Origin of the sequence: Bacillus sp. ISL-39 (assembly GCF_018613295.1) — a bacterium.
Taxonomy (GTDB): Bacteria; Bacillota; Bacilli; order Bacillales; family Cytobacillaceae; genus Mesobacillus.
In genome coordinates this window covers 57,529-115,199 of sequence record NZ_JAGGQM010000011.1, presented here as the reverse complement: position 1 = coordinate 115,199, position 57,671 = coordinate 57,529, and the positions used below count along the sequence as shown (strand labels likewise).

General features: G+C 44.1%; 52 protein-coding genes and 1 other annotated feature (2 of these 53 only partly in view). Of the genes, 13 read left to right on the top strand and 39 right to left on the bottom strand.

From position 1 onward, the window contains the following. From J7E37_RS10975 to sppA, 9 genes are all read right to left on the bottom strand, one after another. On the bottom strand, positions 1-341 hold the 5' portion of the coding sequence (locus J7E37_RS10975; protein WP_215023915.1) for a MogA/MoaB family molybdenum cofactor biosynthesis protein. It extends 172 nt beyond the left edge of the window; 341 of the gene's 513 nt are visible here — the first part of the coding sequence; it begins with the start codon at positions 339-341; its stop codon lies beyond the left edge, outside the window. Between the two features lie 4 nt (positions 342-345). After that, positions 346-1,182 (bottom strand): EcsC family protein, encoded by an 837-nt coding sequence (locus tag J7E37_RS10970; protein ID WP_214780705.1) that lies wholly within the window; start codon positions 1,180-1,182, stop codon positions 346-348. Positions 1,183-1,436: 254 nt separating this feature from the next. Beyond that, entirely contained in the window at positions 1,437-2,624 is a 1,188-nt protein-coding gene (locus J7E37_RS10965) for an acetate kinase (protein WP_214780706.1), read from the bottom strand. 249 nt (positions 2,625-2,873) lie between these two features. After that, on the bottom strand, positions 2,874-3,869 hold the full coding sequence (locus J7E37_RS10960) for a class I SAM-dependent methyltransferase (protein ID WP_214780707.1): 996 nt from the start codon (positions 3,867-3,869) through the stop codon (positions 2,874-2,876). Between the two features lie 305 nt (positions 3,870-4,174). Then, on the bottom strand, positions 4,175-4,675 hold the full coding sequence (gene tpx / locus J7E37_RS10955) for a thiol peroxidase (RefSeq protein ID WP_214780708.1): 501 nt from the start codon (positions 4,673-4,675) through the stop codon (positions 4,175-4,177). A gap of 193 nt (positions 4,676-4,868) precedes the next feature. Further along, positions 4,869-5,390, bottom strand: coding sequence for a GerW family sporulation protein (ytfJ, locus tag J7E37_RS10950; protein WP_215023913.1), 522 nt, complete (start codon positions 5,388-5,390; stop codon positions 4,869-4,871). Between the two features lie 18 nt (positions 5,391-5,408). Next, entirely contained in the window at positions 5,409-6,104 is a 696-nt protein-coding gene (locus J7E37_RS10945; protein WP_215023911.1) for a DUF2953 domain-containing protein, read from the bottom strand. A 74-nt stretch (positions 6,105-6,178) separates the two neighbouring features. Continuing rightward, positions 6,179-6,619 (bottom strand): RDD family protein, encoded by a 441-nt coding sequence (locus J7E37_RS10940; RefSeq protein ID WP_353050013.1) that lies wholly within the window; start codon positions 6,617-6,619, stop codon positions 6,179-6,181. Positions 6,620-6,829: 210 nt separating this feature from the next. Next, positions 6,830-7,840, bottom strand: coding sequence for a signal peptide peptidase SppA (gene sppA, locus J7E37_RS10935; protein WP_215023909.1), 1,011 nt, complete (start codon positions 7,838-7,840; stop codon positions 6,830-6,832). Between the two features lie 142 nt (positions 7,841-7,982). Between sppA and J7E37_RS10930 the strand changes: the two genes are divergently transcribed. Then, positions 7,983-8,783: an NAD kinase gene (locus J7E37_RS10930; RefSeq protein WP_214780719.1), complete on the top strand. Its 801-nt coding sequence runs from the start codon at positions 7,983-7,985 to the stop codon at positions 8,781-8,783. A 69-nt stretch (positions 8,784-8,852) separates the two neighbouring features. On the opposite strand, the gene J7E37_RS10925 is transcribed toward J7E37_RS10930, so the two are convergent. From J7E37_RS10925 to ezrA, 8 genes are all read right to left on the bottom strand, one after another. Beyond that, entirely contained in the window at positions 8,853-9,059 is a 207-nt protein-coding gene (locus J7E37_RS10925) for a hypothetical protein (RefSeq protein ID WP_214780721.1), read from the bottom strand. 119 nt (positions 9,060-9,178) lie between these two features. Further along, positions 9,179-10,114 (bottom strand): EamA family transporter RarD, encoded by a 936-nt coding sequence (gene rarD / locus J7E37_RS10920; protein WP_214780723.1) that lies wholly within the window; start codon positions 10,112-10,114, stop codon positions 9,179-9,181. A 280-nt stretch (positions 10,115-10,394) separates the two neighbouring features. Then, on the bottom strand, positions 10,395-10,715 hold the full coding sequence (locus J7E37_RS10915; protein WP_214780725.1) for an iron-sulfur cluster biosynthesis family protein: 321 nt from the start codon (positions 10,713-10,715) through the stop codon (positions 10,395-10,397). Positions 10,716-10,850: 135 nt separating this feature from the next. Beyond that, positions 10,851-12,431 carry an acyl-CoA synthetase MbcS gene (mbcS, locus tag J7E37_RS10910; RefSeq protein WP_215023907.1) on the bottom strand — a complete coding sequence of 527 codons (1,581 nt, stop codon included), beginning with the start codon at positions 12,429-12,431 and terminating at the stop codon, positions 10,851-10,853. Between the two features lie 194 nt (positions 12,432-12,625). Further along, positions 12,626-12,832, bottom strand: a complete 207-nt coding sequence (locus J7E37_RS10905) for an alpha/beta-type small acid-soluble spore protein (protein WP_023626976.1) — start codon at positions 12,830-12,832, stop codon at positions 12,626-12,628. A gap of 91 nt (positions 12,833-12,923) precedes the next feature. Then, positions 12,924-14,132 (bottom strand): tRNA uracil 4-sulfurtransferase ThiI, encoded by a 1,209-nt coding sequence (gene thiI / locus J7E37_RS10900; protein ID WP_214780730.1) that lies wholly within the window; start codon positions 14,130-14,132, stop codon positions 12,924-12,926. After that, the gene (locus tag J7E37_RS10895; RefSeq protein WP_214780732.1) at positions 14,129-15,274 is read right to left on the bottom strand and encodes a cysteine desulfurase family protein; all 1,146 of its coding nucleotides are present in this window, start codon (positions 15,272-15,274) and stop codon (positions 14,129-14,131) included. Before J7E37_RS10895 ends, thiI begins: the two co-directional genes overlap by 4 nt. A 300-nt stretch (positions 15,275-15,574) precedes the next feature. Beyond that, positions 15,575-17,266, bottom strand: a complete 1,692-nt coding sequence (ezrA, locus tag J7E37_RS10890) for a septation ring formation regulator EzrA (protein ID WP_214780734.1) — start codon at positions 17,264-17,266, stop codon at positions 15,575-15,577. A gap of 203 nt (positions 17,267-17,469) precedes the next feature. On the opposite strand from ezrA, the gene hisJ reads away from it, so the two are divergent. Further along, positions 17,470-18,267 (top strand): histidinol-phosphatase HisJ, encoded by a 798-nt coding sequence (gene hisJ, locus J7E37_RS10885; RefSeq protein ID WP_214780736.1) that lies wholly within the window; start codon positions 17,470-17,472, stop codon positions 18,265-18,267. Positions 18,268-18,292: 25 nt separating this feature from the next. Here hisJ and refZ read toward each other — a convergent pair whose 3' ends face one another. After that, positions 18,293-18,928 carry a forespore capture DNA-binding protein RefZ gene (gene refZ, locus J7E37_RS10880; RefSeq protein WP_214780739.1) on the bottom strand — a complete coding sequence of 212 codons (636 nt, stop codon included), beginning with the start codon at positions 18,926-18,928 and terminating at the stop codon, positions 18,293-18,295. 153 nt (positions 18,929-19,081) lie between these two features. Here refZ and J7E37_RS10875 point away from each other — a divergent pair, with 153 nt between their 5' ends. Beyond that, complete coding sequence (locus tag J7E37_RS10875; protein WP_214780741.1) at positions 19,082-19,564, top strand: GAF domain-containing protein; 483 nt, start codon at positions 19,082-19,084, stop codon at positions 19,562-19,564. 47 nt (positions 19,565-19,611) lie between these two features. Here J7E37_RS10875 and megL read toward each other — a convergent pair whose 3' ends face one another. Beyond that, entirely contained in the window at positions 19,612-20,823 is a 1,212-nt protein-coding gene (megL, locus tag J7E37_RS10870) for a methionine gamma-lyase (protein WP_214780743.1), read from the bottom strand. Between the two features lie 217 nt (positions 20,824-21,040). Continuing rightward, the gene (locus tag J7E37_RS10865; RefSeq protein WP_214780746.1) at positions 21,041-22,936 is read right to left on the bottom strand and encodes a sensor domain-containing diguanylate cyclase; all 1,896 of its coding nucleotides are present in this window, start codon (positions 22,934-22,936) and stop codon (positions 21,041-21,043) included. Between the two features lie 444 nt (positions 22,937-23,380). Here J7E37_RS10865 and rpsD point away from each other — a divergent pair, with 444 nt between their 5' ends. After that, positions 23,381-23,983: a 30S ribosomal protein S4 gene (gene rpsD, locus J7E37_RS10860; protein WP_079510073.1), complete on the top strand. Its 603-nt coding sequence runs from the start codon at positions 23,381-23,383 to the stop codon at positions 23,981-23,983. A gap of 386 nt (positions 23,984-24,369) precedes the next feature. On the opposite strand, the gene tyrS is transcribed toward rpsD, so the two are convergent. Next, positions 24,370-25,629, bottom strand: coding sequence for a tyrosine--tRNA ligase (gene tyrS, locus J7E37_RS10855; protein WP_214780748.1), 1,260 nt, complete (start codon positions 25,627-25,629; stop codon positions 24,370-24,372). Between the two features lie 71 nt (positions 25,630-25,700). Continuing rightward, positions 25,701-25,922 (bottom strand) — a binding site (T-box leader). A 142-nt stretch (positions 25,923-26,064) separates the two neighbouring features. On the opposite strand from tyrS, the gene J7E37_RS10850 reads away from it, so the two are divergent. Further along, on the top strand, positions 26,065-28,995 hold the full coding sequence (locus J7E37_RS10850) for a transglycosylase domain-containing protein (RefSeq protein ID WP_215023905.1): 2,931 nt from the start codon (positions 26,065-26,067) through the stop codon (positions 28,993-28,995). 108 nt (positions 28,996-29,103) lie between these two features. Here J7E37_RS10850 and acsA read toward each other — a convergent pair whose 3' ends face one another. Further along, entirely contained in the window at positions 29,104-30,822 is a 1,719-nt protein-coding gene (gene acsA / locus J7E37_RS10845) for an acetate--CoA ligase (RefSeq protein ID WP_215023904.1), read from the bottom strand. Positions 30,823-31,047: 225 nt separating this feature from the next. Here acsA and J7E37_RS10840 point away from each other — a divergent pair, with 225 nt between their 5' ends. Genes J7E37_RS10840 through J7E37_RS10830 form a run of 3 tightly spaced genes read left to right on the top strand, consistent with a single transcriptional unit; the run spans position 31,048 to position 33,537 of the window. Next, positions 31,048-31,680, top strand: a complete 633-nt coding sequence (locus tag J7E37_RS10840; protein ID WP_214780754.1) for a GNAT family N-acetyltransferase — start codon at positions 31,048-31,050, stop codon at positions 31,678-31,680. 40 nt (positions 31,681-31,720) lie between these two features. Then, complete coding sequence (locus J7E37_RS10835; RefSeq protein ID WP_214780756.1) at positions 31,721-32,368, top strand: acetoin utilization AcuB family protein; 648 nt, start codon at positions 31,721-31,723, stop codon at positions 32,366-32,368. Then, the gene (locus tag J7E37_RS10830) at positions 32,365-33,537 is read left to right on the top strand and encodes an acetoin utilization protein AcuC (protein ID WP_215023903.1); all 1,173 of its coding nucleotides are present in this window, start codon (positions 32,365-32,367) and stop codon (positions 33,535-33,537) included. The genes J7E37_RS10835 and J7E37_RS10830 overlap by 4 nt, the downstream gene beginning before the upstream one ends. A 931-nt stretch (positions 33,538-34,468) precedes the next feature. Here the strand turns inward: J7E37_RS10830 and ccpA are convergent. After that, complete coding sequence (ccpA, locus tag J7E37_RS10825; RefSeq protein WP_214780758.1) at positions 34,469-35,467, bottom strand: catabolite control protein A; 999 nt, start codon at positions 35,465-35,467, stop codon at positions 34,469-34,471. Positions 35,468-35,730: 263 nt separating this feature from the next. Beyond that, positions 35,731-36,804 carry a bifunctional 3-deoxy-7-phosphoheptulonate synthase/chorismate mutase gene (locus J7E37_RS10820; protein ID WP_214780759.1) on the bottom strand — a complete coding sequence of 358 codons (1,074 nt, stop codon included), beginning with the start codon at positions 36,802-36,804 and terminating at the stop codon, positions 35,731-35,733. 354 nt (positions 36,805-37,158) lie between these two features. On the opposite strand from J7E37_RS10820, the gene J7E37_RS22485 reads away from it, so the two are divergent. Together J7E37_RS22485 and J7E37_RS10815 are read left to right on the top strand one after the other, a co-directional pair. Continuing rightward, the gene (locus J7E37_RS22485) at positions 37,159-37,806 is read left to right on the top strand and encodes a cell division protein FtsA (RefSeq protein ID WP_353050010.1); all 648 of its coding nucleotides are present in this window, start codon (positions 37,159-37,161) and stop codon (positions 37,804-37,806) included. After that, the gene (locus J7E37_RS10815; protein ID WP_353050009.1) at positions 37,721-39,313 is read left to right on the top strand and encodes a cell division FtsA domain-containing protein; all 1,593 of its coding nucleotides are present in this window, start codon (positions 37,721-37,723) and stop codon (positions 39,311-39,313) included. Before J7E37_RS22485 ends, J7E37_RS10815 begins: the two co-directional genes overlap by 86 nt. A gap of 24 nt (positions 39,314-39,337) precedes the next feature. Here J7E37_RS10815 and ytxJ read toward each other — a convergent pair whose 3' ends face one another. The 3 genes from ytxJ to J7E37_RS10800 form a co-directional block, all read right to left on the bottom strand. Next, entirely contained in the window at positions 39,338-39,667 is a 330-nt protein-coding gene (ytxJ, locus tag J7E37_RS10810; RefSeq protein ID WP_214780761.1) for a bacillithiol system redox-active protein YtxJ, read from the bottom strand. Positions 39,668-39,786: 119 nt separating this feature from the next. Further along, the gene (locus J7E37_RS10805) at positions 39,787-40,266 is read right to left on the bottom strand and encodes a YtxH domain-containing protein (protein ID WP_215023902.1); all 480 of its coding nucleotides are present in this window, start codon (positions 40,264-40,266) and stop codon (positions 39,787-39,789) included. A 17-nt stretch (positions 40,267-40,283) separates the two neighbouring features. After that, positions 40,284-40,763: a DUF948 domain-containing protein gene (locus tag J7E37_RS10800; protein ID WP_215023901.1), complete on the bottom strand. Its 480-nt coding sequence runs from the start codon at positions 40,761-40,763 to the stop codon at positions 40,284-40,286. Between the two features lie 222 nt (positions 40,764-40,985). Here J7E37_RS10800 and J7E37_RS10795 point away from each other — a divergent pair, with 222 nt between their 5' ends. Beyond that, positions 40,986-42,101: an aminopeptidase gene (locus J7E37_RS10795; protein WP_214780766.1), complete on the top strand. Its 1,116-nt coding sequence runs from the start codon at positions 40,986-40,988 to the stop codon at positions 42,099-42,101. A gap of 63 nt (positions 42,102-42,164) precedes the next feature. Here the strand turns inward: J7E37_RS10795 and murC are convergent, their stop codons facing one another. The 8 genes from murC to J7E37_RS10755 form a co-directional block, all read right to left on the bottom strand. After that, positions 42,165-43,466, bottom strand: a complete 1,302-nt coding sequence (murC, locus tag J7E37_RS10790; protein WP_215023900.1) for a UDP-N-acetylmuramate--L-alanine ligase — start codon at positions 43,464-43,466, stop codon at positions 42,165-42,167. A 307-nt stretch (positions 43,467-43,773) separates the two neighbouring features. After that, a complete protein-coding gene (locus tag J7E37_RS10785) occupies positions 43,774-44,874 on the bottom strand; it encodes a nicotinate phosphoribosyltransferase (protein ID WP_214780770.1) in 1,101 nt (366 codons plus the stop codon). Between the two features lie 83 nt (positions 44,875-44,957). Continuing rightward, entirely contained in the window at positions 44,958-48,401 is a 3,444-nt protein-coding gene (locus tag J7E37_RS22080) for a DNA translocase FtsK (protein WP_251009613.1), read from the bottom strand. A 633-nt stretch (positions 48,402-49,034) separates the two neighbouring features. Beyond that, positions 49,035-49,829, bottom strand: coding sequence for a DUF1444 domain-containing protein (locus J7E37_RS10775; RefSeq protein WP_214780773.1), 795 nt, complete (start codon positions 49,827-49,829; stop codon positions 49,035-49,037). An 84-nt stretch (positions 49,830-49,913) separates the two neighbouring features. Continuing rightward, positions 49,914-50,228 carry a thioredoxin family protein gene (locus J7E37_RS10770; protein ID WP_214780774.1) on the bottom strand — a complete coding sequence of 105 codons (315 nt, stop codon included), beginning with the start codon at positions 50,226-50,228 and terminating at the stop codon, positions 49,914-49,916. A 258-nt stretch (positions 50,229-50,486) separates the two neighbouring features. Continuing rightward, a complete protein-coding gene (locus tag J7E37_RS10765; protein WP_214780775.1) occupies positions 50,487-50,990 on the bottom strand; it encodes a hypothetical protein in 504 nt (167 codons plus the stop codon). A gap of 351 nt (positions 50,991-51,341) precedes the next feature. Beyond that, complete coding sequence (locus J7E37_RS10760) at positions 51,342-51,869, bottom strand: DUF84 family protein (RefSeq protein ID WP_215023898.1); 528 nt, start codon at positions 51,867-51,869, stop codon at positions 51,342-51,344. A gap of 66 nt (positions 51,870-51,935) precedes the next feature. Further along, positions 51,936-53,009, bottom strand: coding sequence for a M42 family metallopeptidase (locus J7E37_RS10755; RefSeq protein WP_214780777.1), 1,074 nt, complete (start codon positions 53,007-53,009; stop codon positions 51,936-51,938). 204 nt (positions 53,010-53,213) lie between these two features. Here J7E37_RS10755 and J7E37_RS10750 point away from each other — a divergent pair, with 204 nt between their 5' ends. Then, on the top strand, positions 53,214-53,528 hold the full coding sequence (locus J7E37_RS10750; protein WP_214780779.1) for a PepSY domain-containing protein: 315 nt from the start codon (positions 53,214-53,216) through the stop codon (positions 53,526-53,528). A gap of 34 nt (positions 53,529-53,562) precedes the next feature. Here J7E37_RS10750 and J7E37_RS10745 read toward each other — a convergent pair whose 3' ends face one another. After that, the gene (locus J7E37_RS10745) at positions 53,563-54,402 is read right to left on the bottom strand and encodes a YtnP family quorum-quenching lactonase (RefSeq protein ID WP_215023896.1); all 840 of its coding nucleotides are present in this window, start codon (positions 54,400-54,402) and stop codon (positions 53,563-53,565) included. A 274-nt stretch (positions 54,403-54,676) separates the two neighbouring features. Next, positions 54,677-55,321 carry a tRNA (guanosine(46)-N7)-methyltransferase TrmB gene (gene trmB, locus J7E37_RS10740; protein ID WP_214780783.1) on the bottom strand — a complete coding sequence of 215 codons (645 nt, stop codon included), beginning with the start codon at positions 55,319-55,321 and terminating at the stop codon, positions 54,677-54,679. Between the two features lie 147 nt (positions 55,322-55,468). On the opposite strand from trmB, the gene J7E37_RS10735 reads away from it, so the two are divergent. Next, positions 55,469-55,747 carry a YtzH-like family protein gene (locus J7E37_RS10735; RefSeq protein ID WP_192472506.1) on the top strand — a complete coding sequence of 93 codons (279 nt, stop codon included), beginning with the start codon at positions 55,469-55,471 and terminating at the stop codon, positions 55,745-55,747. Positions 55,748-55,753: 6 nt separating this feature from the next. Here J7E37_RS10735 and J7E37_RS10730 read toward each other — a convergent pair whose 3' ends face one another. Together J7E37_RS10730 and pulA are read right to left on the bottom strand one after the other, a co-directional pair. Next, the gene (locus tag J7E37_RS10730; RefSeq protein ID WP_215023893.1) at positions 55,754-56,527 is read right to left on the bottom strand and encodes a phosphotransferase family protein; all 774 of its coding nucleotides are present in this window, start codon (positions 56,525-56,527) and stop codon (positions 55,754-55,756) included. Between the two features lie 284 nt (positions 56,528-56,811). Further along, a protein-coding gene (gene pulA, locus J7E37_RS10725) for a type I pullulanase (RefSeq protein ID WP_215023891.1) crosses the window boundary here: on the bottom strand, positions 56,812-57,671 show its 3' portion. Its footprint extends 1,291 nt past the window's final position; only the last 860 of its 2,151 coding nucleotides appear in the window; its start codon lies beyond the right edge, outside the window; its stop codon occupies positions 56,812-56,814.

Below are 57,671 nucleotides of genomic sequence, written 5' to 3'. Positions count from 1 at the left end.
TAGCTGAGCATGCGGAAAATCTCGCCAAATCCAGGTATTTCTTTTTCGAAGAGGGCCTGGACTGTTTCGATTGTGACGTCACGTTTGGCGATCCCTGTGCCTCCATTGGTAAGCACGACATCCACATCAGATTGGCTACAGCCCTTCAGCACTTCAGACTTAATCGGTTCTGCCTCATCTTTAACAATCACATAATCGACGATCTTATGACCTGCGGCCTCGAGCATTTCCATCATCAGCTTGCCGCTTTTATCTGTTTCCGGCGTTCTTGTATCGCTTACTGTTATGACTTTGCAGCGGACCTGGCTCGGTGCAGCCTGCTTGTGTTCCTGAGTACTCATACCCCTACAGAGCTCCTTTTTCTTTGAAATATCTCATTTGGTAAAATTTATGGGCGAAGTCAGTGACCCTTCTCGTCAATTGATAGTTTGCTCCTGCTCCAATCGCCATGCTGATCACCGGCATGCCCTGGACATGCTTTTTGCGGAACATCAGGATCGCCATACCCTTGAAAATCTGTTTGATTGGCTGTTCCAGCCATGTTACGTCTGTCAGGTCATCATTGCCTTCATAGAAATAATAGTCGTCTGCCTGTTCGAGGTCATTTTTCAACTCTTCCCAGCCAGCGCTCTGCATCCTTGAAGGCATTGTCGCCGTATGGAAAACCTTCAAAGCGACCATCATTTCAAATGGAGTATTTACTTCAAATCCATACGTCATCGCAACCAGCTGGACAATCCGCAAATTTATGACAGCCATCGCCGGGATATCTGCCCCTAGTACAAGGTTTCCACCGCTTCCCGACATGCCGCCCTGGACGAAGGAATAGAGTCTGTGGCGGGCAATTTGCTGTCTGGCAATGAATTCAAGTTGTTCAATCGGCAGCTCCCTTAAATCCTCAATCGTTTCAAGGTCAGGCTGGAAAACCCGCCCGGCAGAAAGAATACGTTCCTTGGCATCCATCTGCAGCTGTGAACCCTGAATTAGAGAGTGGAGATGGAAAAGCCAGCCGTCGAATAAAGTGAAAAAGCGTTCCTGTACCTCTTCTGGCAAAAGCGAAAAAGACCGTTCAAGATATCGGTCATACGCCAATTCAAAATCATTCGGTTCATAATCGTAGAGATTGTTTTCCCAAGCACTTAATTCGTCCAGCACCTTTTGTTCCCGTTGAGTCAAAGGCATTGAAAAACCTCCAGCATATCTGAATTTTCTTCCAGTATAGCACAAGAAAAGCGGAAGCGCCTCGGTCAGCCCCGACAAGCGCTGTCCGCTTAAAACGCCACATCGTGCGGCTTGCGGATTTGCACGTCCTGTGCCTTAGAGGGCGTCGTTCTTTGACTTCATTGGGAGGAGCGAAGCGACTAGCTGGACACGATCAAAACTCCCACTATACAAAAAGGCAGAAGCATCTTCGCTTCTGCCTTAAAAAGTATGATTTATTGAGCCAAACGCACGACATCACGGGCGATCATGACTTCTTCATCTGTCGGGATAACCATTACTTTTACAGGAGAGTGCGGGTAGCTGATGAAAGCTTCTTCGCCGCGCACTTTGTTCAAAGCTGGATCCCAGTAGATGCCCATGAACTCAAGGCCCTGCAGGACGCGGGCACGGATTGCTGAACTGTTTTCCCCGATGCCTGCCGTAAAGATGATAGCGTCGACACCGCACATGCGTGCTGCATATGAACCGATGTATTTATGGATTCTGTCCGCAAAAACTTTCAAAGCAAGCTCAGCTCGGTCATTCCCTTTTTCTGCTTCGTCTTCGATGTCACGAAGGTCGCTGGAGAAACCAGATACACCAAGCATACCGCTCTCTTTATTGAGGACATCTAAAACTTCATCAGCGTTCTTATCTGTTTTTTCCATGATATATGGAATCAAGGCCGGATCAATGTTACCTGAACGAGTCCCCATCGTCACACCCGCAAGTGGAGTGAAGCCCATGGATGTATCTATTGATTTTCCGCCTTCGATAGCCGCGATACTTGCACCGTTTCCAAGGTGACATGAAATCAAGCGGAGGTGCTCAACCGGGCGGCCAAGCATTTCAGCTGCACGCTGGGAAACATACTTATGTGAAGTACCATGGAAGCCATATTTACGGATTCCGTACTTCTTGTAGTAGTCGTATGGAAGGCTGTAAAGGAAAGAGTTCTCTGGCATTGTCTGGTGGAAAGCTGTATCAAATACAGCAACCGCAGGAACATTTGGAAGCACCTGCTGGAATGCGCGGATACCAGTTAAGTTAGCTGGATTGTGCAGTGGCGCAAGCTCAGAAAGTTCCTCGATTTTTTCTAAAACCGCATCGGTGATCAATACGGAATCACTGAATTCTTCACCGCCGTGAACGACACGGTGGCCGATTCCTTCGATTTCATCAAGTGACTGAATGATTCCCAATGAAGTAAGTTTATCAAGAAGGATTTTTACCGCAACGTCATGATTCGGGATATCAGTAACTTCCTTATTCTTTTCTCCATTTACTGAGATAGTGAAAATAGAATCTTTAAGGCCGATTCTTTCCACGATTCCTTTAGTGATCACTTCTTCGCTGGGCATTTCGAACAATTGAAACTTTAGTGACGAACTGCCGGCATTGATTGCAATTATTTTAGACATTTGTACCGCTCCTTTTATATAACAACCTGGTTAAAAATACAGTGAAATAGTACACATTTATTGTGTGCCACAGGCCGCAATTATATCTCTCATTTTCTCATTTAAACACTGTCTTTTTCACATTTCAAGCAAAGCTTTTCCAAAGGAGAAATGAGTTTTTATTCAGACACTTCTAAGGATTAGAAAAAAACATTGCCATGTTTTATATACCACAAACAAATGAAAAAAGAACCGGGTATTGATCCGGTTCTATTGCTGTTCCGTTTTATTATCTTTAAACCATTGATCGATTTTATTCAGCATCCTGTTCACCGCTGGGCCGTCGGATAGCTTTGGAAGCTCGGCAAGGAGTGCCTGCTTTGGCGCTTTCACTTCTTCACCATTCTTTTGCAGAATAAGGATACTTTTAGCTGCCTGCTTGTTTTTAAACAGAGAAGCCGGAAGCTGTAAAATACCCTGGACAATCAGATTGTTTTTAATGAACTCATGCAGCATTGGGGCTTGTTCACTTTCGAAAAGGCCATTGGGTATCATGAAGAACAAATATCCGCCTTCTTTTACATGCTTCGTACTTTGCTCAATGAACATGTGATGAGAGTATGTATGGCCATCTTTTGCTTTTACCTCATATTGCTCCGCTCGAAGGTCATTCGGGTAGTAACCGACTGGAAGGTCACAAATGACTGCATCCGCCGGATCAACAAACAATGGTTCAAGGCTGTCCTGATTGAAAAACTCGACCGGATGCTTTTGGAGATTGGCATTTACAAAAGCCAGCCGGATCAGCAGGTCATCAATTTCAACACCGACAGACTCGATTTCCTTATCCGTCTGCTGGTTCAATACCGTCGCCAGCAAGTTCCCAGTTCCGACCGCAGGGTCAAGCAGCCTAAATGACTTCTTGTCGACAAACTTATTGACCAGGTAGCCAATGAACATGCCGACAGAATCAGGTGTCATTTGATGATTCGGCTGAACATGCTCCTTCATTCCTTTCAAAATCGCAAGCTGGAAGCCTTTGCGGATTTCTTCTTTGCTAAAAGAATCAAGGTTAGTCTCCTTATATACTTTTTCAAGCCGTTTTGTTGTGACTTCATTCAGTTCGTCCTGGAGCACTGTGCCCTGGAACATGTTTTCCCCGCTTTCCGCAAGCGCCTCTAAATATGTACAAGATAACTCTTCTTTTAAAATATCTGCTGTTGTATTGAATGCAGTAAATAATTGTTCGACCGGAGTCATACTCACTTTTCTTCCTCCTGATTTGAATAGATATTTATATATTTTAGCCGTGTTTCGCATTGGGTACAAGGCATATGACTGGAAAGCAATTGGGCAACCTTGCGATCCATGCATGTGAACAGAAATTTTATCGGACACTTTTCCCGTTCTCCGCCTTCTGTTTGTCCGATAAAGCTCTCCTATCGGGCACTTTCTCCGCTTTCCGCTTCCCGTTTGTCCGATAGGAAGCGAAGCGGGGCATAAAAGAAACCTGTATTCAAAGTAAAACAAGCCGCAGTTCCTTTCTGCGGCTTGTCCTAATGTTGTGTGTTTTAGTTTGCTTGCTTTGCAGCTTCCACTGCTGCTTCGTAATTCGGGTGGTCAGTTGCTTCGCTTACATACTCGACGTATGTTACTTTGTCGTTTGAATCAACAACAAATACTGCACGAGCGAGCAGGCGTAGTTCCTTGATTGCTACTCCGTAAGCTTCTCCGAATGAAAGCTCGCGGTGGTCAGATAGAGTCTGGACATTCTCGATTCCAGCCGCTCCGCACCAGCGCTTTTGAGCGAATGGAAGGTCAACGCTGACTGTCAGAATTTTAACGTTATCAAGGTTGGCAGCTTCCTCATTGAAACGGCGAGTCTGCGCGTCACAAACTCCTGTGTCCAGTGAAGGAACAACACTGATCAAACGTACTTGTCCCTTTGAATCCTGAAGTGTCACTTCTGAAAGGTCGTTTGCAAGCACTTTAAAATCTGGTGCCTGGTCTCCAACCTTTACTTCATTTCCTAGCAATGTAACTGGGTTCCCCTTAAATGTAACAGATGCCATACCTGCTCATCCTCCTTGTCCATTATATGTACAGTGTAAATATATCTTTTAAAGAATCTTTTTGCAATTATTTTACTAAAGGACAGCGTACCAAACTTACATAGATAAGCTGCCTTTCCGTTCGAAAAGACAGCTTCCCACTGATCATTGGTGATGGAAATTTTCGTGAAATGAAACTGTGACATCGATCTGCTTAAAATTCAAGATCTGTTTTTGGACCGTTGTATTCAGACTGTGACTGAGATTGTGACTGAGATTGGCCCTGGTTTTTGTTCTGGCTGCTATCCTGGCTGTTCTGGTCTTTCTTTGACATCATTTGCTGGATTTTTTCCACTGCCTGAGGGGCAAGGTCCAGTATCTTCTCATACAAATGTGTATTTTCGTCAAGATGAAGCATTTTAACACCCTTTGAGTTGACGATCAAGAAAGCAATTGGTGTGATCGACACACCGCCGCCGCTTCCTCCTCCGAACGGGTGCTGTGCTCCTCCGGATTGTCCCCCAGAGCCGCCAGATCCGCCAGATCCTCCCTTTGAGCTTTCCAGAACAAATTCACTTCCACCGGCAGCAAAACCGAAACCTACCTTTGAAACTGTCAGGATTACACTTCCATCCGGTGTTTCTACGGGGTCCCCAATGATTGTGTTGACATCAATCATTTCTTTCAAGCTTTCCATGGCAGTTGTCATTAGTCCTTGAATTGGATGGTCGGACATTCCTGTTTCCTCCTTATTTTAGACAGAATTAGAATTATCACCGGAAAGAGCGGATAATGGCTTTGATTTAAATTCAGGCCAGCCGCCTCTCCAATATTTAACCAGCTTTATTCCTGCTAAAATAGCATGCCCGACTCGGACTTGTATCATACATTTAAAACTAGTAATTGATACGGTTTGCTGAAAGCTCGGTGTGATTGTCATGACAGGCATCTCTTTCATTTTCATATTGTTGCTCAGAAGCCCGATCACTCCGCCTTTGACTGCCCAAAAGGCACCTGTAATGACTCCTGTGGCTGCTGCATCCGATACTCCAACCATTGTGTGCCACTCAATATTACGTATCGTTACCTTCTTTAAAAAATTCCGTACGATATTATGGAGACCGGCGATATGGGTGATCAGCTGCTTAAAATCATGCAGGCTATCAAGTAAATCCTTTTTATCAACCTGAGTGGTTTTTTGTTGTTTCATATTTTCATCGGGACCTGCTTTGACTTTTTGCTCAGCAACGATAGTGGGAGAATTATCATCGATTTTTACAACCGACACCTCTATCTTGAACTTGATTAAGCCGCCCCACGCTTTAATTGTTACCTTAAAATGATCATTATCATTGCCGTGGAAATAATCTAAAAAAATCTTAACTTTTGTAAAAAGGATTATAAGTACAAGCACCGTGAGAAGCAGTATGGCAAGCAGCACCCATTTCATCGTCCTCCACAACCTTTCAGCTTATTATTATCAACAAAAAGGCAAAAAAATAAACCTGCCGCAGCAGGTTCACTCTAACGTGGTTCATATATGACAGTTGTATCTGCGAACAGGTCATGCAGCCCCTGTTTCTTTTTCGTAAAAGCAACGACCACATACAAAATCATGATAGTCGCTGAAATGAAGCGGCCGACCCACTCGCGGAAAATAACGGTTCCCCATGTAAGGCCCTTTCCATCCAGCTCGACTACTTTCAAACCAAAGACCATTTTTCCAAGAGTTTGGCCGAAGAATTTTGTCATTAACACAAAATACAAATAGAATACGACTGCAGTCGCGATGGCCATTGGCGAAAAAATTCCATCCTCAATCAACGATAAATCCAATGCCCGGAATACAGGATTGATGATCATCCGGTTGACGCTTCCGATTACAATCAAATCAAGCAAATACGCCCAAAAACGTGTCCAGAAACCGGCATAGAGACCGGCATATATATGATTCTCCGGTTCAATCCTGCCTTTTTCATAAGTGTCAGCTTCGGGATTTCCCTGACCAGGTAAATTGCCCGGATCAGACTGTAGTATTGGACGGGCGGTCTCTTTTTGATAACCCGACCTGTTATCAGAGGGTTCAGAACTATCCATGATATCGTTACCATCTTCCGTTTGAGATGGTACATTTTCCTGATCTTTAAAGTCATCAGAATTCATTTTTCTCCCTCCTTATTCTGCATATAAATACATGAGGCGTGGAGAATTAGGCTGGGACAATATCTTCATTAAGCCGGCCATTTCTGCATCTTTCCCCATGATCTTTTGAGCACCCATGCTGAAAAATGAACCAAAGCCCATGCTTTCTGTGTATTTAACGACAGTAGCATCGCCAAGTTTTTTGTCTTTCCTGACACTTTCGATGACATCCTCAAGATAACCAAATCCGTCGATCAAATTCAGCTGCTTTGCCTGGCGTCCATCATAAATCCGGCCATCGGCAATTTCCTTGACCCGTGCCACAGACATATCGCGTCCTTCCGAAATGACTTTTACGAATCCCTCATAGGAGTTGTCGATCATCGATTGGAGGATTTCACGCTCCTCCTCTGTCATCGGTCTAGACGGGCTCATGATATCCTTGTATGGCCCGCTTTTAATTGTTGTGAATTCGACTCCATACTTTTCTGCAAGACCGGCATAATTCACTCCCTGCATGATGACACCCAGCGATCCAGTAAGTGTTTCAGGGCTGGCAAAAATTTTATCTGCAGGCGCAGAAACATAATAACCTCCAGAAGCGGCCATTGACCCCATCGACACATAAACTGGCTTTTTCGTTTCCTTCTGGATTTCTTTGATTTTATCATGGATTTGAGCACTTTCCACGACGCCGCCGCCAGGAGAGTTCACTTGCAGGATGATTGCCTTAACATCATCTGCTTCTTTGACATAATCAAGCTGCTCCATGAACGCCCTGTGATTATAGAGCGGACTTTCAAAAAATGATTCAGCATCCCCGGTATCCTGGATCACTCCATTGATCGACAATACTGCTATTTTAGAGAGCATGTCACCTTCTTCGATAATTTCTTCCGCAAACATTTCCTCCGATACTGCAAACATATCCGTAAAAGCACTTTCTGCGTCACTGAAAGCGAATGTAGACAGAAGATTGATAACTGTTGATGCAATGAATAATCCGACGGCAATCCCTAAAGCCGCCCACCTTTTACCATTCATGTTGAAGCCCCCTTGTAAGTTTCTGCACTTTCAAAACCTTATGAAAAAATGATAAACTGATGTCAATAACATTTATTTTAGCAAAAGTTTTTAAAAGTGGGTAAAAATATGGAAGAATTACATAATGTTTGGAGGAATTTATATGCCAGATCGCCGTAATATTTATTTTCACCACACACCAGACACAACCATGCTGGAAAAAGTTGAGCCTTTATATGAGCTGGCTCGCCGCTATGAATTCAATATCGTGACTGACCATCGTACCGCAAATATCATCGTAAGCATTGGGGATGACGGTACATTCCTTCAGGCTGTCAGAAAGACAGGCTTCCGTGATGATTGTCTTTATGCCGGCATTTCGGTTACCGGCTCCCTGAATATGTACTGCGATTTCCATCTTGAAGACACAGATAAAATGATTGAAGCCATCACAACTGCACAAATCGAGGTCAGGCGTTACCCGACCATCGAGGTAACAATCGATGAGGAAACAACATTTGGCTGCCTGAATGAGTTCAGTGTCCGGTCAGCGATCATCAAAGCTTTTGTGATGGATGTATTCATCGACGACAAGCATTTTGAAACATTCCGCGGGGACGGGATGATCGTCGCTACTCCTACGGGAAGTACAGCTTATAACAAGTCGGTCAATGGAGCGGTAGTCGATCCGCTGCTTCCTTGCATGCAGGTGAGCGAGCTCGCTTCAGTCAACAACAATCATTACCGTACACTCGGCTCATCTTTCATCCTAGGCGGTGACCGCAAGCTTACCTTCAAGGTTGCCCAGGACGGCAATGATTATCCAATCATGGGAATAGACAACGAAGCGGTGAGCATCCAGCATGTCGAAAAATTCGATGTGCAGCTGAGCAACAAAATCATCAAGACTGTCAAACTCAAGGACAACTCTTTCTGGGAAAAAGTGAAGAGGACCTTTTTATAAGCGGCAAGCCGCAGAGACCAAGAAAGCCCAGAGTGAACTCTGGGCTTTTTGTTAAACATTAGCGACAAACTATTGATCCGCTTTACTGAGATTCATTCTTTTCTGAGCCTGCCAGGTATTGACCAGGCTTGGAACTCCGGCTAATAAACTCACCATAAAACTCCACATTACATATCTCCATTCTCCTGTGAAAACAGAGACACCAAGAAAGAAAACAAGCTGTCCAACAAGCGCAAACCAAGTAGCAATCCAGGCAAACCTTAAATTCTCCTTCATTCCATCACTCCTGACTCAGCAATCTATCCTGTAAATATTTTAACATATTTTACCTTAATTTGAATATGCCGTCTTTTACAATGAGAAAAGAGCTGCAGAATTTTCCGCAGCTCTCTTTTTTACATAGGCATTCCTTTTTCTTTTTTCCACTTAACCGTCAATGCTGCGGCCATCTTAGTCCTTGATAAGGAGTAGAGAATCAATGCCGACCAGATAAAGGTAAAGGCCAGCAGGTGGACAGACGAGAAAGTTTCGTGATAGACGAAAACTCCGAGAATGAGCGTCAATGTTGGAGCAATATACTGCAAAATCCCCAGTGTTGCGAGTGGAATCCTTTGCGCTCCTTTCGAGAAAAACAGCAAAGGAACTGCCGTAGCCGCCCCTGCACCTGCAAGCAGCAGGGTAGTCGGCAATGAACCCGCAAACAGGGAGTTCGTTCCCTGGGTAATAAGGTAGCCAATGTAGATAGCTGCGAGCGGCATAACGACCAGTGTTTCGAGAGCGAGACCGACAGCAGAATCCACCTTTATCAGCTTCTTAGCCAATCCGTACAGGCCAAAGGAGATTGCAAGTGTTAAAGCGATCCATGGGAATTGTCCGTAGGAAATTGTCATGATCAGCACACCGATTCCTGCAAGCGCAAATGATATATATTGCAGCATAGAAAGACGTTCCTTCAGGAATACCATTCCCAGTAGGACGCTTACGAGCGGATTGATATAATAACCAAGGCTTGCTTCGATCATCTGGTCTGTATTGACTGCCCAGATATACATGAACCAGTTAATACTAATTAGCATCGATGCCACAGCCAGGGCGGCAAGCTGCTTCTTATTTTGGGCCAACCCAAGCAATGTCCCAGTGAAAAGTCCCCATTTCTTGTTAAGGATTAAAATGACAGCAATGAAGAAAAACGACCAAAACACACGGTTAGCCAGGATTTCATCAGCATTTACATGATTCAACAGCTTCCAATAAACAGGAAGGACACCCCATAATATATAAGAAAAAGCTGCGTACAAAACTCCAGCTTGTTGTTCGGTCCTTTTATCCATCCGAACAGCCCCCTAATCTTTCTAGACTCGAAATAATATCATTATAAAGGCGGAAGCCAGGACTGACAATCATTTTTTGGGTTTAATTGCAGACAAAATTTGCGGACATAGCTTCTTTTTGTGTCTCCATAAGGGTAATGAATGACGCTTTCTTCTGATCCTGCGCCTCCATAATTCCAATGGATGACGCTTTTTCTGGTTTCGCTTCTTATTCTGTCTCCATTAGGGCGATGGTTTCTGATCTGTTATGACATAAAAAAAATAACCCTAAATGACTGGGTTATTTTTCGTTTCGCGGCTTCAGCTTGAAGTTATAGCCAAATGTCTCTTCAGCAGAGGAAATTTTATAGCCAAACCCTGGCTTAAAATCCAGGAATATTTTATCTGGGAGGGACTCCAGTGATTTTTCCGGCACGAAAAAGTTTATGCCGCTTTCTGTCATCACTTCATCACTAGCCTTCTTTTCCTCTATTTGCAGTTGGATGTCCGTCGCGATCGAACATGTTCCAACAAATTCTGCCAGAATTCTTATTCCTTCACCATTGCCGAATTGGACCTTACGTAACTCTTCCAATGCAGCCTCCCTGATTTCAATTTTCATTATGAACCACCCTTTCTAAAATAAATATACCCAAATTTTCATTTCCAACGCATACTTGATTTTTATGCGCACGGAATAAACACATAATGAATTACAAAAAGCAGACCATATCGGCCTGCCCTTTGTTTTCACTCTTTATTTTGCGCCTTCCAATTCCTTCTTGCGTAATTCTATGCGGCGAATTTTACCGGAAGTTGTCTTAGGGAGCTCTTCAAGGAACTCAATCTTCCGAGGATACTTATATGGTGCGGTCAATTCCTTCACGTGCTGCTGCAGCTCAGCAACAAGGTTCTCCTGTTCAGGACTGACGCCGTCACGCAGGACAACAAAGGCTTTGACGATATGGCCGCGAATCTCATCAGGTGATGCGACTACAGCACATTCTTTTACATAAGGGTGTTTTACAAGTGCATCCTCAACTTCGAATGGCCCGATCGTATAACCAGAGCTGATGATGATGTCATCGCCGCGTCCCTCAAACCAGAAATAGCCTTCTTCATCTTTGCTCGCTTTGTCCCCTGTTACATAGTAATCGCCGCGGAACTGCATTGCCGTTCGCTCTGGATCCTTGTAATAGTTCTTGAATAACGCTGGTGTTTCAACATGGACAGCGATATCCCCTACTTCTCCTGGAGGACAAGGCTCACCGTTTTCATTGATAATTTCGACTCGGTTTCCAGGCGTTGGCTTGCCCATCGAACCCGGTCTTAGTTCCATGCCTTTAGTTACGCCGACAAGCAGAGTGTTCTCCGTCTGTCCATATCCATCGCGAACATCGACATTGAAATGTTTTTTAAATGTATCAATTACTTCACGGTTAAGTGGTTCTCCTGCAGAAACCGCACTGTGGAGCCCTGGCAGATTAAAGTCACTTAAGTTTTCTACCTTCGCCATCAGACGGTATTCCGTCGGTGTACAGCAGAGGACATTCACATTGTATTTTTGTAGAAGTGATAAGTATTTTTGGGGCTCGAACTTGCCCTGGTAAACCAGGCCGGTTGCTCCTGTCCCCATAACGGATAAAAACGGGCTCCAGATCCACTTTTGCCAGCCAGGACCCGCAGTGGCCCAGACCGTGTCACCATCCTGGATACCGAGCCAGTTTGTTGCTGCTGTGCGAAGATGCGCATATGCCCATCCATGTGTATGGACGACTCCCTTTGGATTGCCGGTTGTTCCGGAGGTGTAACTGAGGAATGCCATGTCATCTCGTTCTGTATTTGCCAGTTGAAGCTCTTCGGATGCTGTTTTCATTTCTCCATCGAGATGGATCCAGCCTTCTTTCTCGTCTCCAATCACGAACTTTGGCAGGCTATCGGCTTCCTCGATTCCAGCGAATTCATTTGTAAAAGGTGCATAGCTGACAATTGCTTTTACATCACCATGGTTGATTCGATATTGAAAATCTTTCGTTCTTAGCATTTCCGAACTAGGAATGACGACCAATCCCATTTTCAACGACGCAATATATACCTGGTAGGCCTCAATCAATCTTGGCACTACAACCAGCACGACATCCCCCTGATGCAAACCATGTTTCAAGAAAACGTTTCCAATTCTATTCGCATTATTAAGAAGTTCACGGTATGTAATCTCTTTTGTACTGCCTTCCTCATTTTCCCAGAGAATCGCTTTTCTTTCCTGATCCTGTGCGTAACGCTCCATTTCAGATACCAGATTATACTTTTGCGGTGCAATCAATTGTTCCCTGTTCATACTCTTCCCCCTAATCATGTTTTTTAGGCTGTTCCGCATAGCGAATCATTGCCTGTCTATCCCCACTTTTCATTATACAAAATTATTTAAAAATTTTAAATTATATGATAACACTTTTTTAATATAATGATTTCGCACACAAAAAAGAGCAGGGCATCTGCCCTACTCTTTGTAGCCATATTATTCATTTTTAATTAGCGAGAGAATCCGCCACCAAGTTGCTGTTCAGCCATTTGAACCAAACGCTTAGTGATCTCTCCTCCTACAGAACCATTAGCGCGAGAAGTAGTTTCTCCGCCTAGCTGTACACCAAATTCAGAAGCGATTTCGTACTTCATTTGGTCAAGAGCTTGTGATACTCCAGGTACTAGAAGTTGATTTGAGCTGTTGTTGTTTGCCATGTGTTTCACCTCCTTGTGAGTATAGAGTGTGTAGAAACACATGGCTTAATTCAAAACTTTAATTGGTAATTGTTCACAAATTTATCATAATCTAAAATAGGTCATCCATTGCATCATCCACTCGTTCCGAAGCGGGTTTGAGAACCATACGCTCAGTTCCTTCAACTGCTCTCTGGATCATTTCCTCGAAGTCGAAAAAGCTTTCAAAGTTCTGGACTTTATCAAGCTTCGGCTTTGTTTTAGGCGATGAAGGAACAAAGACCGTACAGCAATCCTCATACGGGCGGATTGAAATGTCGTGGGTATCGATTTCATGGGCGATATCCATGATCTGCAGCTTGTCCATTGTTATTAATGGCCGGATGATTGGCGTAGTTGTCACTTCATTGATGGCATACATGCTTTCAAGCGTCTGGCTGGCAACCTGGCCTAGACTTTCACCAGTGATGATCGCAAGGCCGCCCTGCTTTTCACGGATGGCATCCGTGATTCGCAACATCAATCTTCTTGTAGTAGTCATCGTATAGTTTTCCGGTATTTGCTTATGGATGGCCTGTTGGATTTCAGTGAATGGCACAATATGAAGCGCAAAGTGGCCATTAACCTCGGCAAGCTTCTCAGAAAGGTCGATCACCTTCTGCTTGGCGCGTTCACTTGTAAAAGGCGGGCTGAAAAAATGGACACCTTCCACTTCGAGTCCTCTTTTCATCGTCAGATAGCCTGCAACAGGGCTGTCAATCCCGCCGGAAAGCATCAGCATACCTTTCCCGCCCGATGCAGCAGGAAGACCCCCGGCACCCTTGATCGTTTCGGCAGAGATATAGGCAGCTTCTTTCCTGATTTCGATTTGGAGATTTATATCAGGCTTTCGTACGTCCACCTTCAAGTCTTCAACATTCCTTAAGATATGACCTCCAAATTCAAAGTTGATCCCGTTTGTGTCCAATTCGAATGTCTTGTCCGACCGTTTAGCGGTTATTTTAAAAGTCATGCCAGGCTTATGGATTTTTCTGAAAAGTCCCAGCGCCGCATCTTTCATTTTTTCGAGATCTTTTTCAACTTTAATTGCCGGGCTGAAGGATTGGATTCCGAATATCCCTTTCAGTTTCTCGCCAATCCCATCGCTATCTTCACCGTGCAGAAGGATGAACATGCGGTCGCGTTCTGCCTTGATGGCTGCATTCGGATAGTCACTTAAAGCTCTCTTGACATTTTTTCTGAGACGATCGATGAATTTATTCCTGTTTCTTCCTTTTGTCGATATTTCTCCATACCGAACTAAAATACGGTCATACATCATTTCTTTACTACCTCGCTTAAATGTTTTACTGTATCAGCAATTGCCTTTGCGGCTATTTCTGCTTCTTCCACTGTATTGCTGTATGTCAGGCTGACCCTGATCGCGCTCTCCGCTTCCGCCAGCGGCACCCCCATTGCCAGCAAAGTCTTGCTTGCAGCTTTCTTCTTAGAAGAGCAAGCGCTTGTTGTCGATACATAAATATTCTTTTCTTCCAGCGCATGCACAAATGTTTCTGCCTTCAATCCATGGATTGAAAAGTTAAGGATATGGGGCGCGCTATTTTCTTTTGGAGTGTGAATGGTTATTTCCTTGATCTGGCTGATGCCACTTCTTAATGTTTCCATTGCCGCAACCATTTGATTCAGATTTTCTTTTCTATGTTCAAATGTCATTCTTAGTGCCTTTGACATCGCAACAATGCCAGCTACATTTTCTGTGCCGCTCCGCTGCTTCCATTCCTGATTCCCGCCGGAAAATAGTGGGGAGAGGGTGACCCCTTCTTTGATGAACAAAGCGCCTGTCCCTTTCAGGCCATGGAATTTATGGCCAGAGATGGTGGACAAATGGATCCCGGCTTCGTAAAAGTTTAATGGCACCTTCCCTGCTCCCTGAACATAGTCAACATGGAAAAATGCTTTTGGATACTTTTTAAGCAAGCTTCCAATTTCCTCTATAGGCTGAATTGTGCCGACTTCATTATTGACATGGATCACGGAAACGAGGATGGTATCATCACGAATTTCTCTCTCGATGGAATCCGCGCTGATAAAGCCATTGCCATCGGGTTTCACATACGTGATCTCAAAGCCGAGCGATTCTAGCTGTCCCATGGCATTTTGGATTGAAGCATGTTCAATGCTTGTGGTAATGATATGCCTTCCTCTTTCGCGGTGGGCCATAGCGATTCCTTTTACCGCTAGATTATTGCTTTCCGTTCCTCCGGATGTGAACAGGATTTCTGCTTCTTTTACATTCAGCAGCCTGGCGACCTGGGAACGTGCCTGCTGCAGCAGCTTTTCCGACTGGCCGCCGATTTTATGGAGTGATGAAGGATTCCCAAAAAATTCCTCTGAGACCTTTACAAATGAGTCCAATACTTCTTTATAGGGTTTCGTTGTGGCACTATTGTCTAAGTAAATCATCGTATCCCCCTTGTCGTTCATGCTAACTAAAAATCTTATCATAAGAAGTAATCATTGAAAAACGCTCTTTTCTCAAACTTTGTTGCTAGTGACTACAAAATAGGATTGAATGACCAATGTTTCTCTATAAAATTAAAGCTTATTATAAGAAAAGAGCTTGCAAACTTCTACAAATTGGCTTTTTGTCACGTACAACAATCTATACGAAAACAGCCTTGAAAAATAAATGGAATGGACATTTTCTTAGTATGCCCTGAAGCAGTTGTCACCCAAAAAAACAGGCCTCCATCCGGAGACCCATCACTCTTTTTCAGATATCATTTGTTCAATTCTATTCAAGGCACCAGGATCCACTTCTTCGATTGAAGTGGCCGCCTGTTCAAGGGCTTCACGATAATCGTAATTGCGGAAATGTTCTTCTGCTTCCCGAAGTCCGCGGTCAACCGAAGGATATCGGCTTCGGTATCTGTTGCCATATTGGATGACCCGTTCGGCCAGCATGACGGTCTCAACGATTTCTTCAGTCGATGCTTCCAGCTTTTCAACTGTCAGCACAGAGATTTCAAGATACTGTTGGACAACAGGAATATCAAGCGGCTTTTGCTCAAGCTTTTCATTGACTTGTTTGATGCTCTCATTGGCATCTTCAAGAAGGTATTTATATTCCTGTGATAGACCAGGCATATTGCTTTTTGAGACGGTGCGGATCAGCTCAGAAATCTTTTTGGAAAGGTCCCTGACTTTTTCCCTTGCCGCCATTTCGTCCTTCCTGAGGGCACTCAGCTTCTCCATCAATACTTTTTGCTCTTCGACCAGCTTATCAAGCTGCTCTTTCGCTTCTTCAAGCTCCTGTTTAATCAGGCTTTGCGCTGTATCGTTTTCGGTGATTCTGTGATCGATCAGCTCGAACCGCTTTAACAGGCCCTTGAGCTGCTGCTCTACATTCGTTTGTGCTGAGAGCTCTTTATCATTAAGGTGGTAGCTCTCCTGTATATGCTTTGTCTCTTCTTTTAACGTCTTGCTTTCTGTTATTGCTTTTACGAGGATTTCCTTCGCTTCATGTTCCGTCTTCGTAATGTATTGTTTAGCCATGACTTCCTCTTCAAGGATATCGAATAGGTTCTCGACACGTTCCTTCAACCCCTGGATACCCTGTTCAGCGGCTTCAACATCGCCTTTTTCCAGATAAGCTATATATTCAGTCAATTCTTTGCTGATTTCCTCAACCTCTTTATCAGCGTTCAGATGGTCAAGAACATATCCTTGTACAGTCATTTCTCTGACTCCGTCCTTCAGCTCGCTGACCTGGGAAGGTATGACTGATTGACAGTCATGCAGCAGCACGGGAATCGATTCCATTTTACTGGATACCTGTTCAAGCATTGCCTGGATGGACAGCACAATTTCCCTTGCTTCAAGGTAGTTGCCATTCTCTGTTTTTTCATCAAACTCAACGAACTTTACCTGGATGTTTTCAAGCATCGCCTCAAGACTTGCCTCAGCGCTTCCGAAGCTGTGACGGTGCGAAAGAAGGTTTTTCTTGTTATCCCTGTATTGCTCCTTGAGGCCATCGATTTCCTCACGGTTCTTTTCTTCACTTCCAACAAGTTCATTTAATTCGCCGAGGATCTTTTTAATCTTATCCTCTGTCTCCGTAAGCCTTCGCTCAATGACTGCCAGAGATTCCTTCGCCTTCTTGAACCGGTACTTATCGATATACTCTTCAGCGTCAAATAAATAATCTTCGATGCCGGGCAGCTTGGATGTCACAAGTTCATCCCACTCCTGCCGCCAGCGCTCGAAAAGCTCCTCTGTCTGGCCAGTCATGTTCAACTGTTTCACCTTTGACATTTCATCAAGTACAGGACGGTTCATGATATCAATTTTCCATGATTCATACCTGTCGACCTCACTGTAATACTTGCGTTTCATAAAATATCCGCTTAAAAAAAGAATTATTAATAAAGCTATTCCGCCAATTATGTACTCCATTGTTATCCCCCTGGCCTCACAATTTCCAAGTTCTGAATCCTTCTATTTAAAATGAATTTATAAATGCGTGTATAATGTATTTATATTACCATGTAACCGACAATTTTTGACTAATAAATTCATATTTTTTGTTGAAATTATCCGAAATAAGCCGATTTAACTTGAAATTTTGCCTTAGATATTACTTTAGGAGGTCGGGAATCATGAGGGATGGCCACGTCCACACATCTTTTTGCCCGCATGGAACGAAAGATTCGTTAGATGACTACGTCCAGAGAGCACTTGAGCTTGGCTGCAAGGAAATCACCTTTGCCGAGCACGCCCCTTTACCAGAAGGATTCACAGATCCTACACCATTACAGGATAGCGCAATGCGTTTTGAGGATTTGGAAGCATATTTTCAGAGTATCGAAGAAGCAAAGGAAAGATATCGCGGAAAAATAAAAATCAATACTGGTTTCGAGATTGATTTTATCGAAGGATACGAGGTTCAAACGGCCAATTTCCTCAGTGAATTCGGACCTCGGCTAGACGATGCCGTTCTATCGGTGCATTTTTTGAAAAGTCCTGCCGGGGAATATGATTGTCTTGATTACAGCCCAGATAACTTCGGGAAGATGGTTAAAGAGTATGGTTCTGCGGAACTGATCCATCGACACTACTATCAGACCGTCTTAAAATCCATTCATGCTGATCTGGGGCCATATAAGCCTAAACGAATCGGGCATATTACCCTTGCGAATAAATTCCGCTTAAAATATCCAATTGCGCAGGAATGTGCTGACGAAATCATTGAAATACTGGAGACCGTTTCGAAGCATGGCTATGAGCTGGATTATAACGGGGCGGGAACCGCAAAGCCTTTATGCCGTGAGCCATATCCGCCGGATTGGGTAGTCAGCGAAGCCAAAAAGCTCGGGATCAGGCTTGTGTACGGCTCTGATGCGCATCAGGCGAAGGAATTGGGACAGGGACTTGATTTGATGATGGTGACAAAATAAGGAAACCGGCAGTTTGACCGGTTTCCTATATATTAATCAACATTTTTTCATGCATTTGATGGCCTTTACCAAGGGTTCCCTTGATCCATTGTGAGATCTCATGGTTGTACTTGTCAGCAAAGTATTTTTCATGCGGCTGTACATGCAGAACCTCTGTCACATAATGGGTATTCAGAAACGGCATCGACAGCAGCCCTTTTAACTGTAAAATGCTGAACTGGATGGAATGCTTTTTGAATTCCCCATTCTCCATCCCAGCCTCAAGCACCTTTTTAAACATATAGCGTTCTTTTACATGATAGGTGGACATAATCTCCCTGACAACCTGAGAATCGATCGTCATTTCTCTTAAAATGAACCTTGTCAATTGGATGTTCTGGCATTGGTATCTCAATACATTGTCAACCATTGCGTTCAGGCATAATTCTGCACCGTATTCCAGCAATGAAAAGCCTTTTTCCAATTCTTCCATATAGCTTTCGAAAAAAACGGTAAAACAATTTTCGAGGAGTCCATTTTTGTTCCGGAAGTAGTATGAGATATTCGCTGCATTTACGTCTGCCTTTGCTGCAATATCCCTTACTGATGTCCCATTGAACCCCTTCGTATTGAATAAGTAGATGGCCGCATCAATAATCGCAGCTTTTGAATTTTTTCTCATTGCTCCGCCCCTCACTTTCCGCAATTAACCTTACTGTTTACCTTTCTGGAAATCATTTAAATTTCCTTTAAAAAAAGCTCGACAAAGTCTCCATTGTTTCGCCGATTTTTGATACAATGTAGATTAAAACTTCAAGAAAGAGGGGGAAAAACTGTGTTTAAAGTCGAAACATACAGCGACAACCGTGAAAAAGATTATGATTTGTTGATAAAGCAGCTTAAAGCATTGGTGGAGGATGAAAAAAATGCGATAGCAAATTTCAGCAACGCATCAGCTTTATTGAACCAATTTCTCGATCGCGTCAACTGGGTCGGCTTTTATCTGATGGAGGATGGAGAGCTTGTCCTCGGACCATTCCAGGGCCTTCCAGCCTGTGTGAGAATCCCGCTTGGCAAAGGCGTCTGCGGTACAGCCGCATCGAGCCAGGAAACATTAAGAGTTGAAGATGTCCATGCCTTCCCGGGCCACATCGCATGTGATGCCGCGTCACAATCAGAAATCGTCGTTCCGATGGTCAAAGACGGTCAAGTCATCGGCGTTCTTGATATTGATTCACCGGAAAAAAATCGCTTTGATGAATTGGACCAGCAAAAACTCGAGGAATTCGTTGACATGCTGTTACAGTATATAAGCTGACATTGAAAAACCCTCCCATTCACGGGAGGGTTTTTGTAATGAATCTCTTAAATCAATCCAGTCTCCATGGTACTTTCTTTCCTTACAGCTTCGAATGCTGCTTCAAGGTCATCTCTGATATCCTGCCATGCTTCCAATCCGACTGAAAGCCTTAGCATATTGTCTTTGATGCCCATTTTTTCTCTTGCTTCTTTTGGCACTACGGCATGAGTCATTGTCGCCGGGTGCTGGATCAATGTTTCTGCATCTCCAAGGCTAACCGCAATTTTAATGAGCTTTAACTTGTTGATGAATGCCTGAGCTTCCTTTTGGCCTCCCTTTATATTGAAGGAAATAAGACCGCCCGGCTTGCGCATTTGCTTTTTCGCAATTGCGTAATCAGGATGTTTTGGGTCGCCTGGGAAAATGACTTCTTCGACTGCGGGATGATCAGAAAGATAGGCTGCCAGTTTTTCGGCATTGTCACAATGGCGGTCCATCCTGACCGGCAGTGTTTTCAACCCGCGAAGCAATAACCACGCATCAAATGGCGATATTACGCCGCCAATGTCCTTTTGCGTTGTCATGGCGATTTTAGACATAATTTCCTTCGGGCCGACTGCTACACCCGCTATGACATCACCATGTCCGCAAATATACTTCGTTGCGCTGTGGATGACGAAATCACAGCCAAGCTCGATTGGATTCTGAAGATAAGGTGAGCTGAATGTGTTATCAACAACTACCGGAATTCCCTTTTCCCTGGCGACGTCCGCGACCATCTCCAGGTCAACCAGTCTCATTGTTGGATTAATCGGCGTCTCGATATAGATGACTCTTGTCTCTGGGGTAATGGCAGCCAATACTTCTTCTCTCGTCGACATCATCGAAAAATCATGGTTGATCTTATATTTTTCTTTCATGAGCTGGAGAAGTCCAAACGTACACCCATACACTCCCTGTGAGCAGAGAATATGGTCCCCTGTGCGTGTCAGCGATACCAGTATCGCAGAGACAGCAGCCATCCCTGAAGCGAACGCAAGGGCTTTTTCCCCTTTTTCAATCGTCGCCATCCTTTCTTCAAGCATCGCAACCGTAGGGTTTCCAAGACGTGAATAGATGAATCCTTCCTCTTCCCCGGCAAAGCGCCTTTCTCCCTGTTCAGCAGTATCGAAAGTGAAGGTACTAGTCTGAAATAATGGAGGCGCAAGGCTGCCCCTGAATTCGTCCGATTTATATCCGGAATGGATCACTTCTGTTTCGAATCTTTTCTCTCCCATTATGATTCCTCCTATATATTCTGTAAACGCTTACAATTTACCCCCATTATCAGGATATGACATTTACCCCTTTATTGAAAGTAATTTCTCTCACACATCGACAAAAAGTCCTGTGGTTCATTAAAGAACAAAAAGCGCTGGAGCTGGATTAAGAAAACTTCATAGAGTTGTCAACAACTTAGTAATTTTATAAATGCCTTAACCACGAAAAAAGCACTCATTCCTGAGTGCTGTTAAAAGTAAATTGTTCTTCATTCTGGACGACTACTTTATTTTTACCTGATCCCTTTGCCAGATATAAAGCCTGGTCGGCCCTTTTGAACACTGTCTTGGTAGTGTCATCCTGTCCCTTGATCCATGTGGAGACACCGCATGAAACAGTTACATTTGGGCTCGTATTTTTTTCAACTTTATCTACCAGCCTATTCGCGATTTTGACACCAGTCTCGAGAGGGGTACCTGGCAAATAAATCGCCAGCTCCTCACCGCCCCATCTTGCACCTATGTCTGTTCCGCGGATATTTTTGGCAATCTGGCGAGCCAGCTGGATTAGTACTTCGTCTCCAACCTGGTGGCCATATTGATCATTAACACTTTTAAAATTATCGACATCAATCAAAATAAAGGTTCCCTGTTGATCTTCAAGCATGGAAAGATTCATCTTTTCATCCAAATACCCTCGGGAATACAGCTTCGTCAAATGATCCGTCACAACCATTTTCTCCAGCTCTTCTCGAAGCATCGAATTGGTAAAAGCCAAAGTTGAATGGTGAATAAGAGACTGGAGCAGCTTGAATGTATCAAACGCAAAGTGATAAGGCTCTTCATGCATGACAAGCGCAAATCCCTTTAGTTCACCGCTTTGGATCATCGGAACACCCATTATCGAGTGGAAATGCAAGGGAGCGTCCTCACGCTCTGAAGAAATATCTCCCAGGAACAATGGCTCCATATCCTGTCGGATTCGATGGGCAACGTTCAATATATAGTTGGAAGCATCCTTTGAAAAGAAAAAGCTTGTGCTGCCCTGAAGGACGGAGTAATCATCATGTTCCTCGTCAAGCATAATGAAACCGACTTCCTGGGCATTAAAGGACTTGATGATTTGCCCGCAGATAAATTTCATTGTATCTGTCAGGCGCAAACTCGTATTCAACTGATGGGAAGTTTCATTGATCAACTGCAAATCAGCGATTAATTTCCTGGATTGCTCATAAAGCTTGGCATTTTCCAGCGCACTACCTGCAGTATAGGCGAGCAGCTTGATGAACTCTACTTCATTTTGCGGAAAAACCAGTGAGTTTGGAGCTATGACCTGCAAAACACCGTAAACACCCTGTTTTCCTTTCAAAGGAGCGTACATGATTGAATTCTTCTCTAAAACAGAGTCCTCAAACTGAATCTGCCCGCTTACATACGACTGCATCGCAGTCAGGTTATCGCTATCGTATTCAAGGTCTCTAACCGGTAACCCTCCATATCCCTTGTGGTCATGAGACAACAGCAGATAATAGGTGAAGGAAGGATAAACTTCCCTCAGGGTGGAAATGATTTCACCGAGCACTGCATCCATGTCCATAGTTGAGTGAAATTTCTTCGTCACCCGGAATAATTGCTTATACCTTTTTTCTTCTTCCATTGTTTCCGCCAGGCTGCGCACTTTCTCAACGAACACATTGCATTCATAAGATAGTTTGTTGAAGAAGCGGTCTGATAATCGGTTTAGAAAGTCACTGTTCATTTGGAATCCAAACAGGCCCTTTGGTTTTTCATTCGCTGTCAAAACCAGCAACAGTTCATGCTGAGGCATGGACTCTGGATATCTAATGAAGGCATAGGGTTTCGCTGCCAGTTCATTCACCAGACAATTAGGAATAGTCTTCAACTCACCGTCATTAGTCGAGAGACGGGTTGTAGCCTCCAGGAACATCCTTTGCTTCCATTCCTGGCAGGTGTAAAAGTCGACCACATCCGCTTGCAGGAGTTCTTTTAAAATAGACGTCATTTGCGAGAGAACATCTGAGGAAGAAAAAGATAATCTGCCTGTGCTGATCAAATCGAAAAATTTGCTTTTCAGTTCTAATATAATTTCCCGTTCTAATAATTCTTCCATATATATCACCTGTTTTAAAATCACTTAACAGCGATTTGTAAGTAGCTGTTTTGACAGGCAGCAGCCTGAATAAACTAAAATGATTCATCACGTGGCAAGGTAATATCCAAAATAAAACAATTACTATTCATTATACCATAGGCCTAGTAAAATAGTATGATATAAAAGACAATCTTTTCAGAGGAAAAGATCGATAATAAGAGGCTTTATTTTCAATATAGACTTGACTTCAATACAAAATAAATTATATAATACTCTTTGTGTAAAATATCGCAGCCTATGTGGTCTACATTATGTATGTATTTTGTTCCTCAAACAAGGTTTGATGGTGTATCTCGTAACCCGCTGCTGCTAGGGCGAAGGTACATGAAAACAAAATACCCATAAATGTTTAATCACAATCTGTTTTTATTTTACAAAATAAAAACTAAGGAGGAGTCATTCATGGCTCGTTATACCGGCCCAAGCTGGAAACTATCCCGCCGTCTTGGAATTTCACTAAGCGGTACAGGTAAAGAATTAGAAAAACGCCCTTACGCACCAGGTCCTCATGGTCCTAACCAGCGTAAAAAGCTTTCCGAATACGGATTGCAACTTCAAGAGAAGCAAAAGCTTCGCCACATGTACGGAGTTACTGAGCGCCAGTTCCGTAACTTGTTCGACAAAGCAGGCAAAATGCCTGGTAAGCACGGCGAAAACTTCATGATTCTTCTTGAAGCACGCCTTGACAACGTTGTTTACCGTCTTGGTCTTGCTCGCACTCGTCGTGCAGCTCGCCAGTTAGTAAACCACGGCCACATCATGGTTGATGGCGCACGTGTAGATATCCCATCTTACCGCGTAGCTCCTGGCCAGACAATCACACTTCGTGAAAAGTCTCGCAACCTTGATGTAGTTAAAGAAGCAATCGAAGTAAACAACTTCGTACCTGACTTCTTGACTTTCGACGCAGACAAGCTAGAAGGAACTTTCACTCGCATGCCTGAGCGTTCTGAACTTCCAGCTGAAATCAACGAAGCTCTTATCGTTGAATTCTACTCTCGTTAATAAAGTGCTTAAAGAACCCCAGCCGACTTGGCTGGGGTTTTTGTTTTATAAATATTCTTTTTCTGATCTCGCATTCTTCATAACTTAACTAAAATACGGCCCCCTGTTTTACCAGGAAGGCCGTTTTATTAATCTTATATCCGGTGGTAAGCCTGATGACGGACAATTTTTCCGTTTCATCATCGATTTTTGTCCGTCATAACCTGGATGACGGACAGTTTTTCTCGTTCCACCCGCAATTTTTGTCCGTCATAACCTGGATGACGGACAGTTTTTCTCGTTTCACCAGTGATTTTTGTCCGTCATACCCTGATGACGGACAGTTTTCTCGTTCCACCAGCGATTTTTGTCCCTCATACCTGGAATAGCCCTAACTTCGGTCCATTCTAGTACTTAATCATAAAGTACTTCTTTTTGCCGCGGCGGACGATCGTGAACTGGCCTTCGATTTTGTCTGCATCGCTTAGTACGTAAGCAGTGTCCGTGACGCGTTCTCCGTTCAGGGAGACAGCGCCGTTTGCAACATCTTCACGTGCCTGGCGCTTAGAAGGCGAGATTTTTGCTGCAACCAGCAAGTCGACTAACCCTTGTTCTTCTCCCCCCTCTACTGTAAAAGAAGGAACGTCCTTGAAGCCTTGCTTGATTTCGTCAGCGCTAAGATTTTTGATATCGCCGCTGAAAAGTGCCGCTGAGATCCTGATTGCCTGCTGAAGGGATTCTTCGCCGTGGATCATTCGTGTCATTTCTTCAGCAAGGGCTTTTTGTGCTTTGCGTAGATGCGGCTCTTCCTCAACCGCCTTTTCCAACGCTTCGATTTCTTCTTTAACTAGGAAAGTGAAGAATTTCAAGTACTTCACTACATCGGCATCAGCAGTGTTGATCCAAAACTGGTAGAACTCGTATGGTGACGTTTTTTCTGGATCAAGCCATACAGCTCCGCTTTCTGACTTTCCGAATTTAGTTCCGTCTGCTTTTGTGACAAGCGGAATTGTCAGTCCAAAAGCCTTGGACCCTTCTGCAGACATTTTACGGATCAATTCGAGACCTGTCGTAATATTGCCCCACTGGTCACTTCCGCCAATCTGGAGCTTGCAGTCGTGCTTTTCGTATAAATGGAAGAAATCCATCGCTTGCAGGATTGTGTAAGTGAATTCTGTGAACGAGATACCTGTTTCAAGTCTTGAAGCGATTGTATCCTTTGCCAGCATGTAATTCACGCCAACATGCTTTCCGAAGTCACGCAGGAATGTAACGACATCCATGGAACCGGCCCAGTCGTAGTTGTTGACCATCATCGCTCCGTTTTCACCTTCTACGCTGAAAATTTGCTCCAGCTGCTTTCTGATTCCGTCTACATTTACCTGTACTTGTTCAAGCGTCTGCAGTTTACGCTCCTCACTCTTGCCGCTTGGATCGCCAATTAAGCCAGTCGCTCCTCCAACAAGAACAATCGGACGATGCCCCGCATTCTGGAAACGGCGCAGCGTCAGGAACGGAAGAAGGTGTCCGATATGCATGCTGTCCGCGGTTGGATCGACACCACAGTAGAGAGAGATTTTCTCCTTTGAAAGCAAATCCTTCATTCCCTCTTCATCTGTCTGCTGGTAAATAATCCCGCGCCATTCGAGATCTTTTAGTAATTCCATTTCTTCTTCCTCCATTCAAAAATATATTTCGCAACCGGATTTGAACCAATAAAAAACGCCCCTGCAATAAATGCAGGGGCGCTGTATGCGCGGTACCACCCGGCTTGAAAACAAAACAAAAAAATGTCTTCCACTCAATAAAATAACGGTTAAACCGTCCGCGGCTACTATGTATACAGTTCACTGCGGCGCTCGGGGAGGTAATTCATCCTTCTGTTTGTACCGGCTCACAGCAGCCGCCGGCTTTCTGGAACAGTGACAGAAGCACTACTCATTCCCTTCACAGCTTTTTGCTATAAAGTTAATAAAGCATTTTTACCATAAAGCGTTACTTGTTGTCAAATTCGACAGTAATTTTCAGAAAAATTAACATTAGCATCTATTCGACAGCCTGTTTATGCTATAATGTATGTGATTTTAGGGGGAATGATATGAATGCATGAAGGAAAACAGGCTTGGAAAGAGAAGCTTAAATCCTTTGGTGCTTTTTTTACGAATAAAAAAACCGTAAAAGGAGCCCGGATTACTTATTCGGTTGTCTGGAACATGCTGTTGTTATTGATCATTGTATTAGTTCTCGGCGGTGGCTTCGCCGCAGGCACAGGTGCCGGGTACTTCGCATCCCTTGTCAAAGATGAACAAATCCGACCTTATGAAAATATGAGGAAAGATATATACAACTATGAAGAAACCTCGGATTTATATTTTGATAACGATGTTTATCTTGGCAAGCTCCGAACGGACCTTTACCGTGAGGAAGTGAAGCTTGACGATATGTCGAAGCATTTGGTAAATGCAGTAGTCGCAACCGAAGATGAGTACTTTTACGAGCATGACGGCGTGGTTCCAAAAGCAATCATGCGTGCACTTTTCCAGGAGGTCACAAATTCAGCGACATCCTCAGGGGGAAGTACACTAACACAGCAGCTCATCAAGAACCAGATCCTGACCAATGAAATTTCGTTCGAGCGGAAAGCGAAAGAAATCCTTCTCGCCCTTCGTCTCGAAAAATTCTTTGATAAAAAGGAAATTCTTGAAGCCTATTTAAATGTAGCTACCTTCGGACGTAACGCTAACGGCAGCAACATTGCCGGTGTCCAGGCCGCAGCAAAAGGAATCTTTGGGAAGGAAGCGAAAGACCTGACATTGCCACAGGCCGCTTTTATCGCCGGACTTCCGCAAAGCCCGTTCGGCTATACTCCATTCAGCAGCGACCGCGGCAAGCTGAAGGATCCGAAAGGACTTGAGCCTGGCCTGTCCAGATACAAGACAGTCATCACAAGGATGCATGGAGCTGGTTTCATTTCTGATGAAGAGTTCAAGGAAGCGATTAGCTACGATATTACAAAGGACTTTGTAAAAGAAGTTCCAAGTGACAATACTGTTGAGGAATATCCATTCTTAACGTTTGAAATAGAGAAACGTTCGGTTAACATCCTGGCGGAAATTCTTGCTCAGCGTGATGGCTATGAACCTGAAGATCTGAAAAAAGATAAGAAACTTATGGATGAGTATCACGCGCTGGCCGACCGCGACATCCGCCAGAATGGCTATAAGATTTACACGACCATCAATAAAGAGATTTATGAAAAACACCAGGAAACAGCGAATAAGTACCCTTATTATGGAAGGAACAAACCACAGGAAGTTCCTGACCCGGATGATCCAAGCAAAACAATCACAATCTCCGAGCAGGTTGAAATTGGTGCTGTGTTGATCGAAAACAAAACTGGTAAAATCATCAGTTTTGTTGGCGGACGTGACTTTGACATCCAACAAAGAAACCACGCCACCGATTCACCAAGACAGAATGGTTCCACTATGAAACCATTACTCGCCTATGCACCAGCGATCGACATGGGGAAATTGCACCCTGGTTCAGTGTTGCCAGACGTAGAGGTTCGTTTAAACCCAGCAAGCCCGGGAAAACCTTGGCCGACCAACTATGATAAAGAGTACAGGGGCTTAACCTCAGTTAGGCATGCGTTAACCAAGTCATATAACGTTCCCGCTGTTTTGGCATACAAAAACGTATTGGGTCAAAGACCCGCTTCTTATTTAGATAAAATGGGATTCTCTTCCCTTGTTAAAAGTGACTATGGTATTCTGGCAGCTTCAATTGGCTCTATCGATGGTGGTGTTACCGTTGAGGAAAACACCAATGCATTTGCAACTTTCGGCAATATGGGGAAATTCGTTGATGCCTATTTAATCGATAAAATTGTCGATAAAAATGGAAATGTCATTTTCCAGCATAAAGCCGAGCCTGTAGATGTATTTAGTCCTCAAGCTTCATATTTGACTATCGATATGATGCGTGATGTTATCAACCGAGGAACGGCTACTGCCTTAAAAGGCCGGTTGAAATTCGGCTCTGACTGGGCCGGCAAAACAGGTACAGGTCATGATTATTATGATTCATGGTTTGTAGCCACCAACCCTAATGTATCTTTCGGGGTGTGGCTCGGTTATGACCATAACAAATCACTAGAGAGAAGTTACAAGGGGCTATCTTATGGAGTCCGGACCCAATATATCTGGGCTGACCTAATGAATGATGCTTATGATGTCGCTCCTCAGCTAGTCGATCCTGAAGAACGCTTCAAGATGCCTGGCGGAATCGTCAAGAGATCTTATTGTGCAGTATCCGGCTTGCTGCCTTCAAGCGCTTGCTCGAAAGCAGGACTTGTTGAATCGGATTACTTCATTGCGAAGTATGCACCAACCAAGGTAGATGACAGTCTCGTAGAAAACAAATTCGTTACTGTTGGCGATAAGCGCTATATAGCACTTGATTCAACTCCGGCTGAATTTACGGATACTGGAGTAATATTGAATCCAGAGTATATGGAAAGCATCATCGGGCATAAAATCAGAGATCCGCAGCAGCTGATCCCTAAAAATGATGCCTGGAATAATATTCTCGTTGCGGATGATAAGCTGAGTGAAAACGGAAAGACCCCAGCAGCTTTTGGTATCAAGCTTTCCGGAAAAACGATCACCTGGGGCAAGCACCCTGAAAATGATATTGTCGGCTACCGAATCTATAACAACAAGAAAAAGGTCGGCAGCATTAAAGCAGGAGAAGCCTTGAGCTTCAACGCAGGGGACGGTTCATTCTATGTTACGGCAGTCGATATTGCCGGGAAAGAATCAGCTCCATCCAATATCATTGAAATCGGACAGAAGCCAGAGCCTAAGGATCCTCCGGAAGACAAACCAAAGGATCCAAAACCGAAAGACCCTCCTCCAACCGATCCTGAACCGGATGACCCTCCTGAGCCGCCACCTGGAGATGGTGACGGCGATGGAAATGGAAATGGGAATGGTAACGGAAATGGAAATGGGAATGGGAATGGAAACTAGCAATTGAATATAAGTAGAAACACCGCATCTTGTCGGATGCGGTGTTTCTTTTTTCTGTGAATACTAAAGAGCGTGAAGCCCAGCTTCACGCTCATCAGTATGATTCTATTAGTCTTCCATTGTGGACAAATCGCCAGTTGGGAGATCAAGTTCCCAGGCTTTCAATACACGGCGCATGATTTTACCGCTTCGTGTCTTAGGAAGCTTGTCGCGGAATTCAATTTCTCTTGGTGCAGCATGTGCAGCAAGGCCCTTTTTAACGAATTGGCGAATCTCTTCGATCAATTCATCAGATTGCTCATAACCGTCACGCAAGGCGATGAACGCCTTGATGATTTCACCGCGGACCGGGTCTGGCTTGCCAATGACACCCGCTTCAGCAACTGCTGGGTGTTCCACAAGTTTGCTTTCTACTTCAAATGGCCCTACACGCTCACCGGAAGTCATGATGACATCATCAATTCGTCCCTGGAACCAGAAGTAGCCATCTTCATCCATATAGGCTGAGTCACCGGAAACGTACCAGTCACCAGGCATGAAGTAGGACTCATACTTCTGAGGATTGTTCCAGATTGTATGCATCATCGATGGCCAGCCCTTCTTAATCGCTAAATTGCCCATTCTGTATGGCGGCAATTCATTCCCCTGGTCATCGACAATTGCGGCTTTTACGCCTGGGATTGGCTTACCCATTGATCCAGGCTTGATTTCCATGCTTGGATAGTTACAGATCAATTGAGCCCCCGTCTCCGTCATCCACCATGTATCATGGATGCGCAGGCTGAACACCTTCATTCCCCATCTTACTACCTCAGGGTTCAGCGGTTCGCCGACACTCAGGATATGGCGAAGTGAGCCAAGGTCGAACTTCTTTACAACCTCATCACCCGCACCCATCAGCATCCTGAAAGCTGTTGGGGCACTGTACCAGACTGACACTCCGTACTCTTCGATCATCTTATACCATGTCTCTGGATTGAAACGTCCGCCAATGATGACATTGGACGTTCCTGCAAGCCATGGACCGAAAATTCCGTACGATGTTCCTGTTACCCAGCCTGGATCTGCTGTGCACCAGTAGACATCTTCTTCTTTAAGGTCAAGTACCCATTTAGCAGTCTGATAATGCTGGATCATCGCATTATGGACATGGAGGACGCCTTTAGGTTTTCCAGTCGAACCGGAAGTATAATGCAAAATCAGCCCATCTGTACGGTCAACCCACTCGATTTCAAGCTTTTTGCTGGCTTCAGCTAGTTTTTGCTTGAAATCAACGCACTTGTCATTCTCCTCAATATTATCGCCGACAAGAAGAATGTGCTTCAGGTCAGGAAGTTCATCAACAGGAACACGCTCAAGCAGCTCAGGTGTTGTCACCAATACCTTTGCCCCGCTGTCCTGCAGTCTGTCACGGACAGCACCTTCCATGAATGCTTCAAAAAGCGGGCCAACAATCGCGCCCAGCTTGACCGCCCCGAGAACTGCGAAATACAGTTCTGGAGAACGAGGCATGAAGATAAACACGCGGTCCCCCTTTTCTACATCACCATAAGTTTTAAAGACATTGCCTGCTTTATTTGAAAGCTCCTTCATTTCTTTAAAAGTATATTTTTCCTTGCGCACCCCATCCTGATAATAAAGCGCAATTTTATTTTTCCTGAATCCTTCAGCATGGCGGTCGATCGCTTCATAAGCCATATTGACCCTGCCTGTCTCAGACCAGGAAAACTCTTTCTCCGCTTCAGTCCAATCAAACTGGCCATGAAGCTCTTGATAATTTTTCAGGTTATGATTCCCTTGTGTAACTGGTAGCGCTTCCACTTTCATGTATCCATCCCCCTTGGCTTTATATTTAAAATCCATTATAGTATAAAAATTCGATTTTCTCAATTTTTAAAATATTAATAGAATATAAAAACATTCCTCTTTGAAGTGCGATTCCGTCAAGAAAAGTCTTAAACTAAATACAGAAAATTTTGTGAAAGCGCTTTTATATGTTAGATTTTATGTATAATAGAATTATCGTTTGAATTGTTGACTGGTGGTGACTGAATGGAACATAAAAAGACTTATAACGCAACAGAATTAAAAACTCCTCATGGCCGTTTGATCATTGAAGGCCCGATTTCTCCGGAAAAACTTGCAAGCTATGAATTCCATGAAGATTTAGTGGCTTTTCGTCCACCTGCCCAGCAGCACAAGGCATTGGTTGAGATTGCCGGTCTGCCGGAGGGACGTATCATCGTAGCCCGCTCAGGCCATATGATTGTCGGCTATGTTACTTATCTCTATCCTGACCCTCTTGAAAGATGGTCTGAAGGAAAAATGGAAGATTTAATAGAACTTGGTGCAATCGAGGTCATTCCTGAATTCCGCGGCAGCCGAGTCGGCAAGAATTTGCTGATGGTTTCCATGATGGATGACGCGATGGAAGATTATATCATTATCACAACTGAATACTACTGGCATTGGGACCTGAAAGGAACCGGCTTGAATGTTTGGGAATACCGCAAAGTCATGGAAAAAATGATGAATGCCGGCGGCCTGACCTGGTACGCGACAGATGATCCGGAAATCAGCTCCCATCCAGCAAACTGTTTGATGGCGCGAATCGGCAAGAGGATTGGGCCGGAATCGATCCAGAAATTTGACCAGCTGCGGTTCATGAACCGTTTTATGTATTGATGATTAATAAGAAGCCTCATCATGCAAGGAGGAAGGAACCATGATCGTCGAGGAAATTATGAAAAGGGATGTCACGACACTTTTTCCTGAAAATACAATTGCCGAAGCAATTAAGCTAATGGCGGATAAAAAAATCCGCCACATCCCGATCGTGAATAAGGACCAAGGTGTGATCGGCCTGGTATCCGACAGGGATATCAAAGATGCAGCTCCGTCCGTTTTTCATTGGGATGAGCACAAGGGTGAACTTGACAATCCTGTCAAATCAATTATGACGACTAATGTGATCACTGGACATCCCCTCGATTTTGTCGAGGAAATTTCTGCAATCTTTTATGAACATAATATCAGCTGCCTGCCGATCACCAAGGATAAAAAACTTGTAGGTATCGTCACTGAAACGGACTTGCTCCATACACTTGTTGAGCTTACAGGTGCCCATCAGCCAGGATCGCAAATTGAAGTGAAAGTACCAAACAAAGCGGGCATGCTTTGTGAAATTGCATCTGTTATCAGCTTGAGGAAAGCCAATATCCAGAGCGTGCTAGTATACCCTGACCCAAAGGATGAAGGTTATAAAATCCTTGTTGTAAGAATACAGACGATGAATCCGATCGCAGTGATCGAGGACTTGAAAAAGGCCGGACATCACGTACTCTGGCCAAACCTGCCGGGTGTTTCATCATGAGCGATCGCTCTGTATTCGTCTTTTCAGAGGAGCTGCTGAACTATCGCTTCAGCAGCCACCATCCTTTCAACCAGATTAGGTTGAAGCTTACGCTGGATTTGCTGCGTAAAGTGGGCGCCATTGATAAAGAACATATAGTTGCGCCCCGGATGGCAACGGATGAGGAACTTCAACTCGTTCATGATCCCAATTTTGTAAACGCTGTTAAGCTTGCTGGCCAGGGAAAGCTTAAGGGAGAATCCGCGGAAGGATATGGACTGGGAACGGAGGACACACCGATTTTTGAAAATATGCATGAAGCGAGTGCTCTGCTTGTTGGGGGCACCCTGACAGCTGTGGATTATGTCATGAACGGCAAAGCCAGCCACGCACTGAATCTTGGCGGCGGCCTTCATCATGGCTTCCGTGGGAAAGCATCCGGCTTCTGTATTTACAACGACAGTTCTGTAGCGATAAAATACCTGCAGAAAAAATACAATGCCCGCGTGTTATATGTCGATACTGATGCCCACCATGGTGATGGCGTACAATGGTCATTTTACGATGATCCTGATGTATGCACTCTATCGATTCATGAAACGGGACGCTACCTATTCCCAGGTACAGGAAATGTGAATGAACGCGGCCAGGGCAAAGGCTATGGATATTCTTTCAATATCCCTGTCGATGCCTTCACAGAAGACGACTCTTGGCTTGATGCCTATAGACATGCTCTGATGGAAGTGGCCGAGTTTTTTAAACCGGATGTCATTCTTACCCAAAATGGTGCAGATGCGCATTATCTTGACCCATTGACTCATTTATCCGCTACGATGAAAATCTACCGGGAAATCCCAAAGCTTGCGCATGAAGTCGCCCATAAATATTGCGGAGGCAAATGGATTGCTGTAGGCGGCGGAGGCTACGATATTTGGCGCGTGGTACCAAGAGCCTGGTCACTGATCTGGCTTGAAATGATTGAAAACTCAAACTCTTATGGCAGCTTGCCGCAGGAATGGATAGAAGAATGGAAGGATTCAGCCCCTGTGAAATTGCCACAAGAGTGGGACGATCCTGAAGATTTATATCCGCCAATTCCGCGAAAGCCGGAAATCACGGAAAAAAATGCCCAAACAGTGGAGAAGGCCTTGTATCCAATCAGGTCCAACAAAAAATCTGAAACTGTATAAGTACGGTAACCGGGAGATTTGTGTTCCCGGTTTTTTTTGTTTGTTTTTAAAAAGGTCAGTAAATTAGTACAGGTTCAGACAAAGTTGCGGCTTCCCCTCCTGACTTTGTCTAAAGTGACCCCAGGTTCAGACAAAGTTGCGGCTTCCACTCTGGATTTTGTCCGAAGAGCCTCTAGGTTCAGACAAAATTAAGGCTTCTCCTCCTGACTTTGTCTGAAGTGACCTCAGGTTCAGACAAAATTAAGGCTTCTCCTCCCGATTTTGTCTGAAGTGACCTCAGGTTCAGACAAAACTACGGCTTCCACTCCCGATTTTGTCTGAAGTGACCTCAGGTTCAGACAGAAATACCGCTTCCACTCCCGATTTTGTCTGAAGTGACCTCAGGTTCAGACAACATTGTGGCTTCTCCTCCCGATTTTGTCTGAAGTAACCTCAGGTTCAGACAAAATTGCGGCTTCCACTCCCGATTTTGTCCGAAGTGACCTCAGGTTCAGACAAAGTTGCGGCTTCCACTCCCGATTTTGTCTGAAGTGACCCCAGGTTCAGACAAAATTACGGCTTCCACTCCGGATTCTGTCTGAAGTAACCTCAGGTTCAGACAAAATTACGGCTTCCACTCCCGATTTTGTCCGAAGTGACCTCAGGTTCAGACAAAGTTGCGGCTTCCCCTCCTGACTTTGTCTGAAGTGACCTCAGGTTCAGACAAAATTACGGCTTCCACTCCCGATTTTGTCTGAAGTGACCTCAGGTTCAGACAAAGTTGTGGCTTCTCCTCCCGATTTTGTCTGAAGTGACCTCAGGTTCAGACAACCATTGCGGCTTCTCCTCCCGATTTTGTCTGAAGTGACCTCAAGTTCAGACAAAATTACGGCTTCCACTCGGGATTTTGTCTGAAAAGAGCCCCTCGCATCAACTGCAAGGGGCTCTTCTGTTATTTCGTTGATTTCCTGTTCTCAATCCGGTGCGGAAGGACGACGATATTCTCATCTACGTTTTCTTTGTTCATATACTTCGTCAGTAAGCGCATGGCAACTGCTCCAATATCGTATAAAGGCTGGACAATTGTTGTAAGCTGCGGACGTACCATAAGAGTTAGCCTTGTGTTATCCGAACTGATGACTTCGAAATCATCAGGGACGCTGTAGCCGCGGTCAAATGCCCCATGGATAACCCCAAGGGCCATTTCATCCGAGCCGACAAGGATTGCTGTTGGTTTCTGATTAAGCTCGAGGATTCTTTCAATTGCCTCGAGGCCTGAATCATACGTATAATCCCCTTCGACAACAAGCTCTTCGTTATACTGAATTCCTGCATCTTTTAAAGCTCGCTTATATCCTTCAAGCTTCTTATCCTTATTGATTGGCTCAATCTGAGGCCCAATGACGAATGCGATTTCTTTGTGGCCTTTTTCAACAAAAGTTGATACAGCATCGAAAGTTGCCTGCTCATAATCAATATTGACTGATGGAATTTCACCCGTTTCCTCAATTGAGCCTGCAAGGACAATCGGGACCGGGGATTTCTTGAATTCTTCAACATGCTCGGCCTTAATATTGCCGCCCATGAAAACAATTCCGTCTACTTGTTTGCCGAGCATTGTGTTTAACAGATGCAGTTCTTTTTCAATATTCTGGTCTGAGTTGCTCAAGATAATGTTGTATTTGTACATCGTGGCAATATCTTCGATTCCCCTTGCCAGCTCAGCAAAAAACGGGCTTGCAATATCAGGGATGATGACACCGACAGTCGTCGTCTTTTTGCTTGCCAGTCCCCTGGCAACAGCATTCGGTCGGTAGCCCAGACGGTCAATGACCTCCATGACTTTCTTCCTTGTTGCTGGCTTTACATTCGGGTTTCCATTGACAACACGTGAAACCGTTGCCATTGAAACGTTCGCTTCCCGTGCAACATCATATATTGTAATATTCATCTATTTCACTCCTTCAGGTAATAAACGGCGCTTTTCAGTTAGTTTACAGCAAAAATTGCCACAATAATCATATTTTAAGTTTGTGATTATATGTACAAGCATAATTATGTTATTAATCATACGACATCCTTATCAATCCCGCAATGTGAACAACTTAATTTAATGCATTTTTAACACTATTTCTGTTAAAATCGCTTCTTTTTACGTTACCCTAAAACCTACAATAAAAAAACCTTCCTAAAAAAAGGAAGGTTTCAAGAACTCTATACTCTCACGAACGGAGTGGATTTTAATCCTTCTAAAAACTCATCAAACTGTTTCAGATCCATTTGCTGGGCATTGTCGGATAATGCTACTGCTGGATCTGGGTGAACTTCTGCCATTACTCCATCTGCCCCGATTGCAAGTGCAGCTTTGGCTGCCGGCAGCAGCAGGTCTCTCCTGCCTGTAGAGTGGGTAACATCAACCATGACTGGTAAATGTGTTTCTTTTTTCAAAATTGGCACTGCTGAGATATCAAGTGTGTTCCTTGTAGCTCTTTCGTACGTCCGGATCCCCCGCTCACACAGGATGATCTGGCCATTGCCCTGTGCCATGATATATTCCGCCGCATTGATAAATTCTTCAATGGTCGCGGCCAGTCCACGCTTTAGTAATATAGGTTTATTCACTGCACCTGCAGCCTTTAGAAGCTCAAAGTTTTGCATATTCCGTGCGCCGATTTGGATAACATCAAGGTAGTCGACAGCGATTTCGATATCCGCAGGTGTGACGATTTCACTAATGACTGCCAGATCATATTCATCTGCGACTCTCTTCAAGATCTTCAGACCTTCTACTCCTAAACCCTGGAAGTCATAAGGTGAGGTCCTAGGCTTGAAAGCCCCGCCGCGCAGCATTTTAAAGCCTTTCGCTTTGACTGCTTCAGCAACGGTTGCCACTTGTTCATATGATTCAACTGAACAAGGACCAAAAACAAAGTCTGGTGTTCCATCACCGATTTTTAAACCCTTAATATCAATGATGGTATCCTCCGGCTTTTTCTTCCTGGAAACGAGAAGTGCTTTGCGGTGATCATCAGATTGAAGCTCCAGTCCTGCCTTGAAAACTTCTTTGAAAATATGTTCAATTGTGGAGTTTTCAAAAGGGCCGTTATTTTGCTCTTTGATCAAATCAAGCATTTCCCTCTCACGCACAGGGTCATAACGGTACACACCCTGAGTTTCCTTTGCACGGCCAATTTCCTGGACGAGCAGGGCTCTTTCATTAATTAATGATAGAAGCTCTAAATTCAATTCATCCACACGATTTCTTAGCTGGTCAAGATTTTTACTCATTTTCTGTCCCGTCCTTTCGGAATACATTTTAGCCCTGACACCAAGACTTTTCAAACAAAGAGGCACCAAATTCTTTAACTGCTGCTGTGTATAACCTGATCTCTTTACTGCACCAGGAAGTATAAAATCAGGTTTCTGCGGCTCCCAGCCTAAAGCAATGACATGATAAAGCCGATATTAGTATAGGAGCCCGTGGTGCAACAACGCAGTTAAAGTACTATGGATCAAGCTGTATAATGTGATAATGGTAATTATATCTGAAATAATTTGGATTGTCACGCAAAATTCTTTAATAATTAAACGCTTTTAAGTGATAAAGCATCGTATGAGAACTTAAGTTAGAGGGTGCATGGTGTGCATGTAAATAATAAATTGTTTGCGCTAGATATAGGAACCAGGTCTGTAGTAGGAATAATCCTGGAGGAAACGGATGGTCATTATGAAGCGGTCGACATCATGATCCGGGAACACAAGGATAGGTCGATGCTGGACGGCCAAATCCATGATGTCCTGTCAGTTTCCGAAATCATCACTGAAATTAAAGAAGCACTGGAAGTTTCACATGGCCCCTTGACCAAGGTCTGTGTCGCTGCAGCTGGCCGCGCGCTGAAAACAGAACAATCAAAAGCGGCAATTGATATTTCCGGCAAGCCGATGTTTTCAAAGCAGGATATCCTCCACCTTGAATTAAGTGCAGTCCAACAGGCACAAGCAGCTGTTGCTGGTGAAAAAAACAATGAGCATCACTATTATTGTGTCGGATACTCCGTTCTTTATTACCAGCTTGATGGAGAAGGAATCGGCAGCCTGATTGACCAGCGGGGAAATGAAGCCTCTGTGGAAATCATTGCAACCTTCCTGCCAAAAGTTGTCGTTGAATCTTTGCTTGCTGCACTGGACAGGGCAGGACTTGAAAATGGACGCACTTACTTTGGAACCGATTGCCGCGATCAACGTGCTGATTCCTGCCTCAATGAGGAGATTGAATGTCGCTCTTGTTGATATAGGCGCAGGGACTTCCGACATCGCGCTCACTGACTCAGGGACAGTAATTGCCTATGGAATGGTCCCAGTGGCAGGAGATGAAATTACGGAAGCTGTTAGTGATGAATTTCTGCTTGATTTCCCTCTTGCTGAAAAAGCAAAGCGGGACTTGCTTGTAAATCAAGCAATCTCGATCACAGACATACTTGGCTTTGAAACAGAGGTCAGCAAGGATGAAGCCGTTGAACGAATTGGTCCTGCGATTGACCGTTTGGCAGGAACGATCGGGGAGGAAATCCTGAAGTTGAATGGCAATAAATCGCCAAAAGCAGTCATGCTTGTTGGCGGTGGAAGTCTTACGCCCGATTTACCCAGAAGGCTCGCCGCTATTTTAAACCTCCCGGAAAACAGGGTTGCCATCCGTGGTCTCGATGCCATCAACTCTGTTTCCTTTGCAGCACATATTACGAAAGGTCCAGAACTTGTCACACCAATTGGAATCGCCATTGCTGCCAAGCAATCTCCTGTCCAATATCATACTGTTTATGTGAATGGACAGCCGGTAAGGCTTTTCGAAGTGAACAAATTGACAGTGGGCGACTGTCTGCTGGCTGCCGGGATAAAGATGAATAAGCTTTACGGCAGGCCGGGCCTCGCCATGATTGTCAGCCTGAACGGCAAAAATGTGACGATACCAGGTAAGCATGGGCAGCAGCCTGTGTTACTGAAAAATGGGATTTCCTGCTCGTTCGATGATCAAGTGGATGGAGGAGATCAACTCATTATCCAAAAGGGAGAGGATGGAGTCAGACCAGAATTGAGTCTTGGCGACTTAATCGGCGAGCTCCCATCCAAGATAGTTATAATGAATGGCCAAAGGTATGAAGTCAGCGCGAAGATGACCTGCAATAATCTCCCCGCATCGATGTCCAACCCAGTTGAGGACAGGGATGAGATCATTTTTGAAATGCCAGATACGATCGAAAGTATACTGAAGGAACTTAACCTTGCAGAATTGCTTAATGACACTCGCCCATTTTTGATAAAGATTGACGGAATCGAGCACAAGGTCACAGAGTTCATGGGAAAAATGTATGTTAATGGACTGGAAGCAAAATTACAAACTAAAATTGACCATCTAGATGATATCCGTTTTGAAAAAGGGAAGGAACCTTCCCTGGGAAGACTAGTAGAAAAATTGGGGCTCCCTGCTTCTGAATCCATGCCGATTTTTTTCAACGGCCAACAGGTCCAGCTCAAGCAGGAATTAATCGAATTCTTCCGCGGGGAAAATAAACTGGGAATGGACGAACGCATACATAGCGGAGACCTTTTAACCACTAAGCAAAAGGATGTGCAGCACTTCATCTTCCAGGATTTATTCAACTTTATACAGTTTGAAATCCCAAAGGACAGCCGAGGATTCACCTTATTAAAAAATGGGAAAAAAGCGGCGTTTGACGATCGTCTGGCACCTGGTGATGAGCTGAAAATAACCTTTGAGACCCCTATAGCAGCAAAGTAAAAAAACATCCAGCACGGATGTTTTTTACTTTGTATTTTCTTCTTTAGCGCCAGCCAATGATTTCGCAGTAATTTTAAAATGGGAAGCATGCCAGGCAACATCTGAATTCACAAATAGGATAGCTTGCGGTGATTCATGTTTAACATGAAATTTCTCAGCTATATGGTTGGACAGATCACGAGATTCCTGGACTGTCAGATAATATAAGTTATCGCTGCCATTGTTTTCGAACTTCGCGAATTCATCGTAACCAGCCGCGCTAATCGGGCAAGTCGTGCTGTGCTTCAGCATGAAGAATGTTTCTCCAGAATCGACAAGTTTGTCAAATTGTTCAATTGAATCAAGCTTTTTCATCCTACTCTCTCCTTTTATTAGCTTTTTACGATACCATTGTCGCAATTTCTGCGAAAAGGCTTTTTATAAAAAATAAAACGGTGAAGTTATCTTACCACTTCACCGTTTCATTGACAATTTTACTGATTCAGCTTGTTTTCTGTATCATCGAAAGCTTTTTGTGTTTCTTCAAGCTTCTTTTGGATTTCTTCTCCAGTGGCAGTATGCGTGTTTTCCATTGAGCTTGTCTCTGCCATTGAAGTAGGCACTTCTTGAAGTTCTCCCTCGTCGCCATCTGTATTCTGTGATGGATCTTCGCCCTTGTTCTTCATATCCTTCACCTTGTTCACAATGGTTGAAGACTGCTGCGAAACCGTTTCTTTCAAGCCGCTTGCCTTCTCCTTCGCTGCAGTTGCAAGATCAGCACTCTTGTTCTTCAGGGAAGAAGTTTGCTCATTTAGAGAGCCTCTTAACTCTTTTCCTGATTTAGGAGCAAGCAATAGTGCCGCCAGTGCCCCGGCAAGCCCCCCAACAATAGCTCCAGTCACAAAATCTCTGGAATTGCTGTCTGTCTCCCTCATTGATCCGTTTACATCATACTGGCTTTGTTCCCTGTTCATTCTATCTCCACCTTTCATTAATACCGAACACGTTCACGCTGCTTCGTTACCATCTCTTCGCTCTCAAGCTGATGGTCAATCTTGGCTGTTTTTTTTGATTGCCACTTGTCCTTCAGTTCAAGGAATACATTACTCCACTGAACAACCTGTGAAATCTTGTCCTTATTCTTGTCAATCTGAAGATCAACCATGGACTGAACATTGTGAATAGATTGATTGAATCTCTGAACAGAATTTCCTACATCCCTCACAGCATTAACAACACCGTTCAAGCTCTCAGACTTTCTGGAAATATCGTCTGCCAAATTGTTTGTTTTGTGCAGAAGCTCCGTCGTTTCACGAGTCACTCCATCCAACTGCTTCTCCAGGCCATCAAGTGTGCCTGATACACTGTCTAAAGTTGATTGTAATGATTTAAGTGTCTTGGATAAAGAGACTACCAAAACCAAAAACGCGATTGCTATAACAGCAACACTTAGATACAAAATAATTTCCACTGTTGAACACCTCCGTTAGCATATGTACATTTTACCCCGCAGAATACGACATAAACCACCTTGTCTAATATGTATTTCAATAAAAGCATACCCTTTTCCTTCCTGATTAAGAATATCTTTCTGCAATTTAAAAATCCAGCATTCCATAGAATGAGCACAAAGTTCTGCGTTTCGGTTACAATATGATTATGTGTTTTATTTTTATACATAGGAGTGATTTCGGTGAAAGACCCTCGTATTCAAAAACTGGCAAAGAACCTGATCAATTATTCGGTCAAGCTTCAAAAAGGGGAAAAAGTCCTGATTGAGAACTTCGGGCTTCAGCGGGAGCTTGTTACGGCTCTCGTGAAAGAAGCATACGAAGCTGGAGGTTATCCATTTGTATCATTGAAGGACCACCAGGTGGATCGTTCATTGCTCATGGGTGCCCAGCAGGAGCAATTCGACATGATTGCTGAGTTTGAAGCTAATGTGATGAGTAAAATGGATGCATACATCGGCCTTCGTTCTGGAGATAACATCAATGAACATGCTGATGTTCCAGCAGACAAAATGAAGATTCATGGCAATACGGTTGGCAAGAAAGTTCATAGGGACATTCGCGTTCCAAAAACGAGATGGGTTGTTCTTCGTTACCCTAACTCGGCTATGGCACAGCTGGCGAAGATGAGTACTGAAGCCTTCGAAGATTTCTACTTCGACGTCTGTAACCTCGATTACGGAAAAATGGATAAGGCAATGGACAGCCTGGCAGACTTGATGAACCGTACAGATAAGGTACGAATCACCGGAGACGGAACCGACTTGACCTTCTCCATCAAAGATATCCCTGCTGTAAAATGTGCGGGTGAGCTGAATATACCTGATGGCGAAGTTTATACTGCTCCTGTTCGTGATTCAGTCAATGGCGTGATCACCTACAATACGCCGTCACCTTACCAGGGATTCACTTTCGAAAATGTTAAGCTGACTTTTAAGGATGGAAAAATCGTTGAAGCATCTGCAAATGATTCAGAGCGCATCAACAAGATTTTTGACACAGATGAAGGAGCTCGTTATGTCGGAGAATTTGCGATTGGCGTGAATCCATATATCCTCCATCCAATGCAGGATATCCTGTTCGATGAAAAAATCGACGGAAGCTTCCATTTCACACCTGGACAGTGCTATGACAATGCATTCAATGGCAACCATTCGAATATTCACTGGGATATGGTCAACATCCAGCGCCCAGAATATGGCGGCGGCGAGATTTATTTCGATGACGTTCTGATTCGTAAAGATGGACGATTTGTCATCCCTGAGCTCGAAGGCTTGAACCCTGAGAATTTAAAATAACGATAGAACTCAAGGGCATAAAATACGAAAAGGATGCGGACCAATTGGCCGCATCCTTTTTATTTATTCCTGTAATTGTTTCTCATATGCTTCCTGGAACTTCTGAATATCACCAGCGCCCATGAACAGGATGACGCCTTTGCTATGCTCTTTCAGAAGCGAGGTATCGTCCTCAGCGATGATTTCCGCGTCGTCGATTTTTTCTTTTAGATCAGTAATCGATAGCTTCCCATGATTTTCACGGGCTGAACCAAAGATTTCGCATAAATACACCTTATCCGCTTTATTCAAGCTTTCTGCAAATTCATTCAGGAAGGCTTGGGTCCTTGTAAAGGTGTGCGGCTGGAAAACCGCGACGATTTCACGATCAGGGTACTTCTGCTTTGCAGCTTCAATTGTTACTTTGATTTCTGTAGGATGATGTGCGTAGTCATCAATAATTACCTGGTCTGCAATTTTCTTTTCGGAAAATCTCCTTTTCACGCCTTCGAATGTCTCAAGCTGGGCCTGGATCACTTTGGATTCGATATTTTCGTAATGGCATAAAGCGATGACAGCCAGCGAGTTCAGGACATTATGGTCACCATAGGCCGGGATCGAAAACGTTTCATAGAAATTATTTCGGACAAAAACATCGAACGTCGTGCCCTCAGTGGACTTGACGATATTGCGAGCCTGGAAGTCATTTTCCTCGCCAAAACCATAAAATACGACAGGTACCTTGGCCTGGATTTTTTGCAGCTGCTCATCGTCACCACATGCGAAAATACCCTTTTTGACTTGCCATGACATCTCCTGGAATGCAGAGAAGACATCCTCGATATTGGCAAAGTAATCCGGGTGGTCAAAGTCGATATTCGTCATGATGGCGTAATCCGGGAAATAGGAAAGGAAATGACGGCGATACTCACAAGCTTCAAACACAAAGTATTGAGCATCCTTGTCACCCTTACCAGTGCCATCACCGATCAGGAATGATGTAGGTTTTGCACCTCTCATCACGTGCGCCAGCAATCCCGTAGTCGAAGTTTTTCCATGAGCCCCTGTAATCGCAACACTTGTAAAGTTTTGCATGAAATCACCAAGGAATCGGTGATATCTGATGATTGGAAGGCCAAGCTCCATTGCCTCCTGAATCTCCTCGTGAGTATCCGGATAGGCATTACCGGCGATAACCGTCATTCCAGGCTGTATATTTTCCTTATTAAACGGAAGGATCTTTATTCCAGATTTCTCAAGGGCTACCTGGGTAAAAAAGTGCTTATCATAATCGGAGCCCTGTACCTGATAATCCATATCATGGAGAACTTGAGCTAACGCACTCATTCCAGACCCCTTTATACCTACAAAATGGTAAATAGTCATATAAAGAACCTCCAACAACGTCTGTATGTAACACAGTATATGACAGATATCCCGATTTGCTCATTTCGCCTGTACACTGTATCACACAGTGCAAAATGCAAGACGGATGTGTCTGTCTTTCATGTATTGAATCATTATAACATCATTACGGTAAATAACACAGTTTCATTAGGACCGCTTCCAAGAGGATTGGCTTTTTCGCCAAAACCCATATCCAAAAGGCAGTGCCTGCCCAATGATTCTCTCTGTTAAAAATGCCATCATGAATAAAAGTACATATTCCCTTAGTTAGTTGCTTTCAAACTTGTTAAAATTCGACTCTTTCAAGACGGGGATTCGGCCTGAACCTTCTGCCTGACTTTGCCTGATGCTTTCCATTCAACATGACATTGTCGCCAGTAAAACCTATTTGCAATTTTAACAGGCTGCCGCCTACGCCATACATATCGACGGGCACATCATGCTTTTCAAACTCCAGTATCCTTTTTTCGCTGAAGCCTCCGCTGACAACAATTTTAACATGGTCAAAGCCTTCATCATCAAGTGCTTTTCTTAATGCGAAAATCAATTCAGCGTTCACTCCGCGTGGGTCGAATGTTCCCAGCAAGTGCTGATTGCGCAGGAAGTACTGGTCGATTAGTGTTCGGGAAGTATCTACCCTGACACCCTTCAGCTTTTCCCCAAATTCTCTTGCGACCTTCAAAGAGTCAGTAATCGCATCATTATTATAATCAACAAGAGCGATCAAATCATCATTCGGAAAGGTTTCGTGGTAAGCCCGGGTTGCTGCGACGATATCTCCGTTGAACATTTGGATCAATGCATGCGGCATCGTTCCAATACCATGCTTTCCCCACCATTCATTCATCGCATGGGTGGCCTGGGCCGTGGCGCCTCCAATATAGGCAGCATAACCATCACCAGCCTGTGTTGTATAATGGTCATCACGGTCTCCCATGAAAATGACCGGCTTTTGCTTACCTGAATAACTCGCTGCCTTCACAACATTGTAAACATTCGTCGAGACAGAAGTTCTTCTCGCCAGGATGCCATCGATAATTCCCTCAAGATAACCAAAACTCTGGTAAGGACCTGTAATGGTCAAGACCGTTTCAAACGGAGAGATTTTATCCCCATCCTTAAGTGAATGGATCTCCAGTTCCTCAGGGTGGTCCGCAAATGTTTTTACCAGGGCGATCACTTCATCCGTACCACACAAAACAGCTTCGTCCTTCTGGAAAAACTGCATGGTGATGATATTGTCTTCTTGGTATTTCTTTACGAGCTCCCGAGTCTTAAGGAAATACACAGCTGAAAACCAGCCGTCCCGGATCCTTTCATCAAATTTAAATGTATGATTGGTCAGGCGGCGGATTTTCCCCTGCATTTTCAATTCTATTTCTTTCATCCAAAAAGCTCCTTCAATAACAACCCAACGTCTATAGGCATTTATCCTTATTATAATTACATGCAGATAAAGAATACCACTTATTAATTGAATGCACTAGTTTCCTGGAAGGCCTCAAGGTCAGCGGCAGTAATCAGGACATCCCTTGGCTTGCTGCCCTTTCCCTCAGAAATGAACCCATGCTGCTCCATCATTTCAATAAGTCGGGCCGCACGGTTATAGCCGATTTTAAAACGGCGCTGGACGCTTGATGTGGAAGCGCCGCCCTGATCGATGACAAATTCACAGGCTTCATAGAAAAGCTCGTCTTCGTCTTCCGTCACCTGAGCCTTCTTGAGAAGTTCCTCCTGTTCAAACAAATATTGTGGATTCCTCTGCTCCCTGACAAATGCAACGATGTCATCAATCTCATTGTCTGTCACGTAGGTTCCCTGCAGACGGAATGGCTTTGATGATCCATTTTCCAGGAACAGCATATCCCCGCGGCCCAGCAGCTTCTCCGCTCCACTGATATCAATGATTGTCCTGGAATCCACTTGCGAGGAAACAGAGAAGGCAATTCTTGTAGGAACATTTGCTTTAATCAAGCCTGTAATAACATCCACAGAAGGACGCTGCGTCGCGATTATCAAATGGATTCCGCAGGCACGGGCCTTTTGCGCAATCCGGCAAATAGCCTCCTCAACATCCCCCGGTGCCATCATCATCAGATCTGCCAGCTCATCGATCACAATGACGATATATGGTAGCTTTTCAGAAAACCTGCGGTGTTTCTCGGCAAGCTCATTGAACCTTCCAATATCCCGGACACCAGTATGAGCGAACAACTCATATCGGCGCTCCATTTCCTCTACTGCCCACTTGAGCGAGGCTGTCGCTGCCTTTACATCTGTGATGACCGGGCTGACAAGGTGCGGAATGCGGTTATAAGGTGCCAATTCAACCATTTTCGGGTCAATCAGCAGCAGCTTCACCTCATCTGGATGTGCTTTATAAAGCAGGCTCACCAGCATCGTATTGATGCAGACACTCTTCCCCGATCCAGTGGCACCAGCAATCAATCCGTGAGGCATCTTTTTCAGATCAGTCACAATTGGATTTCCGGCGATATCAAGACCCAGAGCCACCGATAATGGTGATTCAAGATCCATAAAACCTGCTGACTGTAAAATTTCACTTAATAATACGGGCCTGCTCGAGTGGTTCGGCACTTCAATGCCGATTGTGTGCTTTCCTGGTATTGGAGCCTCGATTCGAATATCCTTCGCAGCAAGGCTTAGTTTTATGTCATCTGATAGATTGGTAATTTTATTGACTTTAACACCAGGTTCTGGCTGTACCTCAAAACGGGTAACAGATGGCCCCTGTGTCACATTGACTACTCTCGCACCTACATTAAAATTCCTCAGGGTATCGTTGAGCATTTGTTCCTGTTCTGAAAGCCATTCAGGATCAGGTGCTTTGAACACAGGAGGGCTCAACAATTCCAGCGGCGGGAAATCGTATACCGCTGCTGGATGGACATCGTGCTGCAGGGTGGATTCATGTTCAGGTGATCCGATTCCCCCTCGCTCGGACTGGCCGTTCACTTGTATAGAAGAGGAATATGCTGCAGCGGGCTCGGCTTGTGACTTTTCTTCACTTAATGTCGATGGAGCTTCTTCAAGATTAACTCCTGATAAAGTGACCGCCTTTGTTCCATCCTCTTCAGAACCAGCTATAATAGTTAATGCTTCTTGCTGTTTTTGAGTCTCAACAACTGTTAAAATTTCATGCTCGCCAGCTGATTGCTCCTTCTCCTGTACTGGATGAACATCTGGAAGGCGATCCGTGGACAGCTCTTCTTCGGCCGCTTTGTTTTTCTGAGCAGACGAGGATCCTTCAAAATCGGTATGAATTTCCTTCGACTCGGACTTTTCCGAACCACCAGTCTTTCTTTCTTCAGTCATAAAAGAGGGATATTTAGACGTGTTGCGCGCTTCCCACTTCCTCTTGTCCTGCTTAAGCATAAGAACATTAAATGGAAGCTGCCTTTTGTGTTCTGAAGGCTTATTCTCTATTTTTGGTTCAGCATCATGACTCGGTTCAGCATCTGATTCCTCATTAGTATCTACAGTCTCCGTGATTTGTTCACTATGAACAGTGACAGGCTGGCCATAATTATCTTCAGCTTTCGGTTGATAGTCTGTTGTTTCTGACTCTTCCTCGCTTTGCTGATAGCCGATTGTTTCTGACTCTTTCTCGCTTTGCTGATAGCCGATTGTTTCTGACTCTTCCTCGATCTGTTGATATCCGATTGTTTCTGACTCTTCCACGCTTTGTTGATATCCGGTTTCAGATTCTTCCTGGCTTTGTAGGGAGTCAGTTTCTTCCGAATCTCCTAGACTATGTTGTAAGCCGGTCTGTCCTGATACTTCAGGAATAGGCACAAGACTGGTCTCTTTTGTTTCTTCCTGGCTTTGCTGAGAACCGGCCTCTGCTGATTCTACATGACTTTCTTGATAGACGGTCTCTGTCAGGTCAAGGTGGGAATCAATCACTTCTATCTCTTCCGGTACTTGGTTCGAATCAATCAATTCTATCTTTTCCTGATCAGGTTCATAGCGTAATGCTTGTGGCTCTTTGACCACAAGCTCATTTCCGGCCTCAGTCAGCGTTTCAATTTGCGGATCTGCATGACTAAACTCAGGCTCATTATCGAGAATGATATCAATTGCCTCAGATTCCAGGTCCCACTGTTCTACTCGTTCCTCGATTTCAGTGACCTCAAAATCCTGGGTTTCAGCAAGATCATCTTCTATGTATATTTCTTGTGTCAGTTCCTCATTATGAACTTTTGTTGAATCAGGAAATGCCTCTACAGCAGGTGCTTGCGGCATCCTGTTTGTATCGGTTTGACTGGATTGTTCAACCAGGCCCGCTTGACTCCTCTCAAAACCAGTCAGTTCAAATTCAACATCCTCAAGATTTGTTTGGGTCTGCCTTTTACTAGGAGGCCTGTTAAACGCATAAATCGGTGACGGTATTTCTGTTGGCCTGAATGGCTGCCGGAATTTAGGTCCGCTGTCCTTCCGTGTTTCATAATGGAACTTCGTTGCAGGTTCCTCGGGTTTTTTTGGCCTGGATGCTTCATTTGGTTTCCTCTTAGGTTCACGTCTGAAAGTGCTTCGAGCATCCACGACGGAATCCTGGTGCGGATCGTGAAAAGAATCACTTTCAGATTGACGTTCATTCATCCTCAACGAACCGTGCTCTTTAATGAAAGGCTTTATTTCATCAATTTGGCTGGCCCTTTCCTGCCGCCCCTTTCTCGGCTTTGTTTTTTCAGGGGCTGGGTTCTCATCCGGGATCAGCGGGAAACGAAACTGACCTTTTGGATATTGATATAATACTTTTGCTTCTATATCCCTTTTTTCACTCTTCTCACTTTTTAATGGCTTTGAGACAGGCTGATCCTGATCCATACCAGTAAATTCATCATCGTTATCGTTTTGGAACTTGGTAAAAATCTTTTTAATCCAACTCAATTTAAATCACTCTTTCTTTCGCATTTCATTATTATTTTAACAGTAAATCCATATTTTTCGAGATAAATTGAAAGAATGAGCATTTTTTACGAGAAGAAATCTTCTGGAACAATCAACTTTAGGCTCAGTTATTTACAAAACATGGCACCGGATGTACATAAAGGAAAGTGCAAGCACCTTGGTCAGCCCCGACAAGCGCTGCCCGCCTATAACGCCACGTCCTCCCAAAAGCTAACGCTTTCGGTCGTGCGATGCATCGCTTCGAAGTATTTCTTATCCTGTGGCTGGCGGGTCTAGCACATCGTGTGCCTCGGAGGGCCGACCGGTGAAGTCGTTCTTTGACTTCATTGGGCGGACTGAAACCGGAAAGTATAGCCGACTGTCCAGAAACGCAGAAACTGGAGACTCCGACCCTTCCGGCGGAGTTGAAGTTTCGGAGTTTCTAGGAGGCGACACTAGACAAACGTCTCGAGGAGTTAGGAGCCGCAGCTAGACAAGCGACTCGAGCTGCTCAAAGCTAACGCTTCTCGCAAGATACTCGAGGAAACACTCTCAGGGATGAAAACTGGCTAGGCGCTGGAACTAGACAATGGAAAAAAGCCCGATAATTCCGGGCTTTCGCTTCTTTCCTTACTAGTCCTTTTTTGTTTTTCCTAAAATAAAGATTGGTTCAAGTTCTCCATCTTCATACAGGAAACTCAGAGCAGTGATTGGCACTCTTCCACTCGCAAAAAAGCTCATTGTCATCTGGGCCAAAATATCATAGCCTGTGTTATTTTCCACATCGGCGATAATTAAGACATCTTGATGGGGAACCGCCACAGTCATGGTTCCCTTCATCCTTTTCTTCATTTCATTCAAAAAGCTCGTATTCAAAATCCTGCTCGCATCATAACCGTCATTCGTATTGAGGAAATAAAAGGTGTTCTCGGCCACACGATCCTCTTTTATTTTTACGGAGAGGGAACGGACATTGAACAAAGCGGTCTCGCGGACCTGACCCGCTGACCATCCTTCTTTTTTCAAAAGCTTCGAATCAATCAGCCTGTATGTTGTGCCTAAATCCAAAGCATAATAGATCCTTGTTTCGGCGGTATGATCATCATAAAGAAAGGGAACCCCTTCCTCGGCTTCAGATGGGAAGGACGTCGAACGGATGACAGGAAAAATATTCTTTTCCTTTCCTGACAGTTCGAGCTGGCTTTCCATGGCATTGAGGCCTTCCGTTACATAATAGACCACCTCATCAATCGCTTTTTCCTTCTGATCCTGCCACTTGGCGACAATCCCAGGCAAGGCAATGGTGATGCCGCGTCCAGTCGTTTTATTTTCAATTCTCAACTGATCCTTTTCCCTGTCATAGGAAAAAGTCCGATCGGGATGTTGAAGACGATTCTCCAGCTCTTTACGCATTTTTCTGCTATCCATAGTACTACCCTCCATTTCTTCAGGAGTTTCTGCAACTCATTTTACATGAAATTTCCCTCCACCTCAAAAGATGGAGGGAAAGATTTAAGCAAGACCTTCAATGAAATTTTCGATTTCAGTCTGTGTCTTTCTGTTCTTGCTGACAAAACGGCCAAGCTCTTTGCCATTTTCAAAAGCGACGAAGCTAGGAATGCCGAAAACATCCAGCTGGATGCAAAGATCGATAAAATCATCACGATCGACCGAAACAAATTCGTAATCGCTGTATTTGCTTTCAATTTCAGGCAACACTGGCTCGATTACACGGCAATCCGGGCACCAGCCCGCTGTAAATAAAAATATATGCTTGCCATCGTTTTTCAACGCTTCAAACTGTTCCATTGATTCCAAGTTTTTCATAACATATCCTCCCGGAAAAATCTCATTGTACTTCCCTTATTTTACCCATGCATGTTTAAAAAAGAAACTAATCTGATTTAAGCTTTTTTGGCAAAAGCTGAAGCCAGACAATCCGCTGGCTGCATTAATCTGCACTCTAAATACAGGCTCTTTTCGCAAACATTGTTGCTTTCACAAAATGAGGGTGCAGGATCGGTACGAAAAGCAACAATTCCGGAAGTGCCCAATTAAAAAAAAACGCCATCAAATTGAATGGCGTCAGTTCATTTTAACCGAGTTGGCAATTTGCATCATCGCTTCTGCGTCTTCTTTTACGTTCTCAGTTTCGGTAGTCAATTTGACGCCGCCAATCCCGACAATCAGCTGATAATGGTTTTCTTTCAGCTTTTTAACAAGTAAATAGCCAAATTTCCCATCCTTACTGAAGGTCTCATTAGCATCCCATTCCTTCTGCTGCTTCACAGTAGAATCATAGACGACTTTACTATCTTCAAGTTCATGCTGGTTGTAAAAAAGGATATATGTTTTTTCTCCATCTTTGAGCAGTACATTATTAGGTGTTTCTTTATCTACCTTGACACTGGTCGGCAAATAATAATCTATGTCTTTTGTACTATTGTTTGTTTTTTCAGGTTGGCTTTCGAAGGTGGCCGCTACTTCCTCTTTTATGTCAGCCTTTTGTTCGGAAAATGAGGCAGAACAGGCGCTCAGCAGAAATACCCCTGCTACAACAAGCCCAAATGCCCTTCTGAACTTTATCATACTTTCTTCCCCCTTGCTAAGGACTTATCCACTTCTTTTCTATCATACCTTTCTTAAATGATGGGTGACAAGGCTTCGTTTACACTTTTTGGTGAAATTTATGGTATTTTTCAGAAATTTGTCGAGAAATATTAGTTTACAGGCGATTGCGGAATAAACCTTTAGTTGCTAGCCCGGAAGTTATTAGGGGTTTCTTCTTCCTTTTATTAGGATCTCTCTCTGGCAACAATCTTCACCAAATGAATTTTATATATTTGACCTAATCAGCTTTTCAGGACACCAATATGGATAAATGCTTTTTCCCAAGAGTCTGAATGAATTGAAAGAAGGAGTAAAGAAAAAAACAGCCTTTTAGACTGTCTTTTTATCTTGCCCTATTTGATATTCATATTGTCCGGCAAGCAGTTTCATGACATGTGTGAACATTTCACTTCTGTTGATTTGTCCATTCGTGAAAATCCCGACTGCTCCTTCGTTTTTGCGGACGTTTTGTTTTTTTGCATATTCGTCCATCACTGGGCCTAGTTCAGCACCCTTCAATAACAGCCCGGCAATCTCTTCGGGAAGCGGAATCCTTGCGCCGCCGGCAATGATTGGCTCCATTCCTTTTACAGCCAAAGCCCCCCAGTTGCATAGCATCAGTCCAAATGGAGTCTGCTGGACGCCGCCTTCCAGTCCAATCCCGATATCAGCTTCAGCTCTTTCGGCCGCCTGTATGGCCCTGTTGACTGCCCCTTTGATGGTTTCCTCGTCAGACATCGGCTGCTCGCTCACACCTGATTCAGCATCAACAGAAACGATTTCGTATGGACCCTCCATGAACGCGCCCTTAACCGCGTTTATTTTAGCCGGATTCTTTGAACCAATAGCAACTCGCATAATTTATGCCACCTTTCTTGCATGAAAAAGGAGCAGTTTTTACCTGCCCCCTTCATTTCCTTTTTATTAGCTATTATTCTTGATTGTTTCCACAGTTGTTTTATCTGCTGCTTTTACAAGCTTGACTAGAAGTTCTTTTGCAGCCGCATAGTCATCGACATGGATCATAGATGCTGCGGTATGGATGTAGCGTGAGCAGATGCCGATTACGGCACTCGGAATCCCCTGATTGGAAGTATGCACTCTTCCTGCATCCGTTCCGCCCTGGGACACGAAGTACTGGTAAGGAATATCATGAGTTTCAGCCATATCAAGGATGAACTCTCTCATGCCTCTGTGCGTGACCATTGAGCGGTCAAGGATTCTTAACAGAGTTCCCTTGCCAAGCTGGCCGAACTCATTCTTATCACCTGACATATCATTAGCCGGGCTTGCATCCAATGCGAAGAAGATGTCCGGGTCGATCATATTCGCAGCAGTCTGCGCGCCTCTTAAGCCGACCTCTTCCTGGACCGTAGCACCTGAGTAAAGCGTGTTCGGCAGCTGAATGTCCTTTGTTTCCTTTAACAGCTCAATAGCCAGGCCGCAGCCATAGCGATTATCCCAAGCTTTAGCAAGAATCTTCTTGTCGTTTGCCATTGGAGTGAACGGACAGATCGGTACGATTTGCTGACCTGGTTTGATGCCGATGTTGATGGCATCTTCTTTATCGTCTGCACCGATATCAATCAGCATGTTCTTGATTTCCATCGGCTTGTTGCGCTTCGACTCATCCAGCAGATGAGGAGGAATCGAGCCAATTACGCCTGTTACCGGTCCATTTTTCGTGATGATCTGGACGCGCTGTGCTAGCAGTACCTGGCTCCACCAGCCGCCAAGGGTCTGGAATCGGATCATCCCGTTTTTCGTGATCGATGTGACCATGAATCCAACTTCATCCATATGTCCGGCAACCATGATTTTCGGGCCGTTCGTATCACCTTTTTTAACGCCGAAAACACTGCCCAGTTTATCCTGGATCAGTTCATCCGAATACTGCTCCAATTGCTCGCGCATGAATTTGCGGACTGCATGCTCGTTGCCTGGTGCTCCAGGAAGTTCTGTCAATGTCTTAAACAGACTCAATGTTTGCTCGTTCATATAACTTCTCCTTCTCACGATAAATTTAGATTTACTAAAGATTATGTATTTATACATTCCATTTTACAGAACATTCATTATGCTTGCCAGTCTAAATCGTCCCATACGTGTTTTTTGCGGGCATTATTTCTTTGCTCCGTATGTTTGATTTGTTATGATGAAGGTAACTTGAAATTCCATATATAACCTTGGAGGTCCTTGACTATGAACTGGAAAGCCTTTTTCATTGGCGTTGGCGCCGGACTGGCCGGTGCGTATGCCGTAAAGGAACTTGCGTCACAAAAAGAAACCGTATCAGCTGATAAAGTACTGAATCATGCGAAGGCAGCATTTAAGAAATCAGGGCCAATCAGCGGCTCATGGATCAATATGACGGCTGAACCATATTCAAAACCACCTGTTGATTACCAGGTATATAAAGGTGGTATTTCCCGCAATGTCGACGGCAGGGTGGAACAATATGAATTCATCGCCGACGCAGCAACAGGTGCAATTCTCGATGCATACCCGCTGGATTAATATCTATTGAAATGAAGACCTGCTTAGCGCAGGTCTATTTTTTTCTCTCAATTGTCTGAGTTATTTTACCATCCTGATCAAATTTTACTGCACGATAGACTGCATCATGATAAAAAGTGAACCAGGCGTCCTTGCTGATCCCAAATTCAAGCCATTTCTGCTTGGCGAAAATCGAATCCATTGGAAAATCGTCGTATGCCATTACCCATAGAGGGTTTTGATGAGCGTGAGTAGGCATGATATCAGCCATATGCACAACAGTCACATCTTCATCCTGGATGATGAGGATTGAATGTCCGTCACTATGGCCGCCGGTGTGGATCATTTTAATCGGACCAAATGACCATTCCGCCTCAAATGTCTCAACCTGCTGCTCAATTCCTTGCCAGTTCTCTTTCCAGTATGTACTCTTGGACCTGATATTCGGATTGCGCATTTCATCCCATTCGACCTGGGAAGTGATGATTTTCGCGTTCGGGAAAACTGAGACAAGTTCCCCGCCTGAATCCTTCGTCAACCCGCAGGCATGGTCAAAATGCATATGAGTCATCAATACGTAATCGACATCTTCAGGCTTCAAGCCCCGCTTTTCCAGCTCTGACATCAGGCTTGATTCCTCTAGAACTCCAAAATTGCGTTTTTGCTTCTCGTTCAGTTTTCCATTACCCATGCCGCTTTCAACAAGGAAATTCTTTCCCACTGCCTGGATCAAAATCGGATCTGTTCGCAGCTCAATCTGATTTTTTTCATTCACAGCATATTTTCGCGACCATAATGGTTTCGGGACGACTCCGAACATTGCCCCGCCATCAAGATGAGTGACCCCGCCGTTCAGCCACTCCAGTTTTACGTTCCGAAGCTCAAGCTTTTCCATCGCACACATCCCCCTTTTTTACTTGATTGTAACACTCGGATTTTAAATTTTTAAATAATTCTGCTCTTTTTTTATTTCGGTGACTGAGATATGATCATATTTTTAGCTCCATTCAATAGGAATTCTATTTTATTAGCGGAGTTCACAATTTTATTGGCGATATTTTATTTTTATTGGCGATTTTCACATATTTATTAGCGAACTGGAAAATAACGAGCTTTTTTACCAAATAAAAAAACCGGCCGATGCAAAATCGCCGGTTTGTCCGTCTTTATTATTCAGAAATAAATTGTACCTCACAACGGTAAATGCGGCTGCCCCGGGAGGAGAATTTCTCTTCGTATTCAGTCATGATGTTGCCCTCGTACTCACTGTTGTGAAGATCGAGGCTTACATAATTAAGCTTCATGCCATAATGCGAAAAGCTTACAAGGGAGTATTCAAACAAACCCTGGTTGTCTGTCTTGAAGTGAATTTCACCATTTTTCACCAGGATGGATTCGTATACTTCAAGGAATGACTTGAATGTCAATCTTCTCTTTTCATGGCGTGTTTTTGGCCATGGATCGGAGAAATTCAAATAGACTCGGCTCACGTCGCCGCTTTCAAAGTACTTGCTAAGCTCTGCTCCATTCACGTTCATCAGCTTGCAGTTTGGCAAATCCTCTTCAATCAGCTTGTCCAGCGCGCTGACGATGACGCTCTCCTGCAATTCAATGCCAATATAGTTAATGTCCGGATTGGCTTTTGCCATACCCGTGATGAACTGGCCTTTTCCTGTACCAATCTCAATGTGGAGGGGTTGATCCTTCTCAAACACTTTTCCCCAGTTTCCACGGTGCTGTTCAGGTTCATGTATCACAAAATTCGAATACTCAAGTAATTTATCTTTAGCCCAAGGCTTGTTTCTTAGTCTCATATTGACACCTCTGTACTATTTTCATTCGTTTCAAACAATATCATGCAACCCATATGTTTTCAAGGTGAAATTTGTCGCGGCTGCATAAACACAAAAAGGAATCCACAATCTATAGGTGAATTCCTTTTAAAAGAAAGGGTGATCATTGTGCCTTTAAGCCACCATGACCAGGTAAATTTATTAAAAGATATATTAAGCAACCAGCAGACTGACTGCTGCGGTTCGGTTGCTGAGTATCAGCAATTGGAACGCCTGATCAAATCGTTGATGGTCAACACGAATGTTGACGGCAACATCAAATCGATTCTGCAGGATGTTTATCAGTATAGCCAGAACGGTGTCAATGCCTCTGACCTGGAACAGCATATCCAGACAAATCGGGGACAGTTAACCCAATGGGTGGATGACATCGGACAATTCTCATGAGAGAAATTAAATAAGTGCCTTTAAAAAATCAATCCATTTTTCCATTTCTGGAATGCGATTCTGGTTTTTATGCCATTGAATCGCTGACAGTGACTGAGCAAGTGCGTACCATTTCATCCGTTGCTTAAGACTTTCGGTCAGGATGATGCCGTATTTATTCAGCCAGTCCTCCCATTCCTCAACTGGAATATAGGAATACAAGAGAAGTCCAAGGTCGATGGCAGGGTCGGCGATCATTGCGCCATCCCAGTCGATTAAATACAACTGGTTGTCTTCGGTAAGCAGCCAGTTGTTATGATTTACATCACAATGGCAGACAACCTTTTCGTCAACATCGATATGGCCAACGTTTGCAGTTAAAAACTTAAACGAATCTATGACAGCCTGCTTCGTACGAAGCTCCTCATCCAATTCCTCATTCAGGGCATGAAGGAACATCTCGGGTTTCAGCGGGCTTTTTCCCAGCCTGGTAAGCATCCCAAGAAGCGGTTCTGACGCATGGATTTTCTTCAACAGCTTGGCCACACAGTCATTGTTCATATCCCCGGGCTTCAGCTCTCGTCCATTCATCCATTGCTGTGCCGTAATAACATCTCCGTTTTCTAACCTTTTCGTCCAAACAAGCTTGGGTACAATTCCTTCTGCGGAGAGAACAGCAAGAAAAGGGGATGAATTACGTTTAAGAAACAGCCTTTGTTCTTCATGCTGCGCAAAATAAGCGGCACCGGTTGCACCGCCTGCAGGAACGATCTCCCAATCCTGTCCAAATAAATGTTCCAAAGTTAGTCACCTTCATTTATCACTATTTCCCTTATGCTAAAAAACCGGAAATGGATTCTATAAAATCAAAATTCACTGTTGTACTTATTATCGGAAATAAAAAGACAGCTATTGATAGAAAAATCCACACACAATAGCTATCCTATAAATTTTATCCCCTAGAGGCTGAGTACGTCAACCCCATGGATCTTAAATTAATATTGTGAAAAAGTTATCAAAAGAAAAGCAAAAGCTCTTTTATTAGCAGGAGAGGGCACTCGACTGCGGAGTATTAGTGAGTCTCACTATTTTGCCAGAACAAACAACGAACATGGCTCCAGCAGGACTTTATCTCCATCTATATGGCGAAATGGCTGTGCTGAAGCCTTTTCATGGTCGGCGAGGACACTCCATTTTGTATCTTCCGTAAGTTCCACAAGATGCTGATCCATTGTTGGGTTAATGAACACGATTATTTTTTCCCAATGTCCTCTATCTTCTATTTCCGTCAGCGCATAGCCAATCAACGGAACTGGCAATTGTAAGAACCCCATCCGCCTGCGGATCTGTTCATTGTCCGGAAGACGGAAAACTTCGTTCGATCTGCGAATGTCGATAATTCCTTTGATGTATTCGACATTATCCATGTTTGCATCACGCAGGTCCCAATCGAGCCAGTTTATTTCATCAGGAGACCGGTAGCTGTTGCCAATCCCTTTTTTCGACCTGAAAAATTCCTGGCCGCTGTGCAAAAATGGAATCCCCTGTGCCAGCAAGACCATCGAAGTCGCCAGTCTGTGCTGCTTTTTTAAAATAGCTTCATCCTGGTCAGGATCACTTATTTTCAGCTTATCCCACAATGTATGGTTATCATGCGATTCAATGTAATTCACGGATTGTCCCGGCTGCAAAAACAGGCCATGTTTCCGCTTTCCGATGCCTACGCTACCAGCCATCACCTGTTTGGCTGCTTCCAGATAGCGATCATTGCCTAAAGCGTAGCCTTTATCATAAATATTAAAGGTACTGCCTTTAATGGAATCCCGGAACCAATCATTGAACTGGCCTATTCCAGGCAGTTTTGACTGATTCGAAATATTGGCTTTCCGATCAGGCGGGAGCGGAGTATTCAGGTCCCAGCCTTCCCCTATGATCAATATATCGG

Coding starts and splice junctions, on each gene's coding strand:
- J7E37_RS10970 (WP_214780705.1), bottom strand. CDS start 1,182: ATGCCTTTGACTCAACGGGAACAAAAGGTGCTGGACGAATTAAGTGCT.
- J7E37_RS10965 (WP_214780706.1), bottom strand. CDS start 2,624: ATGTCTAAAATAATTGCAATCAATGCCGGCAGTTCGTCACTAAAGTTT.
- tpx (WP_214780708.1), bottom strand. CDS start 4,675: ATGGCATCTGTTACATTTAAGGGGAACCCAGTTACATTGCTAGGAAAT.
- ytfJ (WP_215023913.1), bottom strand. CDS start 5,390: ATGTCCGACCATCCAATTCAAGGACTAATGACAACTGCCATGGAAAGC.
- J7E37_RS10945 (WP_215023911.1), bottom strand. CDS start 6,104: ATGAAATGGGTGCTGCTTGCCATACTGCTTCTCACGGTGCTTGTACTT.
- sppA (WP_215023909.1), bottom strand. CDS start 7,840: ATGAATGGTAAAAGGTGGGCGGCTTTAGGGATTGCCGTCGGATTATTC.
- J7E37_RS10930 (WP_214780719.1), top strand. CDS start 7,983: ATGCCAGATCGCCGTAATATTTATTTTCACCACACACCAGACACAACC.
- J7E37_RS10925 (WP_214780721.1), bottom strand. CDS start 9,059: ATGAAGGAGAATTTAAGGTTTGCCTGGATTGCTACTTGGTTTGCGCTT.
- rarD (WP_214780723.1), bottom strand. CDS start 10,114: ATGGATAAAAGGACCGAACAACAAGCTGGAGTTTTGTACGCAGCTTTT.
- J7E37_RS10915 (WP_214780725.1), bottom strand. CDS start 10,715: ATGAAAATTGAAATCAGGGAGGCTGCATTGGAAGAGTTACGTAAGGTC.
- mbcS (WP_215023907.1), bottom strand. CDS start 12,431: ATGAACAGGGAACAATTGATTGCACCGCAAAAGTATAATCTGGTATCT.
- J7E37_RS10905 (WP_023626976.1), bottom strand. CDS start 12,832: ATGGCAAACAACAACAGCTCAAATCAACTTCTAGTACCTGGAGTATCA.
- thiI (WP_214780730.1), bottom strand. CDS start 14,132: ATGATGTATGACCGTATTTTAGTTCGGTATGGAGAAATATCGACAAAA.
- J7E37_RS10895 (WP_214780732.1), bottom strand. CDS start 15,274: ATGATTTACTTAGACAATAGTGCCACAACGAAACCCTATAAAGAAGTA.
- ezrA (WP_214780734.1), bottom strand. CDS start 17,266: ATGGAGTACATAATTGGCGGAATAGCTTTATTAATAATTCTTTTTTTA.
- hisJ (WP_214780736.1), top strand. CDS start 17,470: ATGAGGGATGGCCACGTCCACACATCTTTTTGCCCGCATGGAACGAAA.
- refZ (WP_214780739.1), bottom strand. CDS start 18,928: ATGAGAAAAAATTCAAAAGCTGCGATTATTGATGCGGCCATCTACTTA.
- megL (WP_214780743.1), bottom strand. CDS start 20,823: ATGGGAGAGAAAAGATTCGAAACAGAAGTGATCCATTCCGGATATAAA.
- J7E37_RS10865 (WP_214780746.1), bottom strand. CDS start 22,936: ATGGAAGAATTATTAGAACGGGAAATTATATTAGAACTGAAAAGCAAA.
- rpsD (WP_079510073.1), top strand. CDS start 23,381: ATGGCTCGTTATACCGGCCCAAGCTGGAAACTATCCCGCCGTCTTGGA.
- tyrS (WP_214780748.1), bottom strand. CDS start 25,629: ATGGAATTACTAAAAGATCTCGAATGGCGCGGGATTATTTACCAGCAG.
- J7E37_RS10850 (WP_215023905.1), top strand. CDS start 26,065: ATGCATGAAGGAAAACAGGCTTGGAAAGAGAAGCTTAAATCCTTTGGT.
- acsA (WP_215023904.1), bottom strand. CDS start 30,822: ATGAAAGTGGAAGCGCTACCAGTTACACAAGGGAATCATAACCTGAAA.
- J7E37_RS10840 (WP_214780754.1), top strand. CDS start 31,048: ATGGAACATAAAAAGACTTATAACGCAACAGAATTAAAAACTCCTCAT.
- J7E37_RS10835 (WP_214780756.1), top strand. CDS start 31,721: ATGATCGTCGAGGAAATTATGAAAAGGGATGTCACGACACTTTTTCCT.
- J7E37_RS10830 (WP_215023903.1), top strand. CDS start 32,365: ATGAGCGATCGCTCTGTATTCGTCTTTTCAGAGGAGCTGCTGAACTAT.
- ccpA (WP_214780758.1), bottom strand. CDS start 35,467: ATGAATATTACAATATATGATGTTGCACGGGAAGCGAACGTTTCAATG.
- J7E37_RS10820 (WP_214780759.1), bottom strand. CDS start 36,804: ATGAGTAAAAATCTTGACCAGCTAAGAAATCGTGTGGATGAATTGAAT.
- J7E37_RS10815 (WP_353050009.1), top strand. CDS start 37,721: ATGGACGCACTTACTTTGGAACCGATTGCCGCGATCAACGTGCTGATT.
- ytxJ (WP_214780761.1), bottom strand. CDS start 39,667: ATGAAAAAGCTTGATTCAATTGAACAATTTGACAAACTTGTCGATTCT.
- J7E37_RS10805 (WP_215023902.1), bottom strand. CDS start 40,266: ATGAACAGGGAACAAAGCCAGTATGATGTAAACGGATCAATGAGGGAG.
- murC (WP_215023900.1), bottom strand. CDS start 43,466: ATGACTATTTACCATTTTGTAGGTATAAAGGGGTCTGGAATGAGTGCG.
- J7E37_RS10785 (WP_214780770.1), bottom strand. CDS start 44,874: ATGAAAGAAATAGAATTGAAAATGCAGGGGAAAATCCGCCGCCTGACC.
- J7E37_RS10775 (WP_214780773.1), bottom strand. CDS start 49,829: ATGGATAGCAGAAAAATGCGTAAAGAGCTGGAGAATCGTCTTCAACAT.
- J7E37_RS10770 (WP_214780774.1), bottom strand. CDS start 50,228: ATGAAAAACTTGGAATCAATGGAACAGTTTGAAGCGTTGAAAAACGAT.
- J7E37_RS10765 (WP_214780775.1), bottom strand. CDS start 50,990: ATGATAAAGTTCAGAAGGGCATTTGGGCTTGTTGTAGCAGGGGTATTT.
- J7E37_RS10760 (WP_215023898.1), bottom strand. CDS start 51,869: ATGCGAGTTGCTATTGGTTCAAAGAATCCGGCTAAAATAAACGCGGTT.
- J7E37_RS10755 (WP_214780777.1), bottom strand. CDS start 53,009: ATGAACGAGCAAACATTGAGTCTGTTTAAGACATTGACAGAACTTCCT.
- J7E37_RS10750 (WP_214780779.1), top strand. CDS start 53,214: ATGAACTGGAAAGCCTTTTTCATTGGCGTTGGCGCCGGACTGGCCGGT.
- J7E37_RS10745 (WP_215023896.1), bottom strand. CDS start 54,402: ATGGAAAAGCTTGAGCTTCGGAACGTAAAACTGGAGTGGCTGAACGGC.
- trmB (WP_214780783.1), bottom strand. CDS start 55,321: ATGAGACTAAGAAACAAGCCTTGGGCTAAAGATAAATTACTTGAGTAT.